The organism is Massilia orientalis, from assembly GCF_030411975.2.
Taxonomy (GTDB): Bacteria; Pseudomonadota; Gammaproteobacteria; order Burkholderiales; family Burkholderiaceae_D; genus Telluria; species Telluria orientalis.
Window position 1 is genome coordinate 1 of the sequence record NZ_JASNRB020000016.1, and the last position, 57,671, is coordinate 57,671.

General features: G+C 64.8%; 52 protein-coding genes and 1 tRNA gene (1 of these 53 running past the window's edge). 29 read left to right on the forward strand and 24 right to left on the reverse strand.

The window, feature by feature from the left end:
* The 3 genes from QPK29_RS23215 to acs all read right to left on the reverse strand — a co-directional run.
* Positions 1–2,471 (reverse strand): ESPR-type extended signal peptide-containing protein (locus tag QPK29_RS23215; protein WP_400189838.1); only part of this gene is annotated, 2,471 nt, incomplete at its 3' end.
* A 182-nt stretch (positions 2,472–2,653) separates the two neighbouring features.
* Complete coding sequence (locus tag QPK29_RS23220; protein ID WP_400189839.1) at positions 2,654–4,642, reverse strand: tetratricopeptide repeat protein; 1,989 nt, start codon at positions 4,640–4,642, stop codon at positions 2,654–2,656.
* A 155-nt stretch (positions 4,643–4,797) separates the two neighbouring features.
* Positions 4,798–6,789 carry an acetate--CoA ligase gene (acs, locus tag QPK29_RS23225; protein ID WP_371768527.1) on the reverse strand — a complete coding sequence of 664 codons (1,992 nt, stop codon included), beginning with the start codon at positions 6,787–6,789 and terminating at the stop codon, positions 4,798–4,800.
* 202 nt (positions 6,790–6,991) lie between these two features.
* Here acs and QPK29_RS23230 point away from each other — a divergent pair, with 202 nt between their 5' ends.
* The 7 genes from QPK29_RS23230 to QPK29_RS23260 all read left to right on the forward strand — a co-directional run bounded on the left by QPK29_RS23230 (position 6,992) and on the right by QPK29_RS23260 (position 14,280).
* Positions 6,992–7,603, forward strand: coding sequence for a TIGR00645 family protein (locus tag QPK29_RS23230; RefSeq protein ID WP_056131044.1), 612 nt, complete (start codon positions 6,992–6,994; stop codon positions 7,601–7,603).
* A 36-nt stretch (positions 7,604–7,639) separates the two neighbouring features.
* Positions 7,640–9,175 (forward strand): fumarate hydratase, encoded by a 1,536-nt coding sequence (locus QPK29_RS23235; protein ID WP_371768528.1) that lies wholly within the window; start codon positions 7,640–7,642, stop codon positions 9,173–9,175.
* Between the two features lie 122 nt (positions 9,176–9,297).
* Positions 9,298–10,137: a glutamate racemase gene (murI, locus tag QPK29_RS23240; RefSeq protein WP_371768529.1), complete on the forward strand. Its 840-nt coding sequence runs from the start codon at positions 9,298–9,300 to the stop codon at positions 10,135–10,137.
* 103 nt (positions 10,138–10,240) lie between these two features.
* Positions 10,241–10,316 (forward strand) — tRNA-His (locus tag QPK29_RS23245).
* A 496-nt stretch (positions 10,317–10,812) separates the two neighbouring features.
* A complete protein-coding gene (locus QPK29_RS23250; RefSeq protein WP_371768530.1) occupies positions 10,813–11,871 on the forward strand; it encodes a hypothetical protein in 1,059 nt (352 codons plus the stop codon).
* Positions 11,864–13,072, forward strand: coding sequence for a cation:proton antiporter domain-containing protein (locus tag QPK29_RS23255; protein ID WP_371768531.1), 1,209 nt, complete (start codon positions 11,864–11,866; stop codon positions 13,070–13,072). Before QPK29_RS23250 ends, QPK29_RS23255 begins: the two co-directional genes overlap by 8 nt.
* Positions 13,069–14,280 carry a YbdK family carboxylate-amine ligase gene (locus tag QPK29_RS23260; protein WP_056131032.1) on the forward strand — a complete coding sequence of 404 codons (1,212 nt, stop codon included), beginning with the start codon at positions 13,069–13,071 and terminating at the stop codon, positions 14,278–14,280. Before QPK29_RS23255 ends, QPK29_RS23260 begins: the two co-directional genes overlap by 4 nt.
* A gap of 7 nt (positions 14,281–14,287) precedes the next feature.
* Here the strand turns inward: QPK29_RS23260 and QPK29_RS23265 are convergent, their stop codons facing one another.
* The 4 genes from QPK29_RS23265 to dusA all read right to left on the reverse strand — a co-directional run bounded on the left by QPK29_RS23265 (position 14,288) and on the right by dusA (position 18,503).
* A complete protein-coding gene (locus QPK29_RS23265; RefSeq protein ID WP_056131028.1) occupies positions 14,288–14,659 on the reverse strand; it encodes a YXWGXW repeat-containing protein in 372 nt (123 codons plus the stop codon).
* A gap of 305 nt (positions 14,660–14,964) precedes the next feature.
* A complete protein-coding gene (locus tag QPK29_RS23270; RefSeq protein ID WP_371768532.1) occupies positions 14,965–15,312 on the reverse strand; it encodes an energy transducer TonB in 348 nt (115 codons plus the stop codon).
* A 74-nt stretch (positions 15,313–15,386) separates the two neighbouring features.
* Positions 15,387–17,165 (reverse strand): methyl-accepting chemotaxis protein, encoded by a 1,779-nt coding sequence (locus tag QPK29_RS23275; RefSeq protein ID WP_371768533.1) that lies wholly within the window; start codon positions 17,163–17,165, stop codon positions 15,387–15,389.
* 348 nt (positions 17,166–17,513) lie between these two features.
* A complete protein-coding gene (dusA, locus tag QPK29_RS23280) occupies positions 17,514–18,503 on the reverse strand; it encodes a tRNA dihydrouridine(20/20a) synthase DusA (protein WP_371768534.1) in 990 nt (329 codons plus the stop codon).
* A 214-nt stretch (positions 18,504–18,717) separates the two neighbouring features.
* Between dusA and QPK29_RS23285 the strand changes: the two genes are divergently transcribed.
* Complete coding sequence (locus QPK29_RS23285; RefSeq protein WP_371768535.1) at positions 18,718–19,128, forward strand: hypothetical protein; 411 nt, start codon at positions 18,718–18,720, stop codon at positions 19,126–19,128.
* Here the strand turns inward: QPK29_RS23285 and arsA are convergent.
* Positions 19,122–21,158 carry an arsenical pump-driving ATPase gene (gene arsA, locus QPK29_RS23290; protein ID WP_371768536.1) on the reverse strand — a complete coding sequence of 679 codons (2,037 nt, stop codon included), beginning with the start codon at positions 21,156–21,158 and terminating at the stop codon, positions 19,122–19,124. The two genes, QPK29_RS23285 and arsA, sit on opposite strands and share 7 nt — an antisense overlap.
* Positions 21,159–21,238: 80 nt before the next feature.
* Positions 21,239–21,913, reverse strand: a complete 675-nt coding sequence (locus QPK29_RS23295) for a class I SAM-dependent methyltransferase (RefSeq protein WP_371768537.1) — start codon at positions 21,911–21,913, stop codon at positions 21,239–21,241.
* A gap of 103 nt (positions 21,914–22,016) precedes the next feature.
* On the opposite strand from QPK29_RS23295, the gene QPK29_RS23300 reads away from it, so the two are divergent.
* From QPK29_RS23300 to QPK29_RS23325, 6 genes are read left to right on the forward strand one after another with little or no spacing between them, the layout of a single operon-like run.
* Complete coding sequence (locus QPK29_RS23300; RefSeq protein ID WP_200948756.1) at positions 22,017–22,322, forward strand: ArsR/SmtB family transcription factor; 306 nt, start codon at positions 22,017–22,019, stop codon at positions 22,320–22,322.
* The gene (locus QPK29_RS23305; protein ID WP_056123518.1) at positions 22,312–22,743 is read left to right on the forward strand and encodes a YeeE/YedE family protein; all 432 of its coding nucleotides are present in this window, start codon (positions 22,312–22,314) and stop codon (positions 22,741–22,743) included. The genes QPK29_RS23300 and QPK29_RS23305 overlap by 11 nt, the downstream gene beginning before the upstream one ends.
* Positions 22,744–22,756: 13 nt before the next feature.
* Positions 22,757–23,194, forward strand: coding sequence for a YeeE/YedE family protein (locus tag QPK29_RS23310; protein ID WP_371768538.1), 438 nt, complete (start codon positions 22,757–22,759; stop codon positions 23,192–23,194).
* Positions 23,195–23,207: 13 nt separating this feature from the next.
* Positions 23,208–24,008: a sulfite exporter TauE/SafE family protein gene (locus QPK29_RS23315; RefSeq protein WP_371768539.1), complete on the forward strand. Its 801-nt coding sequence runs from the start codon at positions 23,208–23,210 to the stop codon at positions 24,006–24,008.
* Positions 24,009–24,036: 28 nt separating this feature from the next.
* Positions 24,037–24,738 carry an MBL fold metallo-hydrolase gene (locus QPK29_RS23320; protein ID WP_056123506.1) on the forward strand — a complete coding sequence of 234 codons (702 nt, stop codon included), beginning with the start codon at positions 24,037–24,039 and terminating at the stop codon, positions 24,736–24,738.
* Between the two features lie 42 nt (positions 24,739–24,780).
* Positions 24,781–27,327, forward strand: a complete 2,547-nt coding sequence (locus QPK29_RS23325) for a cation-translocating P-type ATPase (RefSeq protein WP_371768540.1) — start codon at positions 24,781–24,783, stop codon at positions 27,325–27,327.
* Between the two features lie 8 nt (positions 27,328–27,335).
* Here QPK29_RS23325 and QPK29_RS23330 read toward each other — a convergent pair whose 3' ends face one another.
* The 5 genes from QPK29_RS23330 to QPK29_RS23350 form a co-directional block, all read right to left on the reverse strand.
* On the reverse strand, positions 27,336–28,304 hold the full coding sequence (locus tag QPK29_RS23330) for an FAD:protein FMN transferase (RefSeq protein ID WP_307166932.1): 969 nt from the start codon (positions 28,302–28,304) through the stop codon (positions 27,336–27,338).
* Positions 28,288–30,507, reverse strand: a complete 2,220-nt coding sequence (locus QPK29_RS23335; protein WP_371768541.1) for a PepSY domain-containing protein — start codon at positions 30,505–30,507, stop codon at positions 28,288–28,290. The genes QPK29_RS23330 and QPK29_RS23335 overlap by 17 nt, the downstream gene beginning before the upstream one ends.
* Positions 30,508–30,517: 10 nt before the next feature.
* On the reverse strand, positions 30,518–30,988 hold the full coding sequence (locus QPK29_RS23340) for a DUF2271 domain-containing protein (RefSeq protein WP_229411870.1): 471 nt from the start codon (positions 30,986–30,988) through the stop codon (positions 30,518–30,520).
* Between the two features lie 11 nt (positions 30,989–30,999).
* Positions 31,000–31,344 carry a PepSY domain-containing protein gene (locus tag QPK29_RS23345; protein WP_371768542.1) on the reverse strand — a complete coding sequence of 115 codons (345 nt, stop codon included), beginning with the start codon at positions 31,342–31,344 and terminating at the stop codon, positions 31,000–31,002.
* A gap of 240 nt (positions 31,345–31,584) precedes the next feature.
* Positions 31,585–32,127, reverse strand: a complete 543-nt coding sequence (locus tag QPK29_RS23350; protein ID WP_371768543.1) for a hypothetical protein — start codon at positions 32,125–32,127, stop codon at positions 31,585–31,587.
* A gap of 83 nt (positions 32,128–32,210) precedes the next feature.
* Here QPK29_RS23350 and QPK29_RS23355 point away from each other — a divergent pair, with 83 nt between their 5' ends.
* Positions 32,211–32,900, forward strand: a complete 690-nt coding sequence (locus tag QPK29_RS23355; protein WP_400189840.1) for a VIT1/CCC1 transporter family protein — start codon at positions 32,211–32,213, stop codon at positions 32,898–32,900.
* Positions 32,901–33,577: 677 nt separating this feature from the next.
* Here QPK29_RS23355 and QPK29_RS23360 read toward each other — a convergent pair.
* A complete protein-coding gene (locus tag QPK29_RS23360) occupies positions 33,578–34,528 on the reverse strand; it encodes a LysR family transcriptional regulator (RefSeq protein ID WP_229411874.1) in 951 nt (316 codons plus the stop codon).
* A gap of 100 nt (positions 34,529–34,628) precedes the next feature.
* On the opposite strand from QPK29_RS23360, the gene QPK29_RS23365 reads away from it, so the two are divergent.
* The 7 genes from QPK29_RS23365 to QPK29_RS23395 all read left to right on the forward strand — a co-directional run bounded on the left by QPK29_RS23365 (position 34,629) and on the right by QPK29_RS23395 (position 43,313).
* Entirely contained in the window at positions 34,629–35,480 is an 852-nt protein-coding gene (locus QPK29_RS23365) for a fumarylacetoacetate hydrolase family protein (RefSeq protein ID WP_371768545.1), read from the forward strand.
* Positions 35,481–35,510: 30 nt separating this feature from the next.
* A complete protein-coding gene (locus QPK29_RS23370; protein ID WP_371768546.1) occupies positions 35,511–37,598 on the forward strand; it encodes a hydantoinase/oxoprolinase family protein in 2,088 nt (695 codons plus the stop codon).
* Positions 37,598–39,355, forward strand: a complete 1,758-nt coding sequence (locus tag QPK29_RS23375; RefSeq protein WP_056123478.1) for a hydantoinase B/oxoprolinase family protein — start codon at positions 37,598–37,600, stop codon at positions 39,353–39,355. The genes QPK29_RS23370 and QPK29_RS23375 overlap by 1 nt, the downstream gene beginning before the upstream one ends.
* Before the next feature lie 7 nt (positions 39,356–39,362).
* Positions 39,363–39,722 (forward strand): hypothetical protein, encoded by a 360-nt coding sequence (locus QPK29_RS23380; protein ID WP_160409554.1) that lies wholly within the window; start codon positions 39,363–39,365, stop codon positions 39,720–39,722.
* A gap of 9 nt (positions 39,723–39,731) precedes the next feature.
* Positions 39,732–40,751, forward strand: coding sequence for a CobW family GTP-binding protein (locus QPK29_RS23385; protein ID WP_371768547.1), 1,020 nt, complete (start codon positions 39,732–39,734; stop codon positions 40,749–40,751).
* Positions 40,752–40,821: 70 nt separating this feature from the next.
* The gene (locus tag QPK29_RS23390) at positions 40,822–42,261 is read left to right on the forward strand and encodes an MFS transporter (protein WP_371768548.1); all 1,440 of its coding nucleotides are present in this window, start codon (positions 40,822–40,824) and stop codon (positions 42,259–42,261) included.
* Between the two features lie 26 nt (positions 42,262–42,287).
* Entirely contained in the window at positions 42,288–43,313 is a 1,026-nt protein-coding gene (locus QPK29_RS23395; protein WP_371768549.1) for a porin, read from the forward strand.
* 265 nt (positions 43,314–43,578) lie between these two features.
* Here QPK29_RS23395 and QPK29_RS23400 read toward each other — a convergent pair whose 3' ends face one another.
* A complete protein-coding gene (locus tag QPK29_RS23400) occupies positions 43,579–43,695 on the reverse strand; it encodes a DUF1987 domain-containing protein (protein WP_229411876.1) in 117 nt (38 codons plus the stop codon).
* A 42-nt stretch (positions 43,696–43,737) separates the two neighbouring features.
* Positions 43,738–44,739 (reverse strand): sulfate ABC transporter substrate-binding protein, encoded by a 1,002-nt coding sequence (locus QPK29_RS23405; RefSeq protein ID WP_371763751.1) that lies wholly within the window; start codon positions 44,737–44,739, stop codon positions 43,738–43,740.
* A gap of 275 nt (positions 44,740–45,014) precedes the next feature.
* On the opposite strand from QPK29_RS23405, the gene QPK29_RS23410 reads away from it, so the two are divergent.
* Positions 45,015–45,914, forward strand: a complete 900-nt coding sequence (locus QPK29_RS23410) for a flagellin N-terminal helical domain-containing protein (RefSeq protein WP_371768550.1) — start codon at positions 45,015–45,017, stop codon at positions 45,912–45,914.
* A 95-nt stretch (positions 45,915–46,009) separates the two neighbouring features.
* On the forward strand, positions 46,010–46,870 hold the full coding sequence (locus tag QPK29_RS23415; protein ID WP_371768551.1) for a hypothetical protein: 861 nt from the start codon (positions 46,010–46,012) through the stop codon (positions 46,868–46,870).
* On the opposite strand, the gene QPK29_RS23420 is transcribed toward QPK29_RS23415, so the two are convergent.
* Genes QPK29_RS23420 through QPK29_RS23450 form a run of 7 tightly spaced genes read right to left on the reverse strand, consistent with a single transcriptional unit; the run spans position 46,871 to position 53,157 of the window.
* A complete protein-coding gene (locus QPK29_RS23420) occupies positions 46,871–48,967 on the reverse strand; it encodes a flagellar biosynthesis protein FlhA (protein WP_371768552.1) in 2,097 nt (698 codons plus the stop codon).
* Positions 48,964–50,103, reverse strand: coding sequence for a flagellar type III secretion system protein FlhB (gene flhB / locus QPK29_RS23425; protein WP_056123451.1), 1,140 nt, complete (start codon positions 50,101–50,103; stop codon positions 48,964–48,966). Before flhB ends, QPK29_RS23420 begins: the two co-directional genes overlap by 4 nt.
* Positions 50,096–50,875 (reverse strand): flagellar biosynthetic protein FliR, encoded by a 780-nt coding sequence (gene fliR / locus QPK29_RS23430; RefSeq protein ID WP_056123448.1) that lies wholly within the window; start codon positions 50,873–50,875, stop codon positions 50,096–50,098. The genes flhB and fliR overlap by 8 nt, the downstream gene beginning before the upstream one ends.
* Positions 50,875–51,144 carry a flagellar biosynthesis protein FliQ gene (fliQ, locus tag QPK29_RS23435; RefSeq protein WP_036235061.1) on the reverse strand — a complete coding sequence of 90 codons (270 nt, stop codon included), beginning with the start codon at positions 51,142–51,144 and terminating at the stop codon, positions 50,875–50,877. The genes fliR and fliQ overlap by 1 nt, the downstream gene beginning before the upstream one ends.
* An 11-nt stretch (positions 51,145–51,155) precedes the next feature.
* Positions 51,156–51,935 carry a flagellar type III secretion system pore protein FliP gene (gene fliP, locus QPK29_RS23440; protein WP_056123445.1) on the reverse strand — a complete coding sequence of 260 codons (780 nt, stop codon included), beginning with the start codon at positions 51,933–51,935 and terminating at the stop codon, positions 51,156–51,158.
* Entirely contained in the window at positions 51,932–52,297 is a 366-nt protein-coding gene (locus tag QPK29_RS23445; RefSeq protein WP_056123440.1) for a FliM/FliN family flagellar motor switch protein, read from the reverse strand. Before QPK29_RS23445 ends, fliP begins: the two co-directional genes overlap by 4 nt.
* 5 nt (positions 52,298–52,302) lie before the next feature.
* A complete protein-coding gene (locus QPK29_RS23450; protein ID WP_160409558.1) occupies positions 52,303–53,157 on the reverse strand; it encodes a FliM/FliN family flagellar motor switch protein in 855 nt (284 codons plus the stop codon).
* A gap of 349 nt (positions 53,158–53,506) precedes the next feature.
* Here QPK29_RS23450 and QPK29_RS23455 point away from each other — a divergent pair, with 349 nt between their 5' ends.
* The 5 genes in view from QPK29_RS23455 to fliI are tightly spaced (at most 16 nt apart) and all read left to right on the forward strand, a layout consistent with a single transcriptional unit that may run on beyond the window.
* Positions 53,507–53,854, forward strand: coding sequence for a flagellar hook-basal body complex protein FliE (locus QPK29_RS23455; protein ID WP_056123639.1), 348 nt, complete (start codon positions 53,507–53,509; stop codon positions 53,852–53,854).
* A gap of 16 nt (positions 53,855–53,870) precedes the next feature.
* Positions 53,871–55,631 (forward strand): flagellar basal-body MS-ring/collar protein FliF, encoded by a 1,761-nt coding sequence (fliF, locus tag QPK29_RS23460; protein WP_371768553.1) that lies wholly within the window; start codon positions 53,871–53,873, stop codon positions 55,629–55,631.
* Positions 55,612–56,634, forward strand: coding sequence for a flagellar motor switch protein FliG (locus QPK29_RS23465; RefSeq protein WP_056123433.1), 1,023 nt, complete (start codon positions 55,612–55,614; stop codon positions 56,632–56,634). Before fliF ends, QPK29_RS23465 begins: the two co-directional genes overlap by 20 nt.
* On the forward strand, positions 56,631–57,323 hold the full coding sequence (fliH, locus tag QPK29_RS23470; RefSeq protein WP_056123431.1) for a flagellar assembly protein FliH: 693 nt from the start codon (positions 56,631–56,633) through the stop codon (positions 57,321–57,323). The genes QPK29_RS23465 and fliH overlap by 4 nt, the downstream gene beginning before the upstream one ends.
* Positions 57,320–57,671 carry the start of a flagellar protein export ATPase FliI gene (fliI, locus tag QPK29_RS23475; protein WP_160409560.1) on the forward strand. 965 nt of this gene lie beyond the right edge of the window, so only the first 352 of its 1,317 coding nucleotides appear in the window; its start codon is at positions 57,320–57,322; its stop codon lies off the right edge, out of view. The genes fliH and fliI overlap by 4 nt, the downstream gene beginning before the upstream one ends.

Here is a 57,671-nt window from a genome sequence, read left to right on the forward strand (position 1 = left end):
TCGATCGACGTGGCCCCGGTATAGGTATTGGTACCGCTCAGGGTTTCGATGCCGCCTGCAATTGTCAGGCCGCCCGAGCCGTGGATACCGCCGGCGAATACGTCCTGCGCATCCGTCAACGTCAACGTCTGGCCGCCCAGCAGCACAGCACCGGAGCCGGACAGCGTGCGCACTTCGGCGCCGTTGTTCGTGGCGGCGATGTCGAACACGCCGTTGTTGGCTACACCGCTGGACAGCGCGATGCTGCCCGAGCCGGACAGCGCGAGACCGCCGCCCTGATCGATCGACGTGGCGCCGGTATAGGTATTGGTACCGCTCAGGGTTTCGATGCCGCCTGCAATTGTCAGGCCGCCCGAACCGTGGATGCTGCCGGCGAACGTATCGCCGGCATCCGTCAGCGTCAGCGTCTGGCCGCCCAGCAGCACGGCGCCGGATCCAGACAGCGTGCGCACTTCGGCGCCGTTGTTCGTGGCCGCGATGTCGAATACACCATTATTGGCGACGCCGCTGGACAGCGCGATGTTGCCCGAGCCGGACAGCGCCAGTGCGCCGCCCTGACCGATCGATGTGGCGCCTGAATAGGTATTGGTACCGCTCAGGGTTTCGATACCGCCCGTGATCGTGAGGCCGCCCGAGCCGTGGATGCTGCCGGCGAATACGTCCTGCGCATCGGTCAACGTTAACGTCTGGCCTCCCAGCAGCACGGCGCCGGATCCAGACAGCGAGCGCACTTCGGCGCCGTTGTTTGTCGCGGCAATGTCGAACAAGCCGTTATTGGCGACGCCGCTGGACAGCGCGACGCTGCCCGAACCGCCCAGCGCCAGTGCGCCACCCTGATCGATCGATGTGGCGCCTGAATAAGTATTGGTACCGCTCAGAGTTTCGATGCCGCCCGCGATCGTCAGCCCGCCCGAGCCGTGGATACCGCCGGCGAATACGTCCTGCGCATCGGTCAACGTCAGCGTCTGGCCGCCGAGCAGCACGGCACCCGAGCCGGACAGCGTGCGCACGTCGGCGCCGTTATCCGTGGCCGTGATGTCGAACACGCCGTTATTGGCGACGCCGCTGGACAGCGCGACGCTGCCCGAGCCGGATAGCGCGAGACCGCCGCCCTGGTCGATCGACGTGGCGCCGATATAGGTATTGGCACCGCTGAGCACTTGCGTGCCACCTGCGACGTTGACGCCGCCGACACCGTCGATTACGCCGGCAAAGGTCTCGCCAGCATTGGTCAGCGTCAGCGTCTGTCCGCCCAGCCACACCGTCCCCGAACCGGACAGCGAGTTCACCTGGGCGCCGTTGTCCGTGGCGGCAATATCGAACACGCCGTTGTTGGCCACACCGCTGGACAGAGCGATGCTGCCCGAACCGGACAGCGCCAGTGCGCCGCCCTGGTCGATCGACGTGGTGCCGAAATAGGTATTGGTACCGCTGAGCACCTGCGTGCCGCCCGCGACGTTCACGCCGCCGAAACCGTCTATCACGCCTGCAAAGCTGTCGCCAGCATTGGTCAGCGTCAGCGTCTGTCCGCCCAGCCACACCGTTCCCGAACCGGACAGCGATCTCACCTGGGCGCCATTGTCCGTGGCGGCAATATCGAACACGCCGTTGTTGGCCACACCGCTGGACAGCGCGATGCTGCCCGAACCGGACAGCGCCAGTGCGCCGCCCTGGTCGATCGACGTGGTGCCGAAATAGGTATTGGTACCGCTGAGCACCTGCGTGCCGCCCGCGACGTTCACGCCGCCGAAACCGGCGATCGTGCCTGCAAAGGTGTCGCCAGCATTGGTCAGCGTCAGCGTCTGTCCGCCCAGCCACACCGTCCCCGAACCGGACAGCGAGTTCACCTGGGCGCCGTTGTCCGTGGCGCCGATATTGAACATGCCGTTATTGAGCAAGCCGCTCGACAGGGCAATGCTGCCGGAACCCGACAGGGACAGGCCCGCGTATTGGTCGATCTGGGTGGCGCCCCCATGGACGTTCACGCCGCCCAGCGTCTCGTAGCCGCCGGCGACCACCAGGCTGCCGGAACCCTGCAGCGTGCCGAGATAAAAGCCGTCCGCGGCGGTCAAGGTCAGCGTCCTGGCGTCCATCAGCACGGTCCCGGAACCCGACAGGCTGACGAGGTGCGAGCCGGCATTCGTGGCGGTGATATCGAGCGTGCCATCGTTCGTCAGGTTGGTGCCGGTCAGCAAGGCATTCGAGCCGTCGCCGTCGGACACCGACACCGATGTGCCAGCGGGAATGTAGTCCGACATGCCCTGCTGCGCGAACGACACGAGCGGAAACAGCGCGAGCAACGCCGTCGCCAGGAGCGTCCGGGCGCCGGAATAAGCGCAGCCCCCGTCCGGCACGGCATCTTGGCCGCGGGTCGTTCCCGCGGTGTCCTTGCCGTTGGCGCAGCCGATTTCGGCGACCGCCATGAGCATACGACGTTTCTTGTTCCAGACGAGACGATAGATGTGATTCATGGCAGCGTGATGTATTCCGTAAAAGCAGAAAGACCGGACGAGAGGAGAGCAACAAACATTGATTATCGGCGACAAAAATGCCGTTAGGGAATATTAGTTCCCGAAAAAACGAAACGAAAATGAGAGTTCGTGTGTCGAAACAACGAAAAGTAGACCTTCTGGTAACTTGATGACGCAGCGCGTCAATACGCGATGGCGGCAAGGTCGTGCGCCACCCGAGCAACGACCTCGTCCCAGGCACCGGCATGGCGCTGGCGGTACAACCGGAGCACGCCCGGATACCATGGCGAATCGGCGCGTTCTTCCATCCAGCGCCAGTCGGGATGGATGGCCGGCAGCAGCACCCAGCAGCGCTTGCCCAGTGCTCCGGCGACATGGGCCACGGCCGTATCGACGCAGATGACCAGGTCGAGCTCCGCCACGATTGCCGCCGTATCGCCGAAGTCCGCGATTCCGGCGCCGAGTTCGAGAAGGTCAAGGCCGTCCGGGCCGGCCCGCCGCGGCTCGCCGTCCATGCCGCGCTGCAGACTGACGAACGCGACGCCCGGCACCGACCACAGCGGAGCCAGGACCGACAGATCCGGCAGGGAGCGGTTCGCGTCATTGACGTGCCCGCCAAAGCCGCGCCAGACGAGGCCGACACGCATCCCGGCGGGCAGCGTATCCAGCCGGGCACGCCAGTACGCGCGGCGCGCGGGGTCCGCGGCGAGGTAAGGGAGCGTGGCCGGGATCGTCGCGAGCGTGGTCCCGGCATGCATCGGCAGGCTCAACATGAAAACCCAGAAATCGTGCGGCGCCAGGCGCCCCGCCTCGCTCATGGGCACGACGCGGTCGGCGCCGGCAGCACCGCGCAGCAAGGGCAGCAGCGCATCGTGGCAGATCAGCGTGACCGTCCGCGCGCCGGCCGCTTTCAGCAACGGCAGGTAGCGTACGAACTGGATCTGGTCGCCGAAGCCCTGCTCCGGCCACACGGCGATGGCCTTGCCGTCCAGCGCCTCCCCGTTCCACAGCGGGAAACCGGGCGCCGGCCTGACGGCGATCGGACGCGCCAGTGCCGGATCGTGCCGCGCCTCCATCCACGGCCAGCCTTCGGCCAGCCGCCCCTGTGCCAGCAGCAGGAAACCGAGGTTCCAACGCGCTTCCGGATAGCCGGGGTCGGTGGCGATCGCTTGCCGGTACGCATCCTCGGCCTCGCCGGCACGCCCCTGGCGCTGGCGCAGGGTGCCCAGGTTGTTCAACGTCTTGGCGAGCCCGGGCCGGGCCGCGAGCGCGCGCCGATACGCAGCCTCGGCGTCATCGTCACGCTGCATGTACTGGTAGACGTTGCCCAGCGAATTCCAGACTTCCGGGTCGTGCGCGCGCCACCGCAGGCAGGTGCGCAGCGCAGCCTCGGCCTCGGCGTAGCGGCCGGATTGCGTGTACGACAGGCCCAGGTTGTGCCAGGCGTCGGCATACCCGGGGCGGCACGCGACCGCCTGCAGGTATTCCCGTTCGGCCTCTTCCGGCTGGCCCGACCTGGCCAACAGCACCGCGAAGTTGTTGTGGAGTTCGGCATTGTCCGGACGCAGCAGCAGTGCCGCCCGGTAGCACTCGGCCGCCTCGGCACGCCGTCCCAGCCGGTGCAGCAGATCGGCGCGGTGCTGCAGGGATGCGGCGTCGGCCGGGTCGTGCGCGACGGCCTCGCCGAAGCGGCGTTGCGCCTCCTCGAAGCGCCCGAGCCGCTCCAGCACCAGTCCGAGGTTGGCGCTGGCTTCCGGATACCGGGGCCGCAGGGCCAGCGCGGCCTCGTGCGCGCCGACGGCCTGTTCGAGTCCGCCCGCCTGTTGATACAACAGGGCCAGGTTGTAATGGGCTTCGGCGTAATCGGGCTGCAGTTGCAACGCGCGCCGGAACGCCTCCCCGGCCTCGGCGCCGCGTCCCCTCTGCTGCAACAGGATGCCGAGGTTGTTCCAGCTGGCCGCGTGCGCGGGATCGCGCGCCAGCGCCTTGCGCCAGAACGCCTCGGCATCGTCCGGCCGCCCGAGCGCACGGGCGCAGGCCGCCGCCAGGTTCAGGGCATCCACGTTCGCCTCGTCGCCCTGCAGCAAGTCGCCGATCCCGGCCAGGGCCTGGTCGAAGCGGCGCTCGTTGAACAGGGCGATGGCAAGGGCAATGCGCTGGCGCGGGTTCATGAAAGCATGGAAGACGGACGAGCCCGTATTTTCCCACGTCCACGGGCACGCGAGAACGGGCGCCATGGCGGCGCGCATAAAAAAACGCCGCCCCGGTCTCCCGGCGCGGCGTCAACTCTGCTGTGACCAGTGTAACCGATCACGCGCCCGAATGGTCAGGCAGATTCTTTCAGCTGTTCCAGGATGGCCGGATTTTCCAGCGTCGAGATGTCCTGGGTGATGGTTTCGCCCTTGGCCAGCACGCGCAGCAGGCGGCGCATGATCTTGCCGGAGCGGGTCTTCGGCAGGTTGTCGCCGAAGCGGATCTCTTTCGGCTTGGCGATCGGACCGATCTCCTTGCCGACCCAGTTGCGCAGCTCGGCGGCCAGCTTCTTCGCTTCCTCGCCGGTCGGACGCGCCTGTTTCAGCACGACGAACGCGCAGATCGCCTCGCCGGTCGTCTCGTCCGGCTTGCCGACGACCGCCGCTTCCGCCACGATCGGGTGCGCCACGAGCGCGGACTCGATCTCCATCGTGCCCATGCGGTGGCCCGAGACGTTCAGCACGTCGTCGATGCGGCCCGTGATGGTGAAGTAGCCCGTGTCCTTGTTGCGGATCGCGCCGTCGCCGGCCAGGTAGTACTTGCCGCCCAGTTCATCCGGGTAGTAGGCGCTGCGGAAGCGGTCCGGGTTGTTCCAGATCGTGCGGATCATCGACGGCCACGGACGTTTCACCACGAGGATGCCGCCCTGCCCGTTCGGCACGTCGTGGCCGGCTTCGTCGACGATGGCGGCCATGATGCCCGGCAGCGGCAACGTGCAGGAACCCGGCACCATCGGGGTCGCGCCCGGCAGCGGCGTGATCATGTGGCCGCCGGTTTCCGTCTGCCAGAAGGTGTCCACGATCGGGCAGCGCTGGCCGCCGATCTGCGTGTAGTACCACATCCACGCTTCCGGGTTGATCGGTTCGCCGACGGTGCCCAGCAGGCGCAGGCTGGACAGGTCATAGTTCTTCGGATGCACCTTCTCGTCCGTGTTGGACGCCTTGATCAGCGAACGGATCGCCGTCGGCGCCGTGTAGAAGATGCTGACCTTGTGCTTGGCGATCGTCTCCCAGAAGCGGCCGGCATTCGGGAACGTCGGCACGCCTTCGAACACGATCTGCGTGGCGCCGACCGCGGTCGGGCCGTAGCAGATGTAGGTGTGGCCCGTCACCCAGCCGATGTCGGCCGTGCACCAGTAGACGTCGTCCGGCTTGAGGTCGAAGGTCCACTTCATCGTCAGCGCGGCCCACAGCAGGTAGCCGCCGGTCGAGTGCTGGACGCCCTTCGGCGTGCCCGTCGAACCCGAGGTGTAGAGGATGAACAGCGGATGTTCCGCATCCACCCACTCCGGCTCGCACTCGCCGCTCTGGCCGTCGACGAGGTCGTGCAGCCACAGGTCGCGGCCTTCCTGGAAGGCGATGTTGCCGCCGGTGCGCTTGTAGACGATGACGTCGCGGATCGTGTCGCAGCCGCCCATCGCCAGCGCCTCGTCGACGATGGCTTTCAGCGGCAGCGATTTACCGCCGCGCAGCTGCTCGTCGGCCGTGATGACGGCGACGGCGCCCGCGTCGATGATGCGCTCCTGCAGCGACTTCGCGGAGAAGCCGCCGAACACGACGGAGTGCGTCGCACCGATGCGCGCGCACGCCTGCATCGCGGCCACGCCCTCGATCGACATCGACATGTAGATGATGACGCGGTCGCCCTTCCTGATGCCGCGGGATTTGAGGCCGTTGGCGAATTTGCACACACGCTCGTGCAGTTCGCGGTACGTGGCGCGGGTGACGGTGCCGTCGTCCGCTTCGAAGATGATCGCCGTCTTGTCGCCGTTGCCGTTCTCGATCTGGCGATCCAGGCAGTTGTACGACGCGTTCAGCTGGCCATCCGCGAACCATTTGTAGAACGGCGCATTCGATTCGTCGAGGGTTTGCGTGAAGGGTTTGTGCCAGGCGACGTTTTCGCGCGCCAGGCGGGCCCAGAAACCTTCGTAGTCGCTGGCGGCTTCGTCGCACAGCTTGTTGTACGCATCCATGCCGGAAATCGCGGCATTGGCGGTGAATTGTGCGGGCGGCTGGAAGACGCGGTTTTCCTGCAGTCCCTGCTGTTGGGTCTCGTTCTCGGCCATACTAGTCTCCTATTAGATGATGTAGTAATTTTGCCTAACACCTTAAGCACTCACGCTTACTGAGCCCTTACACGGCCCAAGGCGGCATCCCCGCTGGCCATTCTATCAACCTTCGGCATACCACGACGCCGTGCCGGCAAGGCGCGGCGGGTGTAGAATGTTGAGCTGTCCTGACCGCCGCCGCATTGGAAAGCCCGCATAGATGTTCGATTCGCAACCATCCTCCAGCGCACGCAAACGCAGCGCACTCGCCAGTTTCATGTTCGCCAGCCGCTGGCTGCAACTGCCCCTGTATCTCGGCCTGATCCTCGCGCAGTGCGTTTACGTGTTCCATTTCTGGGTCGAACTGAAGGACCTCGTGCTGGCCGCGATGGGCAACGAAGCCGCGCTGCAGCACATCTTCCAGGCCGTCGCCGTGCCGGGCGCGCCGCTGCCGGACAAGTTGAACGAAACGACGATCATGCTCGTCGTGCTGGGCCTGATCGACGTCGTCATGATTTCGAATTTGCTGATCATGGTGATCGTGGGCGGCTACGAGACGTTCGTGTCGCGCATGTACCTGGAAGACCATCCCGACCAGCCGGAATGGCTGTCGCACGTGAACGCGTCCGTGCTGAAGACCAAGCTGGCGATGGCGATCATCGGCATCTCGTCGATCCACCTGCTCAAGACGTTCATCAACGCCAAGTCCTACGATGCGCAGACGATCATCGCGCAGACCTGCATCCACGTCGTGTTCCTGCTGTCGGCGATGGCGATCGCCTACACCGACCGGATCATGATGAATACCCAGAGTGACAACAAGCACCACTGATTCCTCCGTAATCCAAGACCCCACAGCGAGACCCACATGACTGTCATTAAACAGGACGACCTGATCGAATCGGTCGCTAGCGCCCTCCAGTACATCAGCTACTACCACCCCGCCGACTACATCCAGCACCTCGCGCGCGCCTACGAGGCCGAGCAGAGCCCGGCCGCCAAGGACGCCATCGCGCAGATCCTGACCAACTCGCGCATGTGCGCGGAAGGCAAGCGCCCGATCTGCCAGGACACCGGCATCGTCAACGTGTTCCTGAAGATCGGCATGAACGTGCGCTTCGAAGGCTTCGGCAGCGGCTCGATCACGGACGCCGTCAACGAAGGCGTGCGCCGCGCGTACAACTTCGCCGACAACAAGCTGCGCGCCTCGATCGTCGCCGACCCGCACTTCGAGCGCAAGAACACGAAGGACAACACCCCGGCCGTCGTCCACATGGAACTGGTCCCGGGCGACACCGTCGACGTGATGGTCGCCGCAAAAGGCGGCGGCTCGGAGAACAAGACCAAGTTCGTCATGCTGAACCCGTCCGACTCGCTGGTCGACTGGGTCCTCAAGACTGTCCCGCTGATGGGCGCCGGCTGGTGCCCGCCGGGCATGCTGGGCATCGGCATCGGCGGCTCCGCCGAGAAGGCCATGCTGATGGCCAAGGAGTCGCTGATGGAAGACATCGACATGTACGAACTGAAGGCACGCGGCCCGCAAAATAAACTGGAAGAGCTGCGTATCGAACTGTGCGACAAGATCAACGCACTGGGCATCGGCGCGCAGGGCCTGGGCGGCCTGACGACCGTGCTGGACGTGAAGATCAATATGTACCCGACGCACGCGGCGTCGAAGCCGGTCGCGATGATCCCGAACTGCGCCGCCACGCGTCACGCGCACTTCGTGCTGGATGGCTCGGGCCCGTCGTACATCGAACCGCCGGCGCTGTCGACCTGGCCGGACGTGAACTGGACGCCGGACACGCAGAAATCGAAGAGCGTCAACCTCGACACGCTGACGAAGGAAGAAGTCGCATCTTGGCAGCCGGGCCAGACCCTGCTCCTGAACGGCAAGATGCTGACGGGCCGCGACGCGGCGCACAAGCGCATCCAGGACATGCTGGCGAAGGGCGAACAGCTGCCGGTCGACTTCACGAACCGCGTGATCTACTACGTCGGCCCGGTCGATCCGGTGCGCGACGAAGTCGTGGGCCCGGCCGGCCCGACGACGGCGACCCGCATGGACAAGTTCACCGACATGATGCTCGAGAAGACGGGCCTGATCGCGATGATCGGCAAAGCGGAACGCGGCCCGGCCGCCATCGAGTCGATCAAGAACCACAAGTCGGCCTACCTGATGGCCGTCGGCGGTTCCGCGTACCTCGTGTCGAAGGCGATCAAGTCGGCGAAGGTCGTCGGCTTCGAAGACCTGGGCATGGAAGCGATCTACGAATTCGAGGTCAAGGACATGCCCGTCACCGTGGCCGTCGATGCGACGGGTACGTCGGTGCACCAGACCGGTCCGAAGGAGTGGGCTGCGAAGATCGAATCGCTGAAGGGTATTCCGGTCGCGACGGCTTAAGCGCACGAAATTGGGCCCCTGCCTGGCGCAGGGGCGACGCATCACACGTCGTCCCCGCAGAGGCGGGGACCCAATTTCACTCGCAATACCGCAACGCTTCCTGCCGGGTTACCATCTCCCCCATGAACACCCAAGCACACCCCGAAGACGCCCCCGTCGGCGTCTTCGACTCCGGCCTCGGCGGCCTCTCGATCCTGCGCCACATCCGCGCACAACTCCCGCACGAACACCTGATCTACGTGGCCGACACGGGCTTCGCACCGTACGGCGACAAGCCCGAACAGGTCGTCGCCGAGCGTTCGCTGGCGGTGGCCCGCTTCCTCGTCGAACGGGGCGTCAAGGCCATCGTCGTCGCCTGCAACACGGCGACCATTTCCGCGGTTCGCCTGATGCGCGACACCTTCCCCGACCTGCCCATCGTCGGCGTGGAACCCGGCCTGAAGCCCGCGGCGGCGGCCACGCGCAGCGGCAAGGTCGGCGTACTGGCCACGGAACGCACGCTGGCCGGCGCCAAGTTCCTGCAACTGCGCGACCAGATCACGGAAGCGACGAACGCACAATTCCTGCTGCAGCCGTGCCGCGGCCTCGTCGACCGTATCGAACTGGGCGACACGGAAGGCACGCGCGACCTGCTGCGGCGCTACGTGACGCCGCTGCTCGACCAGGGCGCCGACACCCTCGTCCTGGGCTGCACGCACTACCCGCTCGTGCGCGCCGCGATCGAGGACGTGATCGCATCGGCCGGCGCGCGTGCCGTTACGCTGGTGGATACCGGCGACGCCGTGACGCGGCAACTGGTGCGCTTGCTGGATGCGGGACGGTTGCTGCGCTCCCCTTCTGGCGATGCGCCGGGCACACTGGAAGCCTGGACCAGCGCCAGCGCCACCGCACTATCGGCCGCGTTCAATAGCCTGATCGGCATCGATCCGCCGGTGCACGAGGCAACGTTCGGCGAGGCGTGACGGCCGTTCGCACTGCTGGGCAAAACTCGATTTGCCAGAATGCGAATGACCCTATATAATCTCGTTCTGTCTCGGCAACAACGAGACAACAAGCAAGACAGTGGTGGCTGTAGCTCAGTTGGTAGAGTCCAGGATTGTGATTCCTGTTGTCGTGGGTTCGAGTCCCATCAGCCACCCCACAGAATTCGAAAAAGCCGCAAGCGCAAGCTTCGCGGCTTTTTTCATTTCCCGCCCTGCTCAGGCTGCACAGGAATTCGAACGCTACCTGCCCGGGATGGGATGCGCCGAGCTTCCTTCACATTCGGCGTTTGACCGACACCGCTGACGTAGGCATGGATCGCGAACTCGATTCTCCTCACCAACCGTACGCCGAGCATCTTGCACATCGTCTAAAATGCACGTCAGAAATGTACTGACGTTAATCATATTTGAGCAAATGAATCATTTGCCCTATACTTGGCCCCGATACACCCCCATAACAACGAGCGGCAGGCATCACGTTGACCTGACCGCCATGCGGCCCCGTCGCATCGCGGATGCGTGAAGCATCCACTCTTTCAACGGGTCCAGACGCCGGCCGGACGAGCCGCGTTGCGACCGCCCGCCTCCGCGCGCCGGACGGATCCAAGCTTCCAGCCGGCCCGCATCGAGGCCTTTCAATGAGGGCCGATCTTCATGACCCCAACACGACCATCGCGCCGCTACCGCCTGCTCGCGACCGCGTGCGCGCTGTGCGTCATCCTGACACCGCAAGCGCATGCGGCCAAACGCAAGCCGGCGGCGCCAAAGACACCTGCCATCGCCGACTTCCGGGAATTGAGCGGCTCGTATCCCGGCACGTGCGAACAACCCGTCGCCCCGGCGCTTTCCGGCCTGGGCGAACCGACCACGCGCCAGTGCGCCTGGAGCCAGCGCGTGGAAATGGTGTACTGGCGCAGCATCCCGACGCCGACCGCCACCTGCCTGCCGCCGGCCGCCATCGCATGGCACCGCCTCACGCAGGCGATCCACGCGGACGCGCCGCCCTGGAACAACGCCTGGTCCGGCCGCACCGTGACCACGAACACACCCGAATCCCGGCAACTGGCCGCCATATGGCGCGGCGACGATGGCCAATGGTCGGCGGCGCTGTGGCGCTGGCAGCCGTCCGAGAAACCGGACACGCGCACCTGGCAGGCCGGCCACTGGGACGATGTGAAGCAGGCCGCGCACGCGATCGATGCGGGCAGTCCGCTGCCGGCGGCGGCGCCGTTGTTCGTCGCGTGGCGCGATGCGTCGGCGGGCAAGCCGCGCGTGCTCGATGGCGACACGTGGCGCTGGGTGTCCGACAAGACCTGCTTGCGACTCGAGACCTCGGGCATCAGCCAGACGCGCATCCACCTGCCCTATTCGCGCGACGATGCGCGGCTCGAGCAGCGCAGCGGCATGCAGGTGCTGCTGGCGCGCCGCTTCCCGAATGCCGAGTGGCTGCAGCCCTTTACCTTGCTGGAGCCGGGCCGTCCCGGTGACCGCACCGGTGCGAAGTTCATCGCCGTGTGGCGCGAAGGCGCCAGCGTCAAGGGGCAGTTGTGGATTCCGCTGCGCGACGACGCGGGCATCGTCCGCGCGCGCATCGTCAGCGATCTCGCGCCGGCATCGGCGGAGCGTCAAAAGGAACTGGCGAAGCAGCGGGCCGACGTGATCGGGCACGAGCTGACCGCGCTGGCCCACGCGTGGGAGGTGCGCCATGAATGACGAACTGTACTCGCCCTTCTGGCTGCTGTCGCCGCTGGCCGTGCTGGGTGCCGGCCTGATGGTCGCGCTCGTGATCGGACTGACCCTGCAGCGTTTCCGCATCCCGAAACTGTATGGCGCCGTGATCGCGGGCCTGCTGCTCGGCGCGAACGGTGCCGGCTTCATCGACCGCGCGCTGCTGACGCAGTTCCAGGAACTGCTCAACGGCGCCGCGGCGCTCGTGCTGTTCGAGGTCGGCCGCAAGATGGACCTCGCGTGGTTGCTGCGCAGCGGGCGCCAGGGCGCCAGTCTGCTGCTCGCGACCCTGGCGCGCGGCGCCGCGGCGGCCGTCACGCTGGGCCTCTTCGGCCTGCCGTGGGGCGCCGCGATCTTCATCGGCTCGATCCTCATCGCCGTCAATCCCGTCATCCACAGTTCGATGGTGGCGGACGAAAACGCGAGCGGCACGAGCACGTTCGCGACGTCGAACATGGTCGGACTCTCCAACTTCGTCGCGCTGCTGGCGCTCGGCATCACGCTCGCATGGACGCGCAGCCACGGCCAGGACGCCGACAGCGGTTTCTGGACGGAGTTGATGCGCCAGGGCGGCAAGCTCGTGATCGGCGCCCTGATCGCCGTGCTGTCGTACGGCGTGTATGCGCTGGCCACGCGGCTGTGCAAGGTGCCGGCGACGCTGCGTCCCGGCATGCTGCTGGCCGCGCTGTTGATCGACCTGGGCCTGTGTTCCGTGATGTCCGCGAGCGCCCTGCTCTCGCTGCTGCTGATGGGGGTCCTGCTGCGCAATGCGGAGAAGCGCGACAACGTGTTCCAGGCGCAGTTGAAGACGGCGCAGGACATCGGCTACGTGCTGCTGTTCCTGATGTCGGCGGCGCTCGTCGACCTGCAGGCGCTGCTGCACGGCTGGACCATCATGGCCGCGCTGACGGTGTTCGCGGTCCGCATCGCGGCCACGCGCCTGGCCCTGTGGCCGGGCACGGCGTGGGACATGCGCAAGCAGCATGCGATGGCCCTGTCGATGTGTTCCCTGGTGAGCTACGGCGGTCTCGTCGTGGACAACACCCTGAATGCCTACACCGGGCTCGATGCGACGTCCACCGCCGTCATGGGCGCGCTGCTGGCCCTGAACGTCCTGCTGGCGCCCGGCCTCACGTGGCTCGGCTTGCACCTGGCCGGCGAAACCTATCGAGGAGGCGCGCAATGAGCGAACTACTGAATGACGAAGCGCTGGGCAAGCTGAAAGCCGACGCCCAGGCACAAGCGGTGTCGGGCAATGGTCCGGCCTACCTGCCCGACTTCAAGGCGTCCACGATCGGCACGATGGGCATCGAACTGGAACTGATGGTGCTCGACCGCCTGACGTTCGACCTGTTCCCCGCCGCACCGGACATCCTGCGCCTGCTGGACAAGCACGACAAGCCGTGGGTGCACACGCCGGAAATCACGACGTCGATGCTGGAAGTGGCGACTGCCATCCTCACCTCGTTCGACGAGGCGGCCGAGCAGCTGGAACACATCCGCACGACGGTGCAACGGGCCGCGTTCGATGTCGGCGCCTCGATCTCGGGCGGCGGCGCGCATCCTTTCCAGAAGTGGAACGAGCAGCGCATCTACCCGAAGGAACGCTATTTCGCATCGGAGCGCAAGTTCGGCTATCTGGCTAAACTGTTTACCGTGTTTGGCATGCACGTGCACATCGGCGCGGGGACGCCGGACGAGGCGATGCGCCTGTGCTCCTGGCTCACGCAGCGCGCCCCCCTGTTCATCGCATTGTCGGCCAATTCGCCGTGCTGGCAGGGCGAAGTGTCGGGCTTCTGCAGCTCGCGCAGCAACGTCGTGGGCGCGTTCCCGATGAGCGGCATCCTGCCGTACGACATCCGCACGTGGGACGATTTCCGCGCCCACTTCGACCAGCTGGCCGGCCACGGCATCGTCAACAGCATCAAGGACTTTTATTGGGACGTGCGCCCGAAGCCGGAATACGGGACGATCGAACTGCGCGTGCTGGATACGCCGTTGAAACCCGTATACGCGGCGGCGCTCGCGTGCTATGCGCGCGAGCTGTGCCTGGAATGGGCGGACCAGCCGGGACGCTGGCCGACCAGCAGCAGCCGCGAACTGTACATCTGGAACCGCTTCAATGCGGCGCGCGACGGCGTCGAGGCGACGTGGATCGATCCGGAATCGGGCGCGTCGATGCCCATCGGAGAAGCGATCCGCGCCGACCTCGAACGACTAGCAAAACGCTCGACCGACCCCGGCTTCGGCAAGGCGTGCAAGGTGATCGAGCATCTGATGAACGACGGCGGACAGGCGCGCTGGCTGCGCGCCCATCTCGCGTCCGGCGGCGGCATGAACGATCTCGCGCGGATGGCGAGCGAGATGTTCGAGGACGGCGCGCCGCTCGACTAATTGCTCGTCATGAGCGGTGCGGATTGTTGGGACGGTTGTCGACGCGGTTCGGCACGCCGTCGCCGTCACGGTCGCCGTGGCGCCAGCCGCCGCGCTCCAGTTGCCAGCCGCGGTCGCCCTGGCGCCATTCCGGCCGATGCCAGACATAGCCCGGACGGACCCGTTCCCAATGGCCGCGCACCCAGGTGTAGCGGTGGCCGTTCCAGTTCCAGTAGCCCGGCGCCCACTCGTAACCGTGGCGCGCGGCCGGCACGACTTCGTGACGCGGCGGCGGCGGTGCGGTGCGCACGACGACGACATCCCGGGCGAACGCCTGCGCCGGCAAGACGGCGGCAGAACTGACGATGGCAAGGGCGGCAGCAGCGAGAATGCGTTTCATGGTGGTTCTCCTTTGGTTGCGCGGTAAAGTTGCGCTGTGAGACCCACTATAGCGATTCGCCGCCTGCATTTGCCGGATTGAAGCGGGCGCTTACAACCGATACATGCCGCAACAGGCCGGTAACAGATTTTCAGATTTTCAGAGTTTCACGAGGCAGGATGCAAAAAGGGCGCCCCCGCGGGGACGCCCTTTTCGAGCTGTTGGATGCCGCCAGGCCCAGGTCTCGCGCGCACCCGGCCAAGATGCCGGGGACGCAGAGCCTCACCTGGGGCGCCGAGCCAGGCCGGCCGGCACCCGCCAGACGATCAGTCCAGCTTCCAGGCGTAGTCGACCTTGGTCCAGGTCTGGGCCGGTGCGCCATCCTTGGTGCCTGGCTTGAACTTGCAGGCCGACAGGCCCTTCATTGCAGCCTTGTCCAGGCCTTTGAAGCCGCTCGATTTCTCCAGCTTCGAATCGGCCACCGAACCGTCGGCGGCGACGAGGAAGGACATCGACGTGATGCCCTGCTCTTCGTTCATCAGCGACGCTTTCGGATATTCGACCTTGCATTTGGACGGATCGAACGTCGCCGGCGTTTCGCCTGCAAAAGCCGAACCAGCGATACCCGAGACCAGCAGAGCGACGAGGCTCACAGCAAATTTCTTATTGGACATTTTTATTACCCCCGTAAAACAAAGTTTTTTTTGATGCCGGTGCTCTCCACCGGCGCTGGACGAGCCGTCCTGGCTCAGAATTCTTCCCAGTCGTCGCTGGCGGCTGCCGCTGCGACTTTTTTCGCGGTCGATGCCGGCGCATCCGCCGCACGTTCCTGCTGGGCCGGCTTCTTGGCCTTCGCGGCGGCCGGTTTCTTCAGCTGCGGCTTGGCGGCCGGGCGGACGACGACGGCGCGGCTGGCGGTGGCGGCGGCCGGCGCCGGTGCGTCCACGATGGCCTGCTCCTCGCCTTCGGCCAGCTTGAAGATGCTGACGACGCGCTGCAGTTCCGCGGCCTGGTCCTGCAGGCTCTGGAAGGCGGCGGCGGCTTCTTCGACCAGTGCGGCGTTCTGCTGCGTCATGCCGTCCATCTCGATGATCGACAGGTTGACCTGTTCGATGCCGGCGCTCTGCTCGGCGCTGGCGGCGGCGATGTCGCTCATGATGTCGGTCACGCGCTTGACGCTGTCGACGACTTCTTCCATCGTCACGCCGGCCTGGCCGACGAGCTTGCTGCCGCGGCCGATCTTCTCGACGGAGTCGCCGATCAGCTGCTTGATTTCTTTCGCGGCCGCTGCGGAACGCTGGGCCAGGTTACGCACTTCCGAGGCGACGACGGCGAAGCCGCGACCCTGTTCACCGGCACGGGCTGCCTCGACGGCGGCGTTCAGTGCCAGGATGTTCGTCTGGAAGGCGATGCCGTCGATGACGCCGATGATGTCGGCGATCTTGCTTGCCGAGCTATTGATCTCGCCCATCGTGCCGACAACCTGCGACACCACTTCACCGCCCTTGCGTGCCACGTCCGATGCGGTGGCGGCCAGGTGATTCGCTTCGCGGGCATTGTCCGCGTTCTGCTTCACGGTCGACGTCAGTTCTTCCATCGCCGACGCAGTCTTCTCCAGCGAGCTGGCTTGCAGTTCGGTACGCGACGACAGGTCGGTGTTGCCGGCTGCAATTTCACGCGATGCGGTGGTGATGGTATGCGTGCCGCGACGGACCTGGCTGACGATGTCGACCAGGCTGTTGCGCATCTGTTTCATTTCAATCAGCAGGCTGCCGCGATCCGACGACTTGGTGTCGATGGCGATCGACAGGTCGCCTTCGGCGATGCTGCCGGCGATCTTGGCGGTGTAGTCCGGTTCGCCGCCCAGCTGCTTCAGCAGGCCGCGGGTGATGACGGTGGCAGCCAGGATGCCGAGTGTGACGGCCAGGGCCAGCAGCACGAGCATGAAATTACGGGCGCTGGCGAAGGCGGCTTCCGCGTCGACCTGGGACTGCGCGTTCAGCTTGTCTTCCAGCCTGCCCAGTTGGTCAAGCCCGTCCAGCCACTTCTTCTGGGCAGGACGGATTTCCTTGACCATCACGCGGGTGGCGTCCATCGCGTTATTGGCCAGGTAGAGTGCCGATGCCTTGGCGATGGCCGGCATGGCGGCGCTTTCGGCTTCTTTTACTTGGTTCAGCAGGGATTTTTCTTCAGGCAACGCTTCTTCAGAGAACTTAGCTGCCAGTTTTTGTTGCAGAGCATCGTACTTCGCGGTCTGTTCCTTGAAACGGTTCAGTTCCGGCTCCATGTCGGCCGGGTCCGTCATCAGGGTCAGGGTACGCAGCGAGGTGACGCGTTCGCTCACGTTGTTACGCATGTCGACGACCAGGCGGGTGACGACATTGTTGACATTCACGACGTGGTCGAGCCGGTTCTGGATCTGCGCCATGCGCAGGATGCCGACGACGGTAACGATAACCAGCAGCACGAGCACGAGGGCAAAACCCAGGCCCAGACGCACGCCGACCTTCATGTTTGCTAAGTTCATTCCTTATCTTCCCTGTTTCAAGTGATCAGACCCGCTCCGGAGTCTTTGTCTTTTGTTACGGAAAGTCCATCTTCCCGGTGGACTTACGTATTTCCGTCAGGATAAATCAAAACGACGATTTGCAGACAGAAAACATGCACCGCTGTAATTATGTTTCACCACAACAACAGGATTAGATGTCATGCAAGGAGAAGAGCCCAGATTATGGGTCTATTCTTGCTATAGGGCAAGGATAACGTTGCAAACGATTAAAAGTTTGCAACATTTTTTGTAGCGGATTTTGAACATCCCGGCCATTTTCATGCAACCGGGGTAGCAAAATAACTAAAAGTCAACCTTACGCGGCGCTTACGCGGCGAGGCGCAGTTTGCCGGCGGCTTCGAGGAGGAGGTCGGGGTTGCCTGCGGCGAGGCGGCGGGAATCGGACAGCAACTGGCGATAGCCGCGCGCGCCCGGCAGGCCGGCCATCAGGCCCAGCATGTGGCGCGTGATGCTGTTCAGGCGCAGGCCCAGCGGACCGTAGCGCTCCAGCTCGGCGCGGATGTATGGAATCATGGCTTCCAGCACCTGCTCGCGCGTTTTCGGCGGGGTTGCGTCGCCATAGAAACGGGCGTCCCAGCCGGCCATCACGTAGGGATTATGGTATGCCTCGCGGCCGATCATGACGCCGTCCACGTGCTGCAGGTGCGTGGCGATCTCGTCGTCGGTCTTGATGCCGCCGTTGATGATGATCTCGAGGTCGGGGAATTCGCGCTTCAGCTGGTACGCCACTTCATAGCGCAGCGGCGGGATCTCGCGGTTTTCCTTGGGCGACAGCCCCTTCAGCACGGCATTGCGCGCGTGGACGATGAAGGTGCGGCAGCCGGCGTCGGCGATGGTGCCGATGAAATCTCGCACGAAGCCATATTCTTCGTTGTGATCGATGCCGATACGGTGCTTGACGGTGACGTCGATGCTGACGGCGTCGCGCATCGCCTTCACGCAATCGGCGACGAGTTGCGGTTCCTGCATCAGGCAGGCGCCGAACGCCCCCTTCTGCACGCGCTCGGACGGGCAGCCGCAATTCAGGTTGATCTCGTCATAGCCCCACTGCTCTCCCAGCTTCGCGCTCTTGGCGAGATCGACGGGATCGCTGCCGCCCAGCTGCAGCGCGATGGGATGCTCGACGTCGTCGTAGCGCAGGTGGCGCTCGACGTCGCCATGGATCAGGGCGCCCGTCGTCACCATCTCTGTATACAACCAGGTGTGTTGCGTGATCTGGCGGTGGAAGACGCGGCAATGGCGGTCGGTCCAGTCCATCATGGGCGCCGTACTTAAAGTTCGCTTGCGGTATTTCATCAATATCTCAAAATTACATTCGTGGCTGTTGACTTAATTCAAACTCAAATTAGTTATGAATGCATGGTTCAGTAGCCATCCAAAGACAGGATTATCCCGCATCGAGGTCTCTGCCGCCATCTCACGTTAAAGCATGCTGTCGCAATCCTTGCCCCGCCCGCGATGAAAGAGTATGTTAAGCGCACACCTCGGCGTCAGAACAAGGAGCGCGAACATGTCAATCAAACGGCCCCGTTCTTTTCAAGTGATGCTTGGATTGCTCGCGACAGCGGGCCTTGTCGCGTGTGCCAGTCCTGACGGCGACCATGGTCGGCATCACGCGGATCAATCTGCAGAAACCGCTGGCAATGGCTTACCGGGTGGCCCCCAGTCGACTGGCGGAATGATGGGCGCCGGCATGACAGGAAGCAATGGCAGCTGCCCGATGACGGATTGCGGAAATGCCACCGCCTCTACGCAACGACAGCCGATGATGGATAAGGATGCGATGTGCGCCATGTACCGCGGCATGCGCGACGCTCCGACAGAGCAGGCTCGGCAAGCGATGATGGAACGAAACATGCAAGCTATGTCTCCCGAGATGCGCCGACAACACATGGAAATGATGCGGCAACAATGTCAGTGAACGGACGCTGGCCGCCCGTCGTCAGCATCTTCCTTGTCCTGCGGTTTACTGACCAGCCTGGATAACTCGAGGTTGCCAACTGGTGGCGTAGTACGCCAGGGCACGACGAACAAACGCTCTGCCAATCCACCAGCCACGCGTCTCATCTGCTCGCGCTCGCCGGCCATCCGCGCCTGTAGAAGCGGGTCAAGCGTGCCGGCAGCAAGTATGCTCTTGTTGATCACCCACGCATAGGGTTCGACGCCGGCGCGGCGCAAGTCGTCCTGTAACGCCGCTGCTTGCGAAACGGGCGTCACTTCCGGCAAGGTCACCAGGATGATCTTTGTGTAGGTTCCATCTTGTAGCCGCATCAAGGGCGTGGTCACGCGTCCACTGCCAAGGCCCTCGAATTCGCGCAGCGTTTGCCGATGATAGGCACCGGTAGCATCCATCAACAGCAGGGAGTGCCCGGTTGGCGCCGTGTCGAGCACGACGAAGGCACTCCGGGCTTCGTTGACGATTTTCGAGAAGGCGTGAAAAACCGCTACTTCTTCGGTGCACGGCGAGCGCAAATCTTCCAGCAACAAGGCTTTTTCCTGCGCATTCAACCCCGACGATTTGCTTGCCATCACCTTGGCGATGTAGCGCTGGGTTTCAACCTTCGGGTCGATGCGATCGACATGCAGACCAGACACCTCCGCATCCAACGTGCCGGCAAGGTGCGCTGCCGGATCCGTGGTGCTGAGGTGGACGGTTTTCCCGCGTCGGATCAGGCCGAGCGCCAAGGCGGCGGCCAGGGTCGTCTTGCCCACCCCGCCCTTACCCATCACCATGATCAAACCGTGTTCGGCAAGTGCCAGCTCGTCGGCCAACGCGTCCAGGCCGGGCAGCGGCTCGATGGGATCATTGGCGGCATTGCTCTTGATGGCCGGGCTCGCATTTGCCGTAAAAAGCGCACGCAAGGCAGCAAGCCCGACCGTGTCGAACGATCGCAGCGGCACCTGATCTTGCGGTAATGATTGCAGGCATGTCGGCATCTCATCCAATGCCCGCTGTTCCAGAGTCCAGATGGCAACCGCGACCATATCGTCGGGATCGCTGGCGTGGAACACCCCATTGATCACCAGACGCTGGTTGTTCAGGCCGAGCGTGTGCAATTCCTCCGACGTGCGCGCCGCCTCGACAATCGCACTCTTGTCGGCGCGGGCGACCAGAATGATTGTCGTCCGGCCCGGATCGGTCAGGGCATCCATCGCAGTCTTGAAGCGTACTTCCTGCATCATCAAGCCCGAATGCGGGCCAAGACAGGAGGCGCCACGATCGTTACCGGCCAGAAAACCGCTCCACGCCTGTGGCAGGCTGAGCAAGCGTAGCGTGTGCCCCGTCGGCGCCGTGTCGAACACGACATGGTCGTAGTCATCGGCTGCGTCGAACAGCAGGGAGGCAAATTCGTCGAACGAAGCGATCTCCGTAGTACAAGCGCCGGACAATTGTTCACGCACAGTTGCGCGGTCTGTATCGCTGGCGCTGGCGTCCATCTGTGCCAGGACCCGTCGGCGATACGATTCGGCGGCCGCGTCCGGGTCGATGTTCAGCACGGACAATCCCGGTGCGCCGGGCACCGGAGAGGGTTTGTTGCGAAGCTCGATGCCCAGCATTTCGTCGAGGTTCGATGCGGCGTCGGTACTGACGAGAAGCACCCTTTTCCCAGCATCGGCGAGCGCCAGCGCCGTCGCGGTCGACAGCGACGTCTTGCCGACGCCTCCTTTACCTGTAAAAAACAGGTGCCGGGTCGGCCTATCCAGGAAACCCGGCGTTTTCGCCTTGAGCCAGTTTGCCGCCTGATCGCGTGTTGGCATGCTGCCGCCGTGGACGAGCGCGCCATCGATGAGGATGGCTGGCGTCGCGGTCGCACCCAGCCGCTCGATGTCTTGCCTGTCCGTGACCTCTGCGATATCAATCGACACACCGGTAGCGCGAGCCATGTCTTCAAGTAGTGCAACGACGCGTTGGCACTTCTCGCGTTCGGTTTCCAAAACTTTGATTTTCATCAGCCTTTGCCTTTAGTAGAGTGAGACTAGAAAGACAAGCTTTGGCCAGCATACTCAACTGTCCGCGCGAGAACAACCTTTCAAGGAAGTGCAGACTTGCGCGCAACCATCCCAACGAGCGCCGAGAGGCCCGCATGGCGCTTCCCTTCGCCGAGTTCGGCCTCGTACTCTTCGAGCTCCAGGATCTCGAGCGATGCGAATGCCGCGCGCAGCATCTGCTCCGTATACAGATTATCGAGGACGCCCGGCCCGCCCGTGTTGTATTTCAACTGTTTTGGCGTATACCCCTGCAAGATGAGCAGCCCTCCCGGTTTGAGCGCGGCCGTCATTCCGGCGAAGATCCGGACGCGTAGCGCCGGATCGGCGAACTGGATGAAGATGGCGGCAATGACGTCGTAAGCATCCGGACTCCAGGACCACGTGGTGCAGTCCGCTACCTGGTAGTTGACCGACACCCGCGCATCGCGCGCGAGTCTGCGGGCCTTGGCAACGCCCGTCGACGATATGTCGAAGGCGTCCACGAGCAATCCTTGCCTGGCCAGCCAAACGCTGTTGCGCCCTTCGCCGTCCGCTACCAAGAGGGCACGCTGGCCAGCCTCCAGAAGAGGCGCATGCCTGGCGAGATAACTGTTTGGTTCGGTACCAAAAACGAATTCCGACGTGTCATAACGTTCGTCCCAGACTCTTGCCGCGTCCTCGAACCGGTTGCCCGTCATCTTGTCCCCTTTCATGAAAATCATCGCCGATGAAATCATTCTATTGAAATATATATCGTAAATCAATATAATATTCACGGCTATATTGAAATTGAGGAGTCAACCTGTGGCGCACGACCAAGACAAATTCAACCTGGAGGACATGCAGGCCGCCGCCGCACGGGCCTGCGCCTTGCTGAAGGTGCTCGGCAATCCGGACCGCTTATTGCTGCTGTGCCAGTTGACGCAGGGTGAGTTCTGCGTCAGCGATCTTGAATCCAAGCTCGGCATCCAGCAACCCACGCTTTCCCAGCAACTCGGTGTACTGCGCGAGGAGCAGCTGGTGAGTACCCGCCGTGAGGGCAAGCAGATTTACTACAGCCTCGCGAGCAAGGAAGCCACCGCGGTGCTGCAGGTGCTTTACCAACTGTACTGTGTCCAACCACTGGGAGAAGACAATGACGATTGACTGGACCCACTTTACCCCTTGGACAGCATTGGCCGGGGGGCTGCTGATCGGACTGGCCGCCTCGACATTCGTCCTGCTCAACGGCAGGATCGCCGGCATCAGCGGCATTCTCGGCGGTCTCCTGCGCCCGGTGCAGGGCGATATCGCCTGGCGCGTCGCTTTCCTGGCCGGGCTGGTGGCCGCTCCCCTGCTCTACGGCCTGTTCCGGACCTTGCCCGCCGCCCATATTGAAGCCGGCGACGGCACGCTCATCGCCGCCGGCCTGCTGGTCGGCCTCGGCACCCGCTACGGGTCGGGATGCACCAGCGGCCACGGCGTGTGCGGCCTGTCCCGCCTGTCGCCGCGCTCGCTGGTCGCGACTGCCGCGTTCATGCTGGCAGGGTTTGTCACCGTGTTCGTCATACGGCACCTTGCCGCTTGAGGAGGAATAAATCATGCAAATCGTCAGCGCATTCATCGTCGGCCTGGTCTTCGGGATCGGGCTGATCGTCGCGGGCATGACCGATCCGGCCAAGGTCCAGGCGTTTCTCGACTTGGCGGGTAGCTGGGACCCGTCGCTGGCCTTCGTCATGGGCGGTGCGATCCTGATCGGGCTCGTCGCCTTCCGCTTCGCCGGCAAGCGTGAGCGCTCGATGCTGGGCGAGGCCATGCGCCTGCCGACCGTCAGGCAGGTCGACCGGCGCCTGGTCCTGGGCAGCCTGGCATTCGGCACTGGATGGGGGCTGGCCGGCTTCTGCCCGGGCCCCGCACTGGCGTCGCTGGCCGCGGGCGGGAGCAAGGTCCTGATCTTCACCGGCGCCATGCTCACCGGGATGGTCATGTTCGAATTCCTGGAGCGGCGCGTCGCCGCGGCCAGGACGCGCGCCGCATAACCGGAGCCGTGCGATGCTGACTTCGCTGTTACTCGGACTGGCGGTCGGATTGATCCTGGCACTGACCGGGGCGGGCGGCGGCATCCTCGCGGTGCCGTTGCTGGTATTTGGCACCCATATCGGCGTGGCGCAGGCCGGACCGATCGGCCTCATGGCGGTCGGGATGGCGGCCACCCTCGGCGCCCTCCTCGGCCTGCGCGCCGGAGTGGTCCGCTATCGCGCCGCCCTCCTGATCGCCATGACGGGTATGCTGTTCTCCCCTGCAGGACTGTGGCTGGCGCACCGCATCGACAATCGCTGGCTCGGCGTGCTGTTCGCGCTGGTGCTGCTGTATGTCGCCTTGAACACGTTTCGCAAGACGCGCGCCGGCCATCGCGCTGCGGTAGAAGAAGCAGCACGCCGGCCGGTCTGCCAGCGCGGGGCGGGGACGGGCCGCTTCATCTGGACCCGTCCGTGCGCCCGCGCGCTCGCCCTGTCCGGCTCGATTGCCGGCCTGTTGTCCGGCTTGCTGGGCGTCGGCGGCGGCTTCGTGATGGTGCCGGCGCTGCAGCGCCATACCGACCTGGCGATGCAGTCGGCGGTGGCGACGTCGCTGGCCGTCATCGCGCTGATCTCGGCGGCCGGGGTCGCCTCCAGCGCGGCCAGCGGCACGTTCGCGTGGGGCATCGCTCTACCATTCTCCGCCGGCGCGCTGGCAGGGATGTTCGGCGGCCGCACGCTGTCGGCGCGGCTGTCCGGCCCACATTTGCAAAGAGCCTTCGCCACGGTATCCGCCGTGGTCGCTGTCGGCATGATCGCCAAGACATTACTGTAAGCACCACACGACGCCCATGGAGTACGCCATGCATCTCAATCCAATTCAGCTGTTCGACACCGAGTCATCGACCTTCACCTATATTCTCTCGGCACCGGGAAGTCCCGAAGCGGTCATCGTCGATCCTGTCGACCGCCAGCTCGAGCGCGATCTGCGCCATCTCGAGAGGCTCGGCCTGAAGCTGGCCTACGTACTTGAAACGCACGCGCACGCCGACCACGTCACGTCGGCCGGCGAACTACGGGACCTGACCGGCGCCAAGGCGGCGGTGCCGAGTGGGTGCGGTATCGCGCCGGCCGAAATGCAACTCAACGACGGCGACGTTCTCACGTTCGGCAACGGTGAAATGATCGAGGTGATCCATACACCCGGCCATACCGCGGGCAGCATGAGCTATCTCTGGCGCGGCAATGTGTTCACCGGCGACACGCTGCTGATCGACGGGTGCGGACGCACCGACTTCCAGAGCGGCAGCGCCGACGCCCTGTACGACAGCGTAACCCGCAAGCTCTTCGCCCTGCCCGACGATGTGCGCGTCTGGCCAGGTCACGACTACAAGGGACAGTCGGTGTCGACGGTCGGCTGGGAGAAGCGCCACAACGCGCGTCTCGCCAACCGCAGCCGGGAAGAGTTCATTAAACTGATGGGAGAGCTGAATTTGCCGAAACCCAAACTGATCGACATCGCCGTCCCCGCCAACCAGAACCTCGGACTGCCTCACGGCGGGTGAGCCGACAGAAGAAACACCACCCCGATGGATCAAGGAGCTGACATGCGGCCTGCCCAGCCTTGCGGGCTCGACGAAGAGGAAGCCAGACGACGACTGCGCGAACAAGGTCCGAATGAACTGCCCACATCGAAGCCGCGCAGCGTCCTGCGCCTGCTGCGCGACATTGTCTTCGAGCCGATGTTCCTGCTGCTGGTCGCCTGTGGCGCCATCTACATGGTATTGGGCGACCGCCAGGAAGCGTCGATGCTGCTGGGGTTCGTGTTTGTCGTGATGGGCATTACCTTTGTCCAGGAGCGCCGCACGGAACACTCTCTCGATGCATTGCGTGACCTGTCCAGTCCGCGGGCGCTCGTCTTGCGCGGAGACCAGGCTCGACGGATTCCGGGCCGCGAACTGGTGCGCGGCGACGCCGTTCTCCTCGCGGAAGGCGACCGGGTGCCGGCCGACATCCGGCTGCACGAATCGTCGAACTTGATGGTGGACGAATCAATGCTGACAGGCGAGTCGGTACCTGTCGCCAAGCGGGCGGCGTCCGACAGCGCGGCCCCGGACGACAATGCAAACGTCAACGTGTTTTCCGGAACCCTTGTCACCCAGGGCACGGCGCGCGGCGAAGTCGTCGCCACCGGCGAGCAAAGCGCCTTCGGCAGGATCGGAAGATCGCTTGCCGGCCTGGGCGGCGACAGTACACCCATCCAGGCCGAGACCCGCCATATCGTCAAGGTCGTGGCCCTGGCCGGTATGGCGCTGGCTGCGCTATTGACCCTCGGCTATGGCATCTTGCGCGCGGACTGGCTGCACGCCCTGCTGGCGGGATTGACGCTGGCAATGGCGATCATTCCCGAGGAGTTGCCGGTTGTCCTGACGCTCTTCCTCGGACTCGGTGCCTGGCGCCTGTCCCGGCAAAGCGTTTTAGCCAGGAACATTCCCGCTGTCGAACTGCTCGGCGCCACGACAGTGCTGTGCGTCGACAAGACAGGGACGCTGACCACCAATCACATGGTGGTCCGCAAGCTCTGGTGCGACGGTACGGAATTTGACGTCGGGGGCGCACTGGATGCTCTATTTCCGGAAACCTTTCATGGCCTGCTGGAGTATGCCGTGCTGGCGAGCCACCGACGCGCCTTCGATCCGATGGAAACGGCCATCACGGAGGCGGGCAAGACGCTCCTTGCCGACACCGAGCATTTACACGGCGACTGGACGCTCGTCGACGACTATCCCCTGTCGCGCGAGATGCTGGCCATGACGCGGGTGTGGCAATCGCCGGACACCACCGAACGCATGATCGCGGCCAAGGGTGCGCCGGAGGCGATGGTCGATCTATGCCACCTGGACCCGGTACGCGGCGCGCGTATCGCGGATCAGGTCGCGCGCATGGCGGCCGACGGCCTGCGTGTGATCGGCGTAGCGAGGGCCGTGTTCGCGGCCCGCGATCTGCCGGAGAGCCAGCACGATTTCGATTTCCAATTCCTCGGCCTGGTCGGACTGGAAGACCCGGTGCGCGCCAACGTGCCCGACGCCATCGCCGAATGCCGCGCAGCCGGCATCCGCGTCGTGATGATCACCGGAGACCATCCGGCCACCGCATTGTCGATTGCGCGCCAGGCGGGCCTGCCTGCGAATGGCAACTTCATGACGGGAGCGGAGCTGGCCTCGCTCGGCGACGACGAACTCGGGATGCGCCTGGCGGCGACGGATATCTTCTGCCGCGTGATGCCTGAGCACAAGTTGCGGCTGGTGCAGGCGTTCCGGGCAAGCGGCGAAGTCGTTGCGATGACCGGCGACGGCGTCAACGATGCGCCGGCCCTGAAAGCGGCGAATATCGGGGTCGCGATGGGTGCGCGAGGCACCGACGTCGCGCGCGAGGCTGCCGGCCTCGTGCTTCTGGAGGACGATTTTTCCTCACTGGTCACGGCAGTACGCTATGGCCGTCGCATCTTCTCCAATCTGCGCAAGGCCATCGTGTTCGTGGTCGCCGTCCATGTGCCGATCGTCGGCCTGTCCATTCTGCCCGTCATGCTCGGGTGGCCGTTGGTGCTCCTGCCAGCCCATATCCTGTTCCTCCAGCTGATCATCGACCCGAGCTGCTCGCTCGTGTTCGAAGCGGAGGAGCCAGAACGGGATGCGATGCGTGGCAAGCCACGGCGTCCGGAAGACAGACTGTTCGACACGGCTGTGCTGATCAGGGGGCTATGGCAGGGAGCGGGTCTGCTGGCGTTACTTTGCGGGATGTACGCGTGGAGCCGCCATCACACGGGTTCCGACGATGCCGCCCGCGCGATGACCTTCACGGTACTGGTTCTTTCCAACATCGGACTCATCTATGTAAACCGTACCTGGGAAGGCGCCACGTGGCAACGCGAACATGCCGGGAACCGCTATTTCAACTGGATGGCCGTGTCGACGCTCGCCGTGCTCACCATCGTTCTCACGATTCCCGCCATCGCGCGCCTGTTCTCGTTCGTACGACCGCCGGCCGGGATACTGCCGATTGCCGCGGGGGCCGCGATCGTAGCCACGCTGTGGTTCGAGGTCGTGAAGACGGTACTTCGCAAGCGGCAAGGCGGCACTGCGCCGGCCGGGTGACGCCGATCTCATTGCAGCAAACGACCAGGAACCAGGATCTCCCGCAACCGGTCGTCCTCGCGCAGGACAAAAATCGCATCGATCCCGTTTGCCCTGGCAAGGACGACACCGTCCTGTTCACCAAGCACAAGCAGCGCCGTGGCCCAGGCGTCGGCCAGGACGCAAGTCGGCATGAGCACGGTGACCGCCGCGACGGCATTCGACAACGGCTGTCCGGATCGCGGATCCATCGTGTGTGCATACCGCTTCCCATCGACTTCGATCCAATGCCGATAATCGCCGGATGTTGCGATGGCTGCGTCAACGAGTTCCATGACACCGGAGACCTCGCGCTGGCCGAAGACCGGCTTCTCGACCGCGACAGCCCAAGCTTCCCCGCCGGGCTTGACGCCACGCGCCCGCATTTCGCCATCGATACCGACCAGGTAACGCTCGACACCCAGACGTTCGAGACAGCGCGCAAGCTCGTCGACGCCGTAGCCCTTGGCGATCCCCGACAGGTCCAACGTGACCGGATGCAGCTTGCGGACTCGCCGACGTGCGCGGTCCGTATCGAGGATTGCACCCGCTTGCGTGGGTCGCCGCGGATCCGGCGCGGGATCGTGCGCCGCGAACGACCGGGCCGATGGACCAAATCCCCACACGTCCACGAGTGCGCCAACACCCATGTCGAAGGCGCCATGCGATGCCTGGCCGACCCGCAGCCCGATGTCGAGTACCTCCATCAGCTCGAAGGGTATCGTCACCCAGGTGTTTTCGGGCGCGGCGTTCAGGCGGCACACATCGGACGTTGGTATCCAGGTCGACATTTGCAGATCCACCTTGTCGACGGCGGCTTGCAGCCGCGCGCCGATTGCCATCGCATCGATGGGCTCCGACGCATAAAAGATCGCCGTATAGCGCGTCCCCATCGTCTTGCCATTCAGGCTGTAGCGCCGCAAGGCGACATGGGACTGCTGTTCAGAAAACGTCTTCACGGTACCGTCCAGTCGTTCTGAGCGTTTGTACGCTCAGGTTCATGGGCGCCAGGATCTCGTCCAGAGCCATCCTCACGCTGTGCGCCATCGCACTGCTGCCGCAGACGAGAACCTGGCCACCGCCTCCAATCAACCTGCGCATGTTCTCGGCATCTTCCGTCAAGCGCGTCTGCACGCGGACGCCATTGCCGACACGTGAAAATGCGGTGTGAAGCTGCGTGAGCCGGGCGTCGGCCAGATAATTCTTCAACTCCGGTTCATACAGGAAGTCCGATTCGGGATCCCGCCCTCCCCAGTACAAATACATGGGATATTTGCCGGTATTATTTCGAATAAAACCCGCGAGCGGGCCAATGCCGGTGCCGGCTCCGATCAGGATCACCGGCGACTTTCCGGACGCGGGACGGAACTGGGGATTCGGCTGGATGAACGCTTCAACACGGTCGCCAACCCGAAGACCGTGCAGATATGTGGAACACATGCCGCCCGGCTGCTTACGCACACAAATTTCGAGCACGCCGTTCCCGGAACCGCTCGCCAGTGAATAGAAGCGCGGCATGGCGCTACCGGGAGGAATGATGCCGGCCAGGTCCCCCGCCTCGAAATGCGGCAGTCGATCTCTCTTGAACAGCCTGTTCAACAGGCCCCCGGGGGCCGCAACGGAAGCGGCAACGAAACGCAGCACGACCGTCGGTTCGGATTCCTCCCGGCCATAATCGATCCGCTCCTGCAGGCATAACGGAAAGGTCTGCGGATGGACCGGCGTGTATTCCAGCTTCAGCCCGGAGCCAAGCATGTCGCCGGCCGCAACGCCCCAACGTGCGAATTCCTGCGACGATTGCCGGTTGATCGGGACCAGTTCGAGGGCCGGCTGGCAGCCATGCGCACGGAAAGCCGCATCGACGTCTTTGGCAAACTGGCAGAATTTCGGAAATTGCCGGTCACCGAAACCAAGCACGGCGAATCGGGTCGCCGGGTCAGGCGGGCGTTGAGCCAGCCGCGCCAGGAACTGGTCGGCGGATGAAGGCGCGCCGCCGTCGCCATAGGTCGCTGTCAGGACGAAGACCATGCGTGCGGGGCTGTCATGGAACGAGGCCTGGTTCATCGGCGCGGTGCACACCCGCCTTCCCGCCTCGCGCAGCGCATCGTGCAAAACGCGCGCAAATCCCCATGTACTGTTGTTCTCGCTGCCCACCAGGATCAGGATCTCCGCCGACCGCGCCCGACTGTTGCCTGACAGGCGCGGCTTCGCGCGCCGCCGCTGCCACCAGACAGTCGCGCCCGTCACCGCCATCCAGGGTGACGTCAATGCGCACACGCCCAGAATCAAACCGAACCACCAGAGACCTTCGCCCGTGTGCAAGCGGTAGAGCAACTCGTACGCCTCGCGCGTGCCGCTGTGCGCGCGAAAAGCGAGCAAGGCGCCGCTCGACGGGTCGACGTATCCGTCTCCCTGGACAGTTCGCAACGTGTAGACGGCCGCAGCGTCGCCGGGCTCCGGAAACACGAGTTCGCGCAGGTCGGCTACGTCGGTGGCGACCAGGGCAGGCAATCGTCCCACGGGCGCAGGTGGCCCACCCGACGTCGTCGACGGAAAATCGGGCTCGTCCTGCATGCCGTCGGAGACGAAGCCGAACGTCGCGCCCGACATGTACGTGCCCGTGATCGCCGATATCAACAGGCCCGCAATGGCTAGCCGTCCGACCTCGGCATGCCAGCGCTGGCTTCTGCTGCCGTGTAGAGGCCGCGCCAGCGCCCGCCAACCGCCGACGCGATGGACCAGCAGCATGAGTCCCGACACGCAGAGCACGAGCATCAAGACCGCCGTCACGCCAGTTGCGATGCGGCCGGTCGTGTCGAGGAACAGCGATCTGTGCAACTGTTTAACCCATCGGAAGAACGCCGATGGGGTGTACGGCCGAATACGGTTGCCGCTCGCTGGATCGACCTGGTCTGCCCCGGCGCCGCTCCCGGTTTGGTAATACACGATGAGAGCGCCCGACGGCGTGCGTTGGATCTGTTCCGCGCCGGGATAGCGTGTCTGCACCCGCTCCGCCAGCCGGGCCACGTTAAGACCCGCCGGCAGGCTCGCTCCCATCCGCTCGGCGGCCGGATCGACCGACAGGATCGCACCCGTCACGCCCACGACGGCGATGAACAGCGCGGCGACAAGCCCCGGGAGCGAGTGAATCTTGCGTAACATACGTCCGCGGTTACAGATCGTAACTGAAGGTATTGATATAGCCTCGGCCCTTGACCGCTTTTCCGCTGCCCTGTTTCGTCAGGGGCACACGCACTTCGGCAGGATTGTCCCGGCCGTCCTCGACAGCACTGTCGATCCTGATTTCATAGCCGGCGTCGATCAGGACATCAGCGATTTCGACTGTGACCTTGAGTCCTTTGCCGCTGCCGACGCTGGCGCCTGTGATGCCGTCGAACTCGCGGGTATTGAGACCGCTACCCCGGGCCCATGCACTCATGTGCTTGTAGTATTTCGATTTCTTTCCCGCGACCCATAAGGTTTTCTTGTATTTTCCGGCAGCGTCGGTCAGATACACCGCCAGATAAGCCCCATTGCCGCCATAATTCTGCAATTGAGCGTTCAACGTTACCGGCTTGGCCCAAGCGGCAGTCGGAAGCGCGCACGCGCTCGCGATGCACATATATGTGGTTATTTTTTTCACGAAAGTTTCCTTTATCGGTCGTGCTTCGCCCCGAGGTTATGTCTTCTCCCAACCGGCGGGAGATATTCCGCCGTATCCGCCTCTTCTTGGAACTCGACTTCAAGACTGCGAATTTTCAGGGTAGCAGGAGAATATTTCGCTTTTACCTTATTGCCGTTGCGATCCACCGCCCTCACCTCATAACAACCGTCATCCACCTTGATGCGCTGTATGGTCCAACCGTTTTTTTCGGCCTCTTGCCGCAACGTATCACGTGGCTTCCACTGGTCAACCGGGTCCGTACAGTCGACATGGGCCGACGCCTTATCACTGCAGACCAGGGCAGTCAACACGACGAAAACTGGAAGTAATTTCATGATGGAGTGTCGGAGCGATACATAGATCGGACCTGCGATGACGACTCGACGGGGTGCCCGGGTAATAGCGGAGAGAATATATCCAATGCCCGAAAGCGTCTGACAGCAAGCAGATAGCTCTGGAAAATATAGCCGAAAACGCTTATATCGACACAAATTTATCTTTTTGAAAATTGATGCAAATCAAAGCGCGATCCAAGATGAGTATTTTGCTTTCATAACAGGCAAATCAGTTACAAATCAGGCCTCGATAATCGAGACGCGTGCAAAGCGCAGGTTGTCGAAGACCCGGATTCGCCCTTTGAGCGGCCACCAGTCGTACAGGAAGATCTGCACCGGTCTCCACATTGCAACCCAACCGATGATCGTGGGGCTCTCGCGTACGATCGATTGGGTGGGGCTGGGAATAAGGCCTTCCGCGACCTCTGCAAGGAATAAGCAAACACAAACGAAAGCCACACCGATTGCAAGACTCATCCGTCCCTGCCTTAATAACTGGCGCAGTTCATAACGCACCATCTCGGCCTTGTATCGGTAATAGTTGTGGATAGCATCAGAAACAAGTTCGCAGGCCTTTGCGGTGGACTCGATTTTTTCGACGAAAATAGTCAGTTGCAAACGGCTTTCGTGAGGCAAGGCCAACGCCCAGCTTTCAATGAATGCTTCACAACTGCGGTCGAGATCCTTGTCCAGGAGAGGTGATGGGTCGAGCGAATTGAATAACTGTTCGATCTCGCGGACGCGGAGTTCCAGGGTGTGAATCGGGTGCGGACCAGGAGGCATGAAGTCAGTTTAACCCAACTATCCACTCGCGCATGCCCCTGGCTTGCCATAAAATAAAGCCACCTCAACTACGGGTCGGAAGCATGAGACACCAGGAAATGCACCGTATCAAACACTTGGGGTGGTTGCGCGCCGCCGTCCTTGGGGCGAACGATGGCATCATTTCGACCTCCAGTCTCCTCGTCGGCGTTGCCGCAGCTCATGCGTCGCATAGCAATATGCTGTTGACCGGCTTCGCTGGACTCGTGGCCGGGAGCATGTCGATGGCGACGGGCGAATATGTCTCGGTCGCGTCTCAGGCCGACACGGAGAAAGCATCGATCGGCCAGGAAAAAAACGAACTGGCCAATGACCCGGAAGCGGAGCTGCGCGAATTGACCGCGATCTACGTGCAGCGGGGCCTGGAGGCGGATTTGGCCCGGCGCGTTGCCGCGCAACTCATGGCGCATGACGCTCTCGGCGCCCATGCCCGCGACGAACTGGGGATGTCCGAAGCCACGCAGGCACGCCCATTGCAGGCGGCCCTTGCCTCCGCATCGAGTTTTGCTGTCGGCGCCGCCATGCCATTGGCGATCACGGCATTGGCGCCAGCCGGGCTGCTCATTGCGGTGCTGGTCGTTGCCACACTTGTCGGGCTTGCCGGACTCGGGGCACTGGCGGCAAAGACTGGTGGCGCGCCCGCCATGCCGGCCGCGCTCCGCGTCACGTGCTGGAGCGCCCTCGCCATGGGTTCCACCGTGGCCATCGGCAGCGCATTCAACGTCGGCTTATGACATCGCATGGCGCGGTTCGCCGTGTTGTCCGTCCTGCTCCCGCGGAGGCTGTCCCACTGCCAGGGGCCGTTTCGAGAAATGGCTTAGTCGTAAGACTACAGTACGTGACTGTCGAGCTGTAAACGCGCCTGCGCGGCCAGCGCGTCGAGCCGTGCGGTCAGGGCCGCCAGTGCCGCGGACAAGTTGACTTAGAACCGCATGACCGATGTCCGCTCCTACATTGACATCACCGCGGTGGCAAGGCAGCCAGCGATTTTTCTCATGAGGCGTTATTAAATAAACTGTTTATATCGATCGGCAATCAGCACATGCGTAGTGCCAAGCATGCAAACCGAACAGCCGCGACGTCGGGGCATATCTGAACCAACGACTTACGCCGACCGTAGCGGCCGGACACACAACCGAGGTTCCCCGGAGTCCGGCGTAAGGGCTCGGGCACGGCTTCGACCACGAATGCCTTGGCAGTGTCGAACGCCGCCTTCGCACGGGCCGTTCGTCTTCGCGAAAACCGATTGCTACAAATTTGCTACAGCTGCCCCATTCCTCACTCTATAAACAGCGCTTCCTCGGTCCAGTCCATCATCGGGGCAACACTTAACGTTCTCTTGCGGTATTTCATACTATCCAGGCTCGGCACCGAAACCGGTCAGTATATACGACGCCCCTCGAACCTGTCTTCACCCGACACTGACCGGCATGCCGCCAACCTGTGCCTCGTTCGCGATTTCCCTGACGAGCTGCATGACCGTCTTGCCCGCGAGCGTCAACGGTCCTTGCTGGGACACCGCCAACGCGATATGACGCAGCAGCTGCGGCTCGACGATCGCGCTGGACTGGAGCTGGAGGGACCGGGTTGCGCCGGAAATAGCATACGGCCCCAGCAGTGCATACATGCCGCCATTGCTCACGATCCGCGTCTGTAACGCGAGCGAATCGACCTCGGCCACGACATTCAGCGCGATCCCATGCTCGGCCGCGACATGGTCGAGCCTGTCGCGCCATGAGTTCGGCCGGCAGAACATTACGAGAGGCAGCCGGTTCAACGACCGGAAAGCGACGGTCGGTGCGCCCGTCAACGCATCGCCGGGCGGGCCGACGAGGTACGTCTCCACTTCGGACAGGTAGACGTCGCCATGGTTGGGGGTCGCGCTGTGCCGGTACAGCAGTGCCAGGTCGACGTCGCCATTCTCGAGCCAGGTTTCCAGCTGCGCCCCCTGCCCTTCCCGGATCGTCAACTGGATCAGCGGGAACTGCTCCTTCAGCCGGTAATACAGCGTCGTGACGAACGGATGGGCCGTCGACGGCAGGATCCCGAGCCGGACCGCGCCGACGGGCGTGTCCGCCGTCGCGCGGATATCGTTCGTCAGCTGGTCAGTGTCGGCAATCCACCTGCGGATGCGCGGTGCGATCCGGCGCCCGAGCTCCGTCAGCACGACGCCACGTCCCGTACGAACGAACAACCGCCCCCCGCACTCGCGCTCCAGCTCGGTGATCTGCCGGCTGATGTGCGGCTGCGTCGTCCCGTAGGCCGTCGCTGCTTTCGTCAGGCTTCCCAGCTCGCTCACGACGATGAACAGCTTCCAGGCCCCGTAATGGATGGCGTCTTCTTGGTATGCGTTTTTAGGCATGTCTGAAATGTCTGACTGATGGCTTCCGGCATAGCCTAGCACGGCCTAGACTCGATTTGCCAATCTGAATCGACTAACAACACAACGGAGGAGATACGGGATGAAACTCGTGGCTTACCAATACGAAGGCAAGGCCGGCTACGGCGTGCTGTCCGGCGACCGGATCGCCGCCCCGGGCAAGGATTTCCTGGAACGCTATCCGGACATCCGTTCCGTCCTGGACGGCGGCGCGCTGCCCAAACTGCAGGAAGTCGTGACCAGTGCACCGGCCACGCTGGCCCTGGCGGACGTTGAACTGCTGCCGCCGCTCGCCAACCCGCGCAAGATCTTCTGCGTCGGCCTGAACTACAAATCGCACGTCGCCGAGACGAAGCGTCCGGATGCCGAGCACCCGGCGATCTTCGTCCGCTTCGCGGACTCCCTCATCGCCGACGGCGCGCCGCTGCGCTACCCGAGCGGCAAATCGGAAAATTTCGACTTCGAGGGCGAACTCGCCGTCGTCATCGGCAAGGGCGGCAGCGACATCGCCGAGGCGGATGCAATGGCCCATATCGCCGGCTATGCCTGCTTCAACGACGCCACCGTGCGCGACTGGCAACGCCACACGCACCAGTGGACGCCCGGGAAGAACTTTCCTGGCACCGGCGCCTTCGGCCCGGCGCTGGTCACGGCAGACGAGATCGCCGACATCACGCAATCCGTGCTGACGACCCGGCTGAACGGCGCCGTCATGCAACAGGCGCCACTGTCGGACCTGATCTTCACGCTGCCCGTCATCATTTCGTATCTGTCGACGTTCACCCCCCTCTCCCCCGGCGACGTGATCGCGACGGGCACCCCGGGCGGCGTCGGCGACCGCCGCGAGCCGCCGCTGTACATGAAGCCGGGCGACACGGTCGAGGTCGAGATCAGCGGCATCGGACTGCTGAAGAACACCGTCAAGGCTCTCTGAGCCCATCGAAGCAAACAAGGAGACATCAGCATGACCACGGAAAACACCGCGGGCCACCTGCGCATCGCCGTCGACATCGGCGGCACGTTCACGGACCTGGCGATCCTCAACGAAAAGACGGGCGAGCTGTCGTTCGGCAAGGCGTTGTCCACGCACGGCCAGCTCGTGAACGGCATCCAGAACACGCTCGACAGCGCCGGTGCGCACGTCGAGGACGGCGGCCTGTTCCTGCACGGCTCGACGATCGCGATCAACACGCTGCTGGAGCGGAACGGCGCGAAGACGGCCCTGCTCATCACGCAGGGCTTCCGCGACATCTACGAGATCGGCCGCGTCAACCGTCCGGACGCGTACAACCTGTTCTTTTCCAAGCACGAGCCCCTGATCCGCCGTTCGCTGCGCTTCGAAGTGCCGGAGCGCCTGCTGGCCGACGGCACGGTCTACCGGCCGCTCGACGACGATGCGGTGCGCGCGCTGGCACGCCAGCTCAAGGACGAAGGCGTGGACGCGGTCGCGGTCCTGCTGCTGCACTCGTACCGCAATCCCGCGCACGAGATCCGGGTGCGCGACATCGTCCGCGAGGAGATCCCCGGTGTGTTCGTCACCGCGTCGCACGAACTGTCGCAGGAATACCGCGAGTTCGAGCGTGTCTCGACGGTGGCGGCCAATGCCTACGTCGGCCCGCGCGTGTCCGCCTACCTCGGCGAACTGGAAGAGCACCTGGACCAGCAGGGCTTCCCCGGCGACTTCTACGCCGTGCAATCTACGGGCGGCCTGTTCCCGCTCGATCATGCGCGCCGCGAATGCGTGCGCATGCTGGAATCCGGTCCGGCCGCGGGCGTGATCGGCGCGCAGGCGATCTGCGCCCAGCTGGGCCTCGGCGACGCGATCGCGTTCGACATGGGCGGCACGACGGCGAAGGCCGGCGTCATCAACGACGGCAAGCCGCTGACGAGCAGCAGCGCCCTGATCGGCGGTTACGAAAAGGCGCTGCCGATCCAGATCCCGATGATCGACATCTTCGAGGTCGGCACCGGCGGCGGCAGCATCGCGCGCCTGGAAGTGGGCAACGCGCTGCGCGTCGGCCCGCAAAGCGCCGGCTCGATCCCGGGCCCCGTGTGCTACCAGCGCGGCGGCACCGAGCCGACCGTGACGGACGCGAACCTGCTGCTGGGCCGCCTGGACGAACACAACTTCCTCGGCGGCGAAATGCTGCTCGACAAGGACCGTGCCTACCGCGCGATGCAGACGAAGATCGGCGATCCGCTCGATATCGATCCGGTGCGCGCCGCCGACGGCATCCTGCGCATCGCGGTGACCTCGATGTCGCACGCGGTGAAGGCCGTGACGACGGAGCGCGGCCTGGACGCCGGCAGCTTCACGATGGTCGTCTACGGCGGCGCGGGGCCGCTGCACGCCTCCGCCATCGCCCGCGAACTGGGCATCCGCAAGGTGCTGATTCCGTTCGCGCCCGGCTACTTCTCCGCCTATGGCATGCTGTTCTCGGACCTGCGCTACGACTACGTCCGCTCGGTGTTCCGCAAGCTGGACGACGTGTCGTTCGAGGAGATCGAGGCGATCTACGCCGGCATGGAGGCCGAGGGCCGCGCCGCGCTGGCGCAGTCCGCGGTGGCGCCGGAATCCATCGTGATCGAGCGCGCGGCCGACATGCGCTACGTCGGCCAGGAGCATGCCGTCGCCGTGGACCTGCCGACCGAATTCTTCGAGCGCCAGGACCGCGGCGCGATCAAGCAGCGTTTCGACGCCGTCCACAATGTTCGTTACGGTACGTCGGCACCGGGCGAGCCGGCCGATCTCGTGAGCCTGCGCGTCACGGTGCTGGGCGTGATGCGCAAGCCGCCCCGCCACGCCGTCGAGGAAGGCAGCGCCGTGCCGCCGGACGAAGCGCTGCGTGCCCGCAAGGACGTGTACTTCCGCTCGGCCGCCGGCTTCGTCGCCACGCCCGTCTACAAGCGGCACCTGCTGCGCAGCGGGAACCGCATCACCGGACCGGCGCTCGTCGAGGAACACGCATCGACCACCGTCGTGCAACCGGGCGACGAGGTGCTCGTCGACGCCTTCGGCAACCTGCAAATTTCCATCGGGAGCGAACTGTAATGAACACGCAAGCACACGCCGCAGAAGCGGTCGATGCCGTCACCGTCGAGATCATCCGCAACGGCCTGATCGCGGTGACGGAAGAAATGAAATCCAACCTCACGCGGACGGCTTACAACCTGATCATCTACGAGGCGCTGGATTTCACCGTGGGCCTGTTCACCGTGGAAGGCGACTCGATCTCCATCGGCCTCGGCCTGCCGATGTTCATTCGCGGCATGAGCGAAACCGTGAAAGCGAAGATCCGCCACTTCGGGCTCGAGAACATCAAGCCGGGCGACATCCTCGTCACCAACGACGCGTACACGACGGGCAGCCACCTGAACCACTTCACGTTCACGATGCCGGTGTTCCACGAGGATGAGCTGATCGGCTTCACCTGCTGCATGGCGCACTGGCTGGACGTGGGCGGCACGCTGGGCCAGATCACCACCGACATCTATTCGGAAGGCATCCAGATCCCGATCGTCAAGTATCGCAAGGAAGGCATCGTCAACCAGGACCTGGTCGACATCATTGCGATGAACGTGCGCCTGTCCGAGCGCGCGATGGGCGACCTGCGCGCGCAGATCACGGCGATCACGACGGGCGAGCGCCGCTACCTGGAACTCGTGCGCCGCTACGGCTGGCAGGCCGTGCGCGCGTCCGTCGTGCAGATCATGGACCATTCGGAAGCGCTGGCCCGCGCCAACACCCTGAGCATCCCGGACGGCGTGTACGAAGCCGAATCGTACATGGACGACGACGGCCTCGAAGTCGGCAAGCGCATCCCGATCCGCGTCAAGGTGGTCGTGCAGGGCGACGAGATGACGGTCGACTTCACCGACGTCGCCAAGCAGGTGCGCGGCTTCTACAACTCCGGTTTCACGACGGGTATCGCCTGCGCCCAGGTCGCGTACAAGTGCCTGACGACGCCGACGGACTATCCCGTCAACGACGGCAGCTTCCGTCCCTTGAAAGTCATCATGCCGATGGGGACCGTGATCAGCGCGGAGCGGCCGTTCCCGATGCGCGTGTGGATGACGTTCCCGATGACGGTGATCGACACGATCTTCAAGGCGCTCGCCCCCGCGATTCCCGACCGCGCGATCGCCGGCCACCACGCCGACCTCGTGTTCCCGAACATCCACGGCATCTCGCCGGAAGACGGGCGCCTGTTCATCGTCGGCATCGGCCCGCTGGGCGGCGGCTGGGGCGCCAAGTCGCGCGAGGACGGCGTGTCGGCCACGGTCTGCATCAACGACGGCGACACCCACAACAGCCCCACCGAGCAGCTGGAGGCGAAATACCCGGTGCTGGTGGAAAGCTACCGGCTGCGCCAGGACAGCGCGGGGGCCGGCCGCCAGCGCGGCGGTCTCGGCGCCGAGATGGTGGTGCAGGCGCTGTCGCCGTTCTCGGTCACGACGCGTATCGACCGCGTCCACTGCAAGCCGTGGGGCCTCGATGGCGGCCATGAAGCGGCGGGCAACGGCATCGGCATCCGCAAGGACGGCGTCTGGGACGAAAGCCATGCGAACGCCAAGGTGTTCAACGTCCGCCTGGCGCGCGGCGATGCGTACAAGATGCTGTCGGGCGGCGGCGGCGGATTCGGCGATCCGGCCGAGCGCGATCCCGCGCTGGTGGCGGACGACGTGCGCGAGGGCTACGTCAGCCGCGAGCAGGCCGCGAGCGCCTACAAGGTGATCGTCGGCGCCGACGGCAAGCTGGATGCCGCGGCCACGGCACGGCTGCGCGGCACCGCGTCCGTCACCGCCTGAGGCCACGATGGAAGCCGCCGCCCACGCCGTATCGGTCGAAGCACGCGAACTGCTCGACATCTGGGACCGCCTGGCACGCCAGCACGTGGCGCTGGCGGGAAGCTGCGCCTGCAGCGCGGGTGGCGTCACGCTGCAGCTGCAGGACTTCGAGCAGGACATCGCCGACTACCTGCTGGGCCAGGCGGAGCGCAACGGCCGCGCGGACGTCGCGGCGCTGCTGCGCGAACGGGGCCGCGCGGATGACGGCACCTGGAGCATCGGCGCCCTGCTCGGGGCGCTGGCCGGGGCGCCAGGGGACGACACCTGTGCCTTCCTCGTCGCCCGGCTCGGCAAGACCCTGCGTTCTTTCGCTAAACTCCATGGTTGAGGAACACACATGAGCCCCAACGACAAACCCACGCTGCCGCTGCCCGTCACCGTATTGACCGGCTTCCTGGGCAGCGGCAAGACCACGCTGCTGTCGCACATCCTGCGCGATCCGGCCTTCGCCCGCACCGCGGTCATCATCAACGAGTTCGGCGAAGTCGGGCTCGATCACGACCTGCTCGAACAGACGCGCGAGGAACTCGTCCTGCTGGCGAACGGCTGCGTATGCTGCACCGTGCGCGGCGACCTGCAGGCCACGCTGGCCCGGCTGGCGCGCGACGGTGCGGCGCACGGCATCGACCGCGTCGTGCTCGAGACGACGGGCCTGGCCGACCCGGCGCCGATCCTGCACACCTTGATGGCCGAACCGTCGCTGCGCGAGCACTTCCGCTTCGACCGGCTGATCACCACGGTGGATGCGGTGAACGGCGCGGACACGCTGGCGCGTCACGACGCGGCACGGCACCAGGTCGCACTGGCCGACCGACTCGTGCTGACGAAGACCGACCTGTCCACGCCGCAGGGACGCGCGGCATTCCAACGCCGGCTGGCAGCACTCAACCCGGGTGCGCCCGTGTGCCCCGCCACCCAGGGCAGGATCGAACCGGAGATCCTGTTCGGCGGCGCGGTCGCGCACGACGCGGCCGACAGCGACGCGTGGATCGCCCGCGCGACCGGGCATGACCATCACGATCACGATCACCATCACCACGACCACGCCGGGGGCATCCGCTCGCATGCCGTCGTGCTCGACGATCCGGTGTCGTGGCGCGGCTTCCAGGCCTGGCTCGACATGATGACGGCCATGCGCGGTCCGGACCTGTTGCGGGTAAAAGGCATCGTGCACGTGCGCGAGCATCCGGAAGCGCCCATCGTCATCCACGGCGTCCAGCACATCTTCCATCCGCCCCGCAAGCTGGACGCCTGGCCAGGCACGGACCGCCGCACGCGTCTCGTGTTCATCACACGCGGCATCGACCAGGACGACATCGAAGCGACGCTGGCCGTGTTTGCCCACAAGGAGACATGAACCGGTCACATACGCAGAAGCTCCCGTAGGCCGCCCAGACGGCACCACAATCAATAATCACGGAGACAACATGAGCATCGCAAACCAGACAGTCACACCCGAACACCAGTTCGAACCATCGCCCAAGCGCGACCAGAACGTCGCGCAGGCCGCCCCGCTGCTCTTCCGGCTCGAGAACGTCCACATGTCGCGCTGGCACACGAAGGCCAGGGTCATCATGGGCAGCGCCACGTTCTTCGACGCGTTCGACGCCCTGTCGCTCGCCTTCGTCCTCCCGGTCCTGATCGGGCTGTGGAAGATCACGCCCGGACAGGTCGGCCTGCTGATCGCGTCCGGCTACCTGGGCCAGGTCGTCGGTGCCCTGTTCTTCGGCTGGCTCGCCGAGCGCATCGGGCGCGTGCGCAGCGCCGGCATCACGATCGGCCTCATGTCCATCATGAGCATCGGCTGCGCGCTGGCCGGCAACTTCAACATGCTGTTCCTGGCCCGTTTCATCCAGGGGATCGGCGTCGGCGGCGAGGTGCCGGTGGCCGCCACCTATATCAACGAACTGTCGCAGGCGAAGGGCCGCGGGCGCTTCTTCCTGCTGTACGAACTGATCTTCCCGATCGGACTGCTGGGTGCGGCACAAGCGGGCGCGTTCGTCGTGCCCCGCTTCGGCTGGGAGTACATGTTCCTGATCGGCGGCCTTCCCGGCCTGCTGATCTGCCTCCTCGTATTCCGCCTGCCGGAATCGCCGCGCTGGCTGATCGGCCGCGGACGCTACGCGGAAGCGGAGCGCATCATCGCGTCCGTCGAGGCTTCCAGCCGTGGACGCCACCTCGATCCGGCCACGCAGCCGGACGCCTGCGCGGCACGCACCGCGGAACTGGCCCGCACGCTGCAGAACAAGCGCAAGGGGTCGTGGAAGGAACTGTTCTCGCCCGTCTACAAGCGCCGCACGTTCGTCGTATGGGCGCTGTGGGCGAGCGCGTACTTCGTCGCCAACGGCATCAACAACTGGCTGCCCAGTCTCTACAAGACCGTGTACCACCTGCCGCTGCAGGAAGCGCTGCACATGGCGTCGCTGTCGAACGTGCTGAGTACCTGCGCCGTCGTCTGCTGCGCACTGCTGATCGACCGTACGGGGCGCCGCCGTTGGGCCATCGGCAGCTTCATCCTGGCCGGACTGCTGCTCGTCGGCCTGGTCACGCTCGGTACCGACAGCGCCACCCACGTGATGATCCTCGGTTCGGCCGCGTACGCCGTGATGGGCACGACGACAGTGATGCTGTACCTGTACACGCCGGAGATCTATCCGACGCGGATCCGCGCGATCGGTACCGGCCTCGCCACGTCGTGGCTGCGCGCCGCATCGGCGACGGCGCCCGCACTGGTTGGCGTCGTGCTGGCGAAGGACGGCATCAACACCGTGTTCCTCATGTTCGCCGGGATGACCGTCGTCGGCCTCGTCGCGACCCTCGGCATGATCGAAACCACCAACCGCTCGCTCGAAGAAATCTCGCCCTGAGGCGATAGCCCGCACCCGGAGACACCATGACAATCGAAAACAACAAAGCCGCGCTGGCCGCGGCAGGGGCCCTCGCATGCCTGCTGTGCGCAAATGCGGCCGCACAATCGTCCGTCGAACTCTATGGTTTGATCGGCACCTACCTGGGCAGCGTGAAGCGCAGCGGCGAGCCGCAGGCGGTCACGCAGCTGAACGGCGGTGGCCTGACGACGTCCTTCCTCGGCTTGTGCGGCAGCGAGGATCTCGGATCGGGTAACCGCATCGTCTGGTCGCTGGAAAGCTTCTACCGCCCGGATACCGGTGAGCAGGGCCGCAACGCGACAGACCCGTTCTGGTCCCGCAATGCCTGGGTCGGCGTGGAAGGCAGCTTCGGCAGGCTGACACTGGGCCGGCAGACGAATCCGATGTACCAGCAGATGCTGCAACTGAGCCCGTTCGGCACCTCGGTGGTGTTCTCGCCGCTCGCGACACAGAGCTTCGTCGCGGCGTACGGCAGCAACGTGCTCGGGGACACGGTGTGGAACAACGTGATCCGGTACACGACGCCGCGCGTCGGCGGCGTGCGCGCCAGCATCGACTACGGCCCGGGCGAACAGGCCGGCCGGGCGGGCGTGGCGAACCTGGGCGTGCACGCCGACTACAACGACGGCCCGTGGAGCGCGGCCGTCAGCGCACAGCGGCTGCGCGTCAACATCCTCACGCCGCTGCCGGTGGAACAGAAGGCGTGGATGGCGGGCGTCGCCTACGACTTCGGTCCGGTCAAGGTCTACGGCAATGCCGGCCACGCCGGCATCGACGGCGGGAACACGTCGCGGCTGCTCGATGCCGGGTTGTCGGTCCCGGTGGGCGCGCGGGGCGCGATCCTGCTGGAGAGCGCCCGCACGAGATTGACGCCGGCGCGCGGCGCGAACACGCAACGCCGCACGACGTCGCTCGGCTATGACTACCGGCTGTCCAAACGAACGGACGTGTATCTCATCCACACGGGCGACAAGAAAACCGGCGCGGGCTACGCGGCAACGAACGCGCTCGGCATCCGTCACGCTTTTTGACGGGTTCGATCGGCACTGGAGCGCCGCATGCACCACGGTGCGGCTTCCCGCATGCCTACCCGGGCCGCCCCCCGGCGCCTACACTTTTCCACATCGTGAAGAGAGCAGCCGACATGGGATTCGAACTCGACGAAAAAATCGGTATCACGCGCATCCGCCTCAGCTTGCCCGTATGTGGCCTGACGGTGGTGGCGGCAGGCCAGGCGCCCCGTCCACCGCTTCGAGTACGCCATCCAGTTCACGGACGGCGCTGCAGCGGCTCCCGCTAGTCGCCGCGGTTGAAGGGGAAGCACAGCGCGGCGATCACCAGCACGATGACCAGGAACCATGTCACCCGATCGAGCCAGTCCATGATGGGTCCGTAAAAAGAGAATGCCGGCACGGAAAGCGCCGGCGTCGACGTCAGGCTATCTTACGCCGATGCTTACTTGCCCGGCTGGTACAGCTGGTCGAACGTGCCGCCATCCGCGAAGTGCGTCTTTTGTGCCTTCGTCCAGCCGCCGAACACGTCGTTGATGGTGAACAGGTTCACTTTCGGGAACTGCGCCGCGTATTTCGCGCCGATCGCAGCGTTGATCGGGCGGTAGTAGTTCTTCGCGATGATGTCCTGGCCTTCATCCGTGTACAGGAATTGCAGGTAGGCGTCCGCCACCTTGCGGGTACCGCGCTTGTCGACGACCTTGTCGACGACGGCCACCGGCGGCTCGGCCAGGATGCTCGCCTTCGGCGCGACGATTTCGAATTTATCCGGGCCCAGTTCCTTGATGGCCAGGATCGCCTCGTTTTCCCAGGCGATCAGCACGTCGCCGATGCCGCGTTCGACGAAGGTCGTCGTCGCGCCGCGGGCGCCGGAATCCAGCACCGGCACGTTCTTGAACAGCTTGGCCACGTAGTCGCGCGCCTTCGCTTCATTGCCGCCCGGCTGTTTCAGGGCGTTGCCCCAGGCCGCCAGGTAATTCCAGCGCGCGCCGCCGGACGTCTTCGGGTTCGGGGTGATGACTTGCACGCCCGGCTTGATCAGGTCGTTCCAGTCGTGGATGCCTTTCGGGTTGCCCTTGCGGACCAGGAACACGATGGTCGAGTTGTACGGCGAGCTGTTGTGCTGCAGGCGCTTCTGCCAATCCCTGGCGATCAGGCCGCGCTCGGCGATCTCGTCGATGTCCCAGGCGAGGGCCAGCGTGACGACGTCCGCCTGCAGGCCGTCGATCACGGAGCGGGCCTGCTTGCCCGAACCGCCGTGCGACGCCTTGAAGGTGACGTTGTCGCCGGTCTGGGCCTTGTACCTGGCGGCGAAGGCTTTGCCGACGTCCTGGTACAGCTCGCGCGTCGGATCGTACGACACGTTCAGGAGAGTGATGTCGGCGGCATGCACGGTCGGGGCGATCAGCGCGATGCCGACCAGGGCCTGGATCAGTTTTCTTGACAACATATGGAGGGCTCTTTTCGAAAGGTTCTGGAAGGCACAGGTTAAGCACACCCCCTCGAAAGACGAACGAATACTTTCGGTCTTGCATATCCGGTTTACGCATGACAGCCCTGCCATACGTACAACAGTCAAAATGACAACATGAAACCCGCAAAAAAAAATTTAAAAAATTTCCGCTCGGCATTTAATGACGGACGTGAAATGGTCGTCCTGTACTTGTGAGAGCGCGAGATGCGCAACCTCCCAACAGTATCCAAGCCATTAGGAGCCATATCATGCTGAGCCTTCACACCAACGTCGCATCGCTTTCCGCACAAAATTCGCTGACCCGTACCCAGAGCTCGCTGTCGACCTCGATGACCCGCCTGTCGACCGGTTACCGCATCAACTCGGCAATGGACGACGCGGCCGGCCTGCAGATCGCCACCCGCCTGAAATCCCAGAGCAGCGGCATGGCCGTCGCAATGCGCAACACCCAGAACTCGATCTCGATGCTGCAGACCGCCGACGGCGCGCTGAACGAAGTCACCAACATCCTGACCCGCATGAAGGACCTGGCGACCCAGGCCGCCGACGGTTCCTCGTCCGACGACGACAAGAAAGCGATGGACAAGGAATACAACTCGCTGACCGACGAACTTTCGAACATTTTCTCGAACACCAAATTCGGCGGCACCGAACTGCTGTCGACCAGCGCGAACGGCAAGCTGAACGCCGCCGCCGGCATCACCTTCCAGATCGGTGCCGACAGCTCGGAAAAAATGACCGCGAACTTCGACACCGAACTCGCCGCGGCCGGCGGCGTGACCGACACGATCACGACGGCGACCACCGGTTTCGTCTCGAACGCCGCCGGCGCGCCGATCGCCGCGTCGACCGGTTCGATCCTGTTCACCGACGCCAACACGGCGATCGGCAACCTGAACAAGGCCGTCGACGCCGTCTCGACCCTGCGTTCGAAGCTGGGCGCCGTGTCGAATCGCCTCGACCACGTCTACAACAACCTGTCGAACATCTCGAGCAACACGCAAGCCGCTACCGGCCGCATCATGGACGTCGACTTCGCGACCGAGTCGTCGAGCATGACTTCGAACCAGATGCTGATGCAAGCTGGTACCGCCATGCTGAAGCAGACCAACAGCATGTCGTCGATGGTCATGTCCCTGCTGCAGTAATCGCAGGGCCAGTAATGGCCACCCCGGGCTAGTCCAGCCGGAATCCGCAAGAGGCCAGCCACAAGCTGGCCTTTTCACTTTACACTGCCGAGATCATGGCCAGCCTATCCATCCCCGCCCTTCCGCCACCCGTCATCCCGGCGAGCGCGCCCGGCCCCCTGCCGGCCACGCCGGTCGGCGCGGTCGCGGCCGCCGTCCCGGTCGCCTTGCTGCAGGCCGAGCTCGAGGCAATCCCGCTGCCGCTGCCCGCCGCGCAGCCGGCGCCCGCGCTGCCCGCCGGCGATGCCCTGCCCGATGCCGCGGCGATGCGTCCCGACCAGGTCGTGATGGCGCGCCAGCTCACCTGGCCGCGTCCGGACGGCGGTGCGCTCGCCACGTCGTGGCGCGGGATGGTGCGCAACTATGGCACCCAGCTCGTCACGCGCGCGGTGCAGGCGTCCCGGCAACAGTCGGGCCAGTCGCTGCCGGGCGCGCTGCTGCAGAGCGGGCTGGATGCGCGCGTGCTGCGCCAGGCCGATCTCGCGACCCTGCCGCCCGACGCCTGGCGGTTCACCGTGCATGCGGGCGGACCGCAGGCACAGCACCTGCGCGTGATCGGGGAAGAGGAACAATCGCAAAAACCGCAGCGCCGCCGGCGCCGTGCCGCGCTGCGCCTGGAACTGGTGCTGGCCGACGGCACCGTCGTCACGGTGCAGGCGGAGCCGCTGGCCGATGGGGTCATGCTCGAACTGTGCACGCTCGACCCGGGCACCCTGCTGCACCTGCGCGCCCTGCAGCCGCAGCTGGAAGACGCCGTGCGCCGCTCGGGCCTGCGCGTACTCGGCTGGACCTGGAACGACACCCTGCCGGAAGGCCGGGTGCACGCGCGCCTGCCGTCGACCGAGGCGGCGGCCGCCCTCAGCCTGCCCGTGTTCCGCGCGATGGCGGAACTGGCGCTGCTGCTGCCGGCGGCGTAATTAGCCGACCGTGCCGATGATCGAGACTTCCCGGTTCTCGGGAATCTCGTTATACGACAGCACGTGCAGCCCCGGCGCGAACAGGCGCGCGTAGCGGGCCAGCAGCGGGCGGATCTGCGGCAGCACCAGGAGCAGCGGCGGCGTATGATGCTGCTTCATCTGCTCGCGCGCCACCGGCATGTTCAGCTGCAGTTGCTGCAGCAGCTGAGGATCGATCGGATAGTTGTCCAGCACGACCTTGCCGCCGTTGCTCTGGCGCGCCTGGTTCAGGGAACTGAGCAGCATGTTTTCCAGCTCGCCCGACAGGTTAAACGCGGGCATGTCCTTCTTCTTGCCGTACAGGCCGGACACGATCTGGCGGCGCAGCGCGCAGCGCACCTCGGCCGCGAGCAGGATCGGATCCTTCGTCGTTTCCGAGCTGTCCAGCAAGGTCGTCGCGATCACGACGATGTCCTTCAGCGACACGTTCTCGGCCAGCAGCACACGGAACACGCGCAGGAGCTGCGTGTGCGTGAGCGCCTTGTCCAGCGCACCGGCCAGCTTCGGCGACAGCGCGGTGAGGCGTTCCATCAGCGCCGGCACGTCCTCGTGGCGGAACAGCTCCGCCATGTAGTCGCGCGCGACCTTGGACGTGTGCGTGGCGATCGCGCTCGGCACCTCGACGACCTGGTAGCCCTGCCCCAGCGCGTGTGCCTTCTGCTCCGGATCGATCCACGTGACGGCCATGCCGAACGCCGGTTCGATGCCGGGGATGCCGTCGATGTCGCCGTACACGTTCGGCGACGGGATCGCCATCAGGCATTCCGCCACGACCTCGCCCTCGGCCACGACGGTGCCGTTGATCGCGATCGCGTACTGGTTCGGGCGCAGCGTCAGGTCGTCGCGCACGCCGATGGGCGGCAGCAGCAGGCCCATCTGCTCGGACAGGCTCTGGCGCACGCCCTTGATCCGTTTGGTCAGCACCTCGCCCTGGGCCTTGTCGACCAGGTGCACGAGCTTGTAGCCGACGGTGATCGAGATCGGCTGCACGACGGGCAGCTGCTGCCAGTCGAGTTCCGGCACGCGGTCGTCGCGCAGCGCGGCCTCGATGGCGGCCACGCCCGATTCGTCCGGCGGCTTCACGTCTTCGCGCGCCAGCTTCCAGGCGACGTAGCCGATGGCCGCGGCGAACGCCATGAAGAACAGCGACGGCATGCCCGGCACCATCGCCAGGATCAGCATCACGCCGGCGGCCGAGTACAGGACCGAGGGGTTGGCCAGCAACTGGCCGCCGACCTGCTGCTCGAAGTCGCCCGAGTCGCTGATGCGGGTGACGAGGATCGCCGCCGCGGCCGACAGCAGCAGCGCCGGCACCTGGGCCACGAGGCCGTCGCCGATGGTCAGCAGCGCATACTGGCGGAAGGCATCGCCGAACGACAGGTCGTGCATCACCGCACCGATCGCGACGCCGCCGATCATGTTGATGAGCAGGATGAGGATCGACGCGATCGCATCGCCGCGCACGAACTTGGAGGCGCCGTCCATCGCGCCGTAGAAGTCCGCTTCCGCCGCCACTTCCTTGCGGCGCAACTGCGCCTGTTCCTGGTTGACGAGGCCCGCGTTCAGGTCGGCGTCGATCGCCATCTGCTTGCCGGGCAGCGCGTCCAGCGTGAAGCGCGCGGACACTTCGGAGATACGTTCCGAACCCTTCGTCACGACGACGAAGTTGATGATCATGAGGATCACGAAGACGACGATACCGACGACGAAGTTACCGCCGATGACGACGTTGCCGAAGGCTTCGATCACGTGCCCCGCCGCGCCCGTGCCCTCGTGGCCGTGCAGCAGCACGACCCGCGTGGACGCCACGTTCAGCGCCAGGCGCAGCAAGGTGGTGCCGAGGATGACGGTCGGGAAGACCGAGAAGTCCAGCGGCCGCCTGGTCGAGACGGACGTCAGGATCACGATCAGCGCCAGCACGATGTTGAACGTGAACAGCACGTCCAGCACCGCGGGCGGCAGCGGCAGCATGATCATCGCCAGGAGCGTCAGCAGGAACGCCGGCGTGGCGATCTTCTGGCGGCGCAGCTCGAGCATCAAGCTGTTCAGGAAATTCATGTCGGGGATACCTCACTCAAAGCGGCCGGCACGGCCACGTCACTCGGGAACCGCGGGGCGGCCTGGCGCCGGCCCGCACGGAACGCATTCAATTGCAGCACGTAGTTCAGCACCTGCGATACCGCCTGGTACAGCGCGGCGGGAATCTGCTGCTGCACCTGACTGGTGTTGTAGATGGCACGTGCCAGCGGCGGCAAGGCGATCGTCTCGATCTGGTGCTTCGCCGCGACGGAGCGGATGTACAGGGCCATCTCGTCGATGCCCTTCGCCACCACGAACGGCGCTTCCGCACGCTTGGTGTCGTACTTCAGCGCGACCGCGTAGTGCTCGGGATTCACGATCACCACGTCGGCGGTCGGCACCGTCTTGTTCACGTTGCGGCGTGCCATCTGCTGCTGCAGCTGGCGGATGCGCGCACGGATCTCCGGCTTGCCCTCGGTGCTCTTGTATTCTTCCTTCACTTCCTGCTTGCTCATGCGCTGGCTGCGCGCGAACAGGAAAGCCTGCAGCGGCACGTCGATCAGCGCGAACAGCACGAACACGGTGACGAGCGCCATCAGGCCGTCGAACATCATGCTGGCGCCGTGCAGCAGCGCGTCCGACAGCGGCATGCGCTGCAGGTTGACCCACGCCGACAGCGCCGAGCGCACGACGTGCACCAGCACCACGGCGAGCAGCGCGGCCTTGGCCACCGACGTCGCGAACGTCGTCCAGTGCTTGCCGGAGGCCAGGTTGCCGAGGTTCTTCACCGGCGAGAAGCGGTCGAACTTCGGCACCAGGTTGCTGGTCGAGACGGCCCAGCCGCCCGGCACGAGACTCGCGGCGACGATCGCGAGCGGCACGGCGGCGAGCGGCAGCACCATCTTCACGAGCAGCACGGCCGCGCCGCTCCACACGACGGTCATCGCGTTTTCCATCGAGCCGGCCGCGCCCAGCGGCGCGTAGACAAGCCGGAACAGCGACCGGAACGATTCCAGGTAGCCGGGCAGCAGGAACGCGAACAGCTTCAGGCTCACCAGGATCCCGACCGCGGTGGCCAGGTCCTTCGAGCGGACGACGTGGCCCTGCTCGCGTGCCTTCTTGAGCTTCTGTGCTGACGCCTTTTCCGACTTGTCGCCGCCGGTATTGTCAGCCATGCGCCGCCCCCATCTGCTGCTGCAGCATCTCCAGCACCTGGTTCGTCATCTGCACATAGTGTTCCGGGATGAAGCGCACGACCTGCACGAGCATCATCAGGCCGAACAGCGTCACCAGCGAAAAGCCCAGCGAGAACAGGTTCAGCGACGGCGCGACCCGGTTCAGGAAGCCGAAGCCGATCTGCACGACCATCGTCGAAAACACGATCGGGAGCGCGAGCAGGATCGCGGCCGAGAACACCCAGCCCACGTTCAGCGCCACCGTCTCCAGCAGGAGACTGTTGTAGCCGCCGCCGACCGGCCACGCCTTGAAGCTCTGGCCCAGCACGCCCGCGAGCACGAGATGGCCGTCGACGGCGAAGAACACGAGGATCGCGACGATGCCCAGCAGGCCCGAGATCACGTCCGACTGCTGGCCGTTCATGGGGTCGTTCATCTGCGCCATCGAGAAGCCCACCTGGCTCGAGACGAGGAAGCCGAGCATGTTCACGACGGCCATCGTCAGTTGCAGGGCGAGGCCGATCACGCCGCCGATCACGGCCTGCTCGATCATCACGACGACGCCGGCCAGCGAGAACGGATCCGGCATGACGGCGCCTTTCGTCAGCGGCAGCATCAGGAACGCGAGCACCACGGACAGCAGCGCGCGCACCGGTACCGGCACCAGCGCGTCGCCGATGACGGGAGCCGTCGACAGCAGCGCCATGACGCGGCAGAACGGCCACCACAGCGCGCTGATGAACGGCAGCAGCAGGTGAGACACTTCCAGCATCAGCCGACCAGGGTCGCGGCGCGCTGGAACACGCTCACGCAATAGTCCATCAGTTTGCCGGTCATCCAGTGACCGGCGAGGATCAGGGCCACCAGCGTGACGAGGAGACGCGGCAGGAAGCTCAGCGTCTGCTCGTTGATCTGGGTGGCGGCCTGCACGAGGGCGACGATGACGCCGGCCACGAGGCCCGGCACCACCAGCACCATCACGAGCAGCATCACCAGCTGCAGGGCTTCGACGACGAAGTCGACGGCGATATCAGGAGTCATGTGAATGAATGCTAGATGCCGTGGATGCTGCCGACCAGCGTATTCACGGTCAGGGTCCAGCCATCGACGAGCACGAACAAGAGGAGCTTGAACGGCAGCGAGATGACGAGCGGCGAGAGCATCATCATGCCCATCGCCATCAGCACCGACGACACCACGAGGTCGATGATCAGGAACGGAATGAACAGCATGCAGCCGATCTGGAACGCGCTTTTCAACTCGGACAGCACGAAAGCGGCCAGCTTCACGGTGAAGCCGCGGTCCATCGGCTTCATCTCGGCCGGCTCGCCCGCCAGGTGCGCGATCTGGGCCAGCGCGGTCTTGCTCGTCTGGGCCAGCATGAAGCGCGACAGCGGTACCTCGGCGATCTTGAGCGCCTGCTCGAGCGAGATCTTGTCCTTGTCGTACGGGACGAATGCCTCGTTCCACACCTGCTCGCCGATGGGACGCATGACGAGCAGGGTCAGGATCAGGGCGACGCCGGTGATGATCCGGTTGGGCAGGCCCTGCTGCAGGCCCAGGGCCTGGCGCAGCAGCGACAGCACGATCACGAAGCGGGTGAAGCTGGTCATCATCATGACCATCACGGGCAACAGCCCGAGGATGGTCATCAGGACCAGGATCTGCGACTTCACCGTGAGGCCGCTGGACGAGCCGGGGATCACGCCGGGCAGCACGTCCGGTGCGGCCCATGCGCCTGCGCTGGCCAGCAAAAGAACGGCGCCCGCGATGGCGGGCGCAAAACGGTGCAAGGTGTGAGCCACCCCGGCACCGCGGCGTTGCAACGTCATGACGCGATCAGGTCCAGGTTGAGGCCGTCCAGATCGATCACCTTCAGGCCGTACTGCTCGCCCGCGACGACCACTTCGGCGCGCCCGATGGCGGCGCCGTTGACCTTGATGACGAGCGGCTCGCCCGCCATGGCGTCGAGCGGCAGCACGCTGTCCGGGCCGATCGCCATCAGTTCCTGCAGCGAGATGCGGGCCGAACCCACTTCCAGCGTCAGCGTCACCGGGATGCGGCGCATCATCTGCGGCAGGCGCGGCGCGGCTTTCGGTGCCGCTGCCGCGCTTTGCTTACCTTCTGCGGCTTCATCCGCCAGCTCGTCGTCGATGAGGATGTCGTCACCGGCGAATTGATCGTTCAGGTTCATATTGATTACTCGGCGTCTTCAAAAGAGGTTAAACACAGCTTGCCTTTGTGCTCGGCGACGGCGGCGGTAAACAACCGCGCCTCGTCGAGCAGGACGTCGGCCCGGCCCACGTTCACCGGAATCACGTCGCCCACCTTCAGGTCGAACAGTGCGCCCAGGGTGATTTCCTTGCTGACCAGGCGGCCGTCCAGTTTGACCTGGAGCTTGGTCGCAAGGGGCTCGGCCGGACCGCGCGCGGCGGCCGGACGGCCAGTTTCCGGGCGCAGCGTGCCCAGGATCATGGCCATCAGCTGCTGGTCGGGCGCGATCCAGAACTGGCCGGTGTTGTCGTTGTTGTCACGAACCTGCAGGCGCAGGGCCCAGTTGCTTTCGCCGGGCATTGCCGAAGGCACCACGGCATTGGCCTGGATGGGCCGCGGCGCCACCTCCATTGCCACATTGACAGCGACGCGTGCATACAACAGATCCACCATTTGTTGCGTCAGTACGACGCCTAATCTTTCTTCGGTGGCCGTCACGCGCTCGGTTTGCGGGTCCCGCTGAGTTGCGCCGGCGCTACGTCCACCGTAGCGTCGCTCCAACAGTGTCAGTAATAAACCACGCTCGAACGTCACCGCGACGGTGCCCAGCGCACCCAATACGGCCATCCAGCGCAGGCTCGTTTCTTGCGGCACGCGGCCGAATTCAACGGTTTCGAGACGCCATCCGGCCCAGTAACGGCGTGCGCTGCCCTGCATGGCAGTGTCCAGGTCTTCCTGGAGACGCGCCGCAAACTGGGGCAGCAGATGTACCGGACGCCCTAGAAGACAGGGGTCGAGCACTTGGTGCTGCAGGGTGGTGTCGGGGTTTGCAATCGGCATGGTCAAGTTAAAAAAATGATAAGCAGAGATGCTTTCTTTTCATTCCTCTGGGCAACAATTATACCCGGGAAATTGTGTCACGCCATTTGATTTTCCCCTTTGAATTCGCCATTGCCCTACGGTAAGATGCTGTCACTGCGCTGGGGAAATCAAACTACACTCTGGGGATCGGACGAAACCGCTGCTATTCTCCTCGGTTCCGCGAGAGAAACCAAGCCACAGTATGACACTAAGAATTTAACAATTTTCTAAATGTCAACGTTTCTTGCAGAAAATGTAACAGCCGCAGGCGAAGCAAGATTGACTAAAAGTTACAACCGCAAACTTAAGCATGGGAGCGATGAACACGATGGGAACTGAACTTGCCGGCCTGATCCGGGCCGACCTGGCAGCCCTCACCAACGATGCCAACCGCCTCGCCGTCGTGGCGCCTGCGGTCGATGGCGGCCACCCCACCCTGGGCGATGGCAACGGCGGCTTCTCCTTCGCGCAGAGCATGAAGAATGCTCTCGTCAGCGTGGACCAGGACCAGCAGGTGGCCAACCAGAAGATGGCCGACGTGGACAGCGGCAAGAGCGACGACCTGGTCGGCGCCATGCTGTCGTCGCAGCAGGCCAACCTGTCCTTCTCCATGCTGATGCAGGTCCGCAACAAGGTGATGGGCGCCGTCGACGAGCTGATGAAGCTGCCGGTGTAACGGGAACGAACCGATCGTGATTGCTACTCTCAAGTCCGCCATCGGCGGCAAGCGCCTGGCCCTGCCGCCCGCGCTGACCAAGAACCTGACCCCGATGCTGGTGCTGGCCATCGGCATCACCGCGGCCGTCATGCTGTACATGTGGAACGACCAGGCCGGCTACAAACCGGTGTTCGGCGCCCACGAGAAAGTCGTCGCCAGCGACATGATGAGCGTGCTCGACGCCGAACACGTGCCCTACCGCATCCACCCGGATTCGGGCCAGGTCATGGTGCCGACCGGCCAGCTGGGCAAGGTCCGCATGCTGCTGGCCGCCAAGGGCGTCACCGCGCAGCTGCCGGCCGGCCTGGAGCTGATGGACAAGAACGACCCGCTGGGCGTGTCGCAATTCGTGCAGGACGTGCGCTTCCGCCGCGGCCTGGAAGGCGAGCTGGCGCAGTCGATCCTGACCCTGGACGCCATCGCCTCGGCGCGTGTGCACCTGGCCATCGCCAAGTCCTCGTCGTTCGTCGCCAGCGACGGCGACAAGTCGTCCGCCTCCGTCGTGGTGGCGGTCAAGCCGGGCCACACGCTGTCGAACGAACAGATCGCCGCGATCGTCAACATGGTCTCGGGCAGCGTCGCGGGCCTGGCGCCGGCGCGCGTGTCGCTCGTCGACCAGAACGGCAACTACCTGTCGTCGCGCGTGGACCTGACCGAAGGCTTCGACGGCGCCGCCCAGGGCGATGCCGCCGCCAAGCGCTACCAGGATGAAGCGCGCGCCAACGTGGCCGGCCTGCTCGGCCCCGTGCTCGGCGCCGACAATTTCAAGGTCAGCGTGACGGCCGACGTCGACAACGACAAGATCGAGGAAACGCAGGAGAAATACGGCGAAGCGCCGAAAGTCACCAGCGAAGCGATGCGCGAGGAGATGGAAAAGAGCCGCATGGCGCTGGGCGTGCCGGGCACGCTGTCGAACCGTCCGCCGGTCGCCGCCAATCCGCCGGCCGATCCGAACGCCGCCGCCAACGGCGCCGCCGCCGACCCGAACGCCAAGGCGGACGACGGTAGCGCCCGCAAGAACGCGACGACGCGCCAGTACGCCTACGACCGCGCCATCACGCAGATCAAGCGCTCGCGCGGCCGCCTGAAGAAGCTGTCGGTGGCGGTGGTGCTGAACAACGCCAAGGCCGCGACGCCGAAGACGGGCTGGACCCCGGCCGAGATCGCCAACATCGACAAGATCCTGCGCGGCGGCCTCGGCATCGACGCCACCCGTGGCGACGTGCTGACGGTGTCCGCGCTGTCGTTCCCGGCCCCGGTCGCGGTCGAGCCGTGGTACCAGGAGCGCGACAACATCGTCGACATGGTCCGCTACGGCATGTATGCGCTGGGCGCCCTGCTCGGCTGGCTGCTGGTCCTGCGTCCGCTGATGCGCATGCTGAACCAGCGCGTCGCCCCGCAGCCGGCAGCGGCAGCGGCAGCCGCCGCACCGACCCTGGCGACCGTCCAGGCCGGCGCCAGCAACGCCCTGCCGGGCGCCGTGCACAGCGCCGGCGCGCTGCCGGCCCCGGGCGCCACCGCCGCGGCGGCCCTGCCGGGCGAAACGACGGCAGCATCGACCGGCGGCACGCTGCCGGTCCAGGCGCTGCTCGAAGAATACGATTTGCCCCCGGCCGGCTCGGCCGTGGATGTGATGGTCGACCACCTGAAAGTACTGGCGGGCAAGGAGCCGGAGCGGGTGGCGGAAGTGGTCAAACAATGGGTGCAAAAGAAAAATGGCGGATCTGAACAATAACGACGTGCAGGAAGCAGTGCTGAGCCCGGTCGAACAGGCCGCAATCGTATTGCTGTCCATCGGTGAAGAACCGGCTGCGGCCGTTCTGCGCTGCCTCGAACGCGAGGAATTGATCGAGCTGACCCAGGTGATGAGCCGCATGAGCGGCATCAAGGTCGACGCCGTGAAGAACTCGATCCAGAAGTTCTTCGACGACTACCGCCAGCAGAGCGGCCTGCACGGCGCTTCGCGCAGCTACCTGAAGCGCTCGCTCGACCTGGCCCTGGGCAGCGAGATCGCCAATTCCGTGCTCAACACGATCTACGGCGACGCTATCCGCCCGATGATGGCGCGCCTGCAGTACGCATCGCCGAAGTGGCTGGCCGACTATATCGCCGCCGAACACGTGCAGATGCAGGCCGTGTTCCTCGCCTTCCTGCCGCCCGCGCTGGCCGGCCAGATCATCGATGCGCTGCCGGAAGGCAGCCGCGAGATGGTCCTGCTGAACCTGGCGCGCCTGGAAGAGATCGACCGCGACCTGCTCACCGAGCTGGAAGAGCTGGTGCAGCGCTGCCTGTCCGCACTGGACACGCAGAGCGCCACCGTGGAAGGCGTGCGCCAGGCGGCGGACATCCTGAACCGCCTGCCGAACAACCGCGCCACGATGGTCGAGCTGCTGCGCGCGCACGATCCGGATGTCGTGTCGAAGATCGAGATGTCGATGTACGACTTCTTCATCCTGTCGAAACAAACCGAACAGACCATCACCCGCCTGCTCGACGAGATCCCGCTGGAGCAGTGGGCGATCGCGCTCAAGGGTGCCGAACCCGCGCTGCGCGACGCGCTGCTCGGCGCGATGCCGAAGCGCCAGGCACAGAGCTTCGAGGATCTCATGAAGCGTTCCGGCCCGGTGCCGATGTCGCGCATCGTGCAGACGCGCCAGGAGATCATGGCGCAGGTCAAGGAGCTCGTCGACAACGGTGAGATCGAAGTCCAGCTGTTTGCCGAGGCGACTGCCGAATGAAGCAGTTCCGGCCTTATCACTTCCCGCCGCTGGCGCAGTTCATCGCCGCCGGCGCGGCCAAGGGCGCGCAATCGTCCTCCTCCGCCACGCCGACCGAGGACTGGCAGAGCGCGGTGGCCGACGGCTATCGCCAGGGCCAGCGCGAAGGCTATGAAGTCGGCCTGGACGAAGGCCGTGCCGACGGCTATGACGCGGGCCATGCCGAAGGCGTGGAACGCGGCATCGCCGAAGGCCGCCAGCAGGCGCTGGCCGAACTGGAGCAGATGGCCAAGCCCGTCGACGCCATGCTGCGCAGCCTGAAGAAGATGAAGACCGAATTCCGCAACGCCCAGCGCAAGGAAGTGGTGGACCTGGTCGGCAAGATCGCGCGCCAGGTGATCCGCGCCGAGCTGGCGCTGCAACCCGTGCAGATGCTGAACCTCGTCGACGAGGCGCTGGCCGCGATGCCGCCCACGCGCGACGAGGTGGAAGTGTTCATGAATCCGGAAGAACTCAAGCGCATCCAGGAACTCGATCCGAAGCGCGCCAAGAAGTGGAACCTGATGTCCGATCCTGCCCTGGACCTGGGCGAGTGCCGCGTGCGTGCGGGCGACCATGAAGTGGACGCCGGCTGCCAGAACCGCCTCGCCGCCTGCATGACGCAAGTCCGCGAAAGCCTGGACGCGACCGCGAAGGAGGACGCCGAGTGAGCGCACTGGCCGAAACCCTGCGCGCGCTCGAGATCAAGGCCCCGCCGGTCGCGACGCCCACCGGGCGCCTCGTCGCCGTGCAGGGCCTGCTGCTCGAAAGCGTGGGCTGCCGCCTGCACACCGGCCAGCGCTGCCGCGTCGAGACCGTCGACGGCTCGTGGCTCGACGCGCAGGTCGTGGGCTTCCGCGACAAGGTCACGTACCTGATGCCGTTCAAGCAGGCCGACGGCCTGGTGACCGGCGCGCGCGTGCTGCCGGCCACGGGCCCGTCCAGCATCCAGATCGGCCCCTCGTGGATGGGCCGCATGGTGAACGGCCTGGGCGAACCGATCGACGGCCGCGGCAAGC

Coding starts and splice junctions, on each gene's coding strand:
- QPK29_RS23235 (WP_371768528.1), top strand. CDS start 7,640: ATGACTGTCATTAAACAGGACGACCTGATCGAATCGGTCGCTAGCGCC.
- QPK29_RS23220 (WP_400189839.1), bottom strand. CDS start 4,642: ATGAACCCGCGCCAGCGCATTGCCCTTGCCATCGCCCTGTTCAACGAG.
- fliH (WP_056123431.1), top strand. CDS start 56,631: ATGAAGCAGTTCCGGCCTTATCACTTCCCGCCGCTGGCGCAGTTCATC.
- QPK29_RS23270 (WP_371768532.1), bottom strand. CDS start 15,312: ATGTCCAATAAGAAATTTGCTGTGAGCCTCGTCGCTCTGCTGGTCTCG.
- fliQ (WP_036235061.1), bottom strand. CDS start 51,144: ATGACTCCTGATATCGCCGTCGACTTCGTCGTCGAAGCCCTGCAGCTG.
- QPK29_RS23455 (WP_056123639.1), top strand. CDS start 53,507: ATGGGAACTGAACTTGCCGGCCTGATCCGGGCCGACCTGGCAGCCCTC.
- QPK29_RS23295 (WP_371768537.1), bottom strand. CDS start 21,913: ATGATTTCATCGGCGATGATTTTCATGAAAGGGGACAAGATGACGGGC.
- QPK29_RS23380 (WP_160409554.1), top strand. CDS start 39,363: ATGGAAGCCGCCGCCCACGCCGTATCGGTCGAAGCACGCGAACTGCTC.
- dusA (WP_371768534.1), bottom strand. CDS start 18,503: ATGAAATACCGCAAGCGAACTTTAAGTACGGCGCCCATGATGGACTGG.
- QPK29_RS23345 (WP_371768542.1), bottom strand. CDS start 31,344: ATGAAATTACTTCCAGTTTTCGTCGTGTTGACTGCCCTGGTCTGCAGT.
- QPK29_RS23310 (WP_371768538.1), top strand. CDS start 22,757: ATGCAAATCGTCAGCGCATTCATCGTCGGCCTGGTCTTCGGGATCGGG.
- QPK29_RS23300 (WP_200948756.1), top strand. CDS start 22,017: ATGCAGGCCGCCGCCGCACGGGCCTGCGCCTTGCTGAAGGTGCTCGGC.
- QPK29_RS23265 (WP_056131028.1), bottom strand. CDS start 14,659: ATGAAACGCATTCTCGCTGCTGCCGCCCTTGCCATCGTCAGTTCTGCC.
- fliP (WP_056123445.1), bottom strand. CDS start 51,935: ATGACGTTGCAACGCCGCGGTGCCGGGGTGGCTCACACCTTGCACCGT.
- QPK29_RS23385 (WP_371768547.1), top strand. CDS start 39,732: ATGAGCCCCAACGACAAACCCACGCTGCCGCTGCCCGTCACCGTATTG.
- QPK29_RS23285 (WP_371768535.1), top strand. CDS start 18,718: ATGTCAATCAAACGGCCCCGTTCTTTTCAAGTGATGCTTGGATTGCTC.
- QPK29_RS23360 (WP_229411874.1), bottom strand. CDS start 34,528: ATGCCTAAAAACGCATACCAAGAAGACGCCATCCATTACGGGGCCTGG.
- fliR (WP_056123448.1), bottom strand. CDS start 50,875: ATGCTGGAAGTGTCTCACCTGCTGCTGCCGTTCATCAGCGCGCTGTGG.
- QPK29_RS23465 (WP_056123433.1), top strand. CDS start 55,612: ATGGCGGATCTGAACAATAACGACGTGCAGGAAGCAGTGCTGAGCCCG.
- QPK29_RS23260 (WP_056131032.1), top strand. CDS start 13,069: ATGAGCGAACTACTGAATGACGAAGCGCTGGGCAAGCTGAAAGCCGAC.
- QPK29_RS23355 (WP_400189840.1), top strand. CDS start 32,211: ATGAGACACCAGGAAATGCACCGTATCAAACACTTGGGGTGGTTGCGC.
- QPK29_RS23315 (WP_371768539.1), top strand. CDS start 23,208: ATGCTGACTTCGCTGTTACTCGGACTGGCGGTCGGATTGATCCTGGCA.
- QPK29_RS23305 (WP_056123518.1), top strand. CDS start 22,312: ATGACGATTGACTGGACCCACTTTACCCCTTGGACAGCATTGGCCGGG.
- QPK29_RS23350 (WP_371768543.1), bottom strand. CDS start 32,127: ATGCCTCCTGGTCCGCACCCGATTCACACCCTGGAACTCCGCGTCCGC.
- QPK29_RS23410 (WP_371768550.1), top strand. CDS start 45,015: ATGCTGAGCCTTCACACCAACGTCGCATCGCTTTCCGCACAAAATTCG.
- QPK29_RS23320 (WP_056123506.1), top strand. CDS start 24,037: ATGCATCTCAATCCAATTCAGCTGTTCGACACCGAGTCATCGACCTTC.
- QPK29_RS23375 (WP_056123478.1), top strand. CDS start 37,598: ATGAACACGCAAGCACACGCCGCAGAAGCGGTCGATGCCGTCACCGTC.
- QPK29_RS23325 (WP_371768540.1), top strand. CDS start 24,781: ATGCGGCCTGCCCAGCCTTGCGGGCTCGACGAAGAGGAAGCCAGACGA.
- murI (WP_371768529.1), top strand. CDS start 9,298: ATGAACACCCAAGCACACCCCGAAGACGCCCCCGTCGGCGTCTTCGAC.
- QPK29_RS23335 (WP_371768541.1), bottom strand. CDS start 30,507: ATGTTACGCAAGATTCACTCGCTCCCGGGGCTTGTCGCCGCGCTGTTC.
- QPK29_RS23230 (WP_056131044.1), top strand. CDS start 6,992: ATGTTCGATTCGCAACCATCCTCCAGCGCACGCAAACGCAGCGCACTC.
- QPK29_RS23255 (WP_371768531.1), top strand. CDS start 11,864: ATGAATGACGAACTGTACTCGCCCTTCTGGCTGCTGTCGCCGCTGGCC.
- QPK29_RS23365 (WP_371768545.1), top strand. CDS start 34,629: ATGAAACTCGTGGCTTACCAATACGAAGGCAAGGCCGGCTACGGCGTG.
- QPK29_RS23275 (WP_371768533.1), bottom strand. CDS start 17,165: ATGAACTTAGCAAACATGAAGGTCGGCGTGCGTCTGGGCCTGGGTTTT.
- QPK29_RS23420 (WP_371768552.1), bottom strand. CDS start 48,967: ATGAATTTCCTGAACAGCTTGATGCTCGAGCTGCGCCGCCAGAAGATC.
- QPK29_RS23390 (WP_371768548.1), top strand. CDS start 40,822: ATGAGCATCGCAAACCAGACAGTCACACCCGAACACCAGTTCGAACCA.
- QPK29_RS23445 (WP_056123440.1), bottom strand. CDS start 52,297: ATGAACCTGAACGATCAATTCGCCGGTGACGACATCCTCATCGACGAC.
- QPK29_RS23450 (WP_160409558.1), bottom strand. CDS start 53,157: ATGCCGATTGCAAACCCCGACACCACCCTGCAGCACCAAGTGCTCGAC.
- QPK29_RS23415 (WP_371768551.1), top strand. CDS start 46,010: ATGGCCAGCCTATCCATCCCCGCCCTTCCGCCACCCGTCATCCCGGCG.
- QPK29_RS23250 (WP_371768530.1), top strand. CDS start 10,813: ATGACCCCAACACGACCATCGCGCCGCTACCGCCTGCTCGCGACCGCG.
- QPK29_RS23395 (WP_371768549.1), top strand. CDS start 42,288: ATGACAATCGAAAACAACAAAGCCGCGCTGGCCGCGGCAGGGGCCCTC.
- arsA (WP_371768536.1), bottom strand. CDS start 21,158: ATGAAAATCAAAGTTTTGGAAACCGAACGCGAGAAGTGCCAACGCGTC.
- QPK29_RS23370 (WP_371768546.1), top strand. CDS start 35,511: ATGACCACGGAAAACACCGCGGGCCACCTGCGCATCGCCGTCGACATC.
- acs (WP_371768527.1), bottom strand. CDS start 6,789: ATGGCCGAGAACGAGACCCAACAGCAGGGACTGCAGGAAAACCGCGTC.
- flhB (WP_056123451.1), bottom strand. CDS start 50,103: ATGGCTGACAATACCGGCGGCGACAAGTCGGAAAAGGCGTCAGCACAG.